Origin of the sequence: Moraxella lacunata (genome assembly GCF_002027545.1) — a bacterium.
Lineage (GTDB): Bacteria > Pseudomonadota > Gammaproteobacteria > Pseudomonadales > Moraxellaceae > Moraxella > Moraxella lacunata.
Genome location: NZ_MXAN01000082.1, coordinates 1 through 51643 on the forward strand (window position 1 = coordinate 1; position 51643 = coordinate 51643).

Consider the following 51643-nt stretch of genomic DNA (forward strand, 5'->3'; position numbering starts at 1 on the left):
GTGGAATACAGTTGCTACACATCTATTCAATAGTACAATCAATCATAATTAAGAGCTTACACAATCAAGCAAGCAAACTTTCATAAGGAATTTTTAATCCTTTATGTAGTCTTTTTATCATACTAAGACTAAGGGGGCGTTTGCCATTTAAAATTTCAGAGATTTTACTTTTTGCCCCCAGATAAGGCGTTAATTCATCACGACTAAGTCCCTGCTGTTCCATAGCAAAATAAATGGCAGAAACAGGGTCGGCATGGGGAATGGGATAATGCTTACTTTCATAATGTTCAATCAATGCCAATAGAATATCTCTCTCATCGGCTTGCCTTGTACCATTTTCGGCCTGAAATACTTTTTCAAGGGCGATAAAAGCAAGAGTTAAATCATCATCATTTTTAATGGGCTTAATGGTCATTGATTGTCTCCACGTCTATTTTGTCACAGTCAGAATGCATGCCAATAAATTTAACCCACACCACGCCAACCTGATAAGCGATTTCAACCACAAGGCGATAATTGTTGCCACCGATATTAAAAACCACAAGGTTATTTCCAACAAAACTTGCCGTTGCAAAATCGTTTTTTATATCTTGGGGTGTTTTCCATTCTGATTTTAATACAAAATCATGCCAAGCGAGCAAGGGCGTTTTTGCATCTGCATGATTTTCATAAAATTGTACTAAGGTGCGTTTGGCAATCACTCGCATAATTTTCTCTTAAATGAATTCATTATAGTTCCTTTTTTGGGAATTTGCAACCGAGCTATGCAAATTCCCCCTATCTATATGCCATTTTTGCATTACCCTTTTTGACGGCTTTTTTTTACCATATCGCCATTAACAGCCAAACGGAACCAGCCATGTATCAATATTCCTATGCCGACCAAGCCCTTGTCAATGAACGTGTCGCCCAGTACCGCCGTCAGACCGAGCGGTATTTGGCAGGCGAGTTGCCAGAAGATGAGTTTTTGCCCATTCGCCTACAAAACGGACTTTATATCCAACGCCACGCCCCCATGCTTCGTATCGCCATTCCCTATGGGCTTTTGGCAAGCTATCAAATGCGAACGCTGGCTCACATTGCCGACACTTATGATAAGGGCTATGGGCATTTTACCACTCGCACCAACATTCAGTTTAACTGGGTCAAATTGCCCGAAGTCCCTGACATCTTACAGCTACTGGCGGACAACCAAATGCACGCCATTCAGACATCGGGCAACTGCATTCGCAACACCACGACCGACCCCTATGCGGGCATTCATGGCGATGAGATTGCCGACCCACGCCCTTACTGCGAGATTATCCGCCAATGGAGTACTTTTCACCCTGAGTTCGCCTATTTGCCACGCAAATTTAAAATTGCCGTCATTGGCACAACTGCCGACCGTGCCGCCACGCAGGTGCATGATATTGGACTTCATATAGTACAAAAAAATGGCGAGATTGGTTTTGAAGTTATCGTTGGGGGCGGACTTGGGCGGACACCGATGATTGGTAAAGTCATTAACGAATTTTTGCCACGCCGTCATTTATTGAGTTATTTGGACGCTATTTTAAGGGTGTATAATCTAGAAGGACGGCGTGATAATAAATACAAAGCTCGTATTAAAATATTGGTTGAGAGTATGGGCAAAGATGAATTTTCCAAAAAAGTGGATATAGAATGGCAATATTCCAAAGACGGCGATTTGACATTGACAGATGAACATTTTAAAAAGGCAGAAAGTTATTTTAGCGAGCCTGATTATGAAACGATTGACCCATTAACAGCAAATGAAATTTTACAAAAACAATTAAATGCCGATAAAGATTTTAAAAATTGGTATGAGCATAATACCGTCATTCATAAAATAAACGGTTATAAAGCGGTTGTTATATCACTAAAAGAAGGCGTGATAAATGACAAATATATTCCAGCAGGCGATTTGACAAGTTACCAGATGAATAAACTTGCCGATTTGGCGGATAAATATTCCTTAGGCGAGATTCGTGCCACGCATCAGCAAAATTTGGTATTGGGTGATGTTAAAATCACCGACCTTTATGATTTATATCACACCCTAAAAGAGCTTAATTTGGCTCGTGCTAATATTGGTACGCTGACTGATATGATAGTTTGCCCAGGGTTTGATTATTGTTCGCTTGCCAATGCCACCACGCATAATATCGCCCATAACATTGAAAATGCCTTTAATGATTTGGATTATTTATATGATTTGGGGCAAATTCGCCTAAATATGTCGGGCTGTATGAATGCCTGTGCTCATCATCATGTGGGCGATATTGGTATTTTGGGCGTGGATAAAAAAGGCGAGCATTGGTATCAGATTAGTCTGGGCGGAAGTTCTGGGGCGGATGCACGACTTGGGCAGGTATTGGGGCGAGCGGTATCGGCTGATGATGTGGCGGATACGATTTTAACCATTGCCAATGTTTATAAAAACAATCGCCAAGAGACGGCGAACGATATAGAGACTTTTGCCGATTATGTGCAACGAGCAGGTATCGCCCCGTTTAAAGAAGCGGTTTATGGTTGATATAAAAAGGATAAAAATATGAAATTGATTATTTTAAAAAATGACGTAGCAAGCCAAGATTTATCAGACGTGGTGTTATATGCTCCCAATATGTCTGATGATGAAAAAACGGCATTGTTCCAAAGTATTGATTTGACAATAAGCGATACATTGGCAAATAAAGAAAACTCCCTAACCGTTATATTGGAAAAAGATTATAAAAATAGCCATTTGGATTATCATATTTTATTAACGGCTGATGATAATGAACATGAATTGGCACAAAGTTTGGATATTAACACGTTAAAAAATATCCTAATTTATGTCAAAGATTTTAAAGACGGGCGAGTATTTAGCCTAATCCGCCAACTCCGCAAAATCAACAATCACGCCACAATAATCGTGGGCGGTGCATTTGGGCTTGACCAGTCCAGCTATTTTGTCAAATCAGGGGCGAATGGTTTTATCGTGAGTGATGATAAAGTGGAAACGCTGATATTAACCTTAAATGATTTAAAAACCGCCCAAAGCCGACAATCGGTCAATGCGTTGCCGATGTTTCGCTAGGTGTTAAATACAGATATGTAGGGGCGAATTTCAATTCGCCCAAATAAACTTTACCATAGGATAAATGATATTGTCCTATGGTTTTTTATACACCTAACAAACTTAGTATTTACCACAGGCTTTGTAGGGACTGGCTCCGCACGTCCTTTGATAACATGCCAATTTTTATAGGCGTGCACAGCACGCCCCTACACCCAAACTTCATTAAATCTCTTTCCAAACTAAAAATAAACCCTTATAAGTATTGGGGTTGAAGTTTTTAAAAATCCATAAAAATCAGGGTTTGGAAAGAAGTCTATTATGTTTGTGGTAATTTTAAAGTTTCTCGGGTGTATTTAAAAAATTTTAAAATTAAATACAAAATTTAATATGCCAAAACCGATTAACGATAGTAATTTTTATAAGATTACAAATAAAAAATTTCGTTTTATGATATACCTGTTTTAGTTAATCGGAGCCTATCATGTCAAAAACTATTGTCAATGAACAAAACCTTGATGAATATAATTCATCACTCACTGGCAAAACACCCCAAGAGATTGTTAAATGGGCGTTATCCATTGCCAAAAATCCCATTATTACTACCAATTTTCGCCCTTATGAAGCGTCTATTTTGCATTTGGTATCAAGCATTCGCCCTGATATTACCGTGCTATTTGTGGATAGCGGATATAATACCGTGCAAACTTATAAACACGCCCAAAAACTCATTAAAGAATTAAATCTAAATGTGGTTACTTATATCCCCGCCCAAACTCGTGCCTTTCGTGATGTGGCATTGGCGGACGTTACCATAAATGGTATTCCTGATGTGGATAGCGACTATCATGCCGAATTTACCGAACAGGTCAAATTAGAACCGTTTCGCCGTGCATTGGTGGAGTTAAATCCTGATGTGTGGTTTAATGCCATTCGTAAAGACCAAACCGAATTTCGCACGGCATTGGACGTATTAAGCCTATCCAAAGACGGTGTATTAAAAGTCGCTCCGTTGTTTTATTTATCGGCAGATGAATTAAATACTTATCAAGCCAATCATGGATTACCAACCATATCAGAATATGGCGAAGATGATTATTTTGACCCAACAAAAGCGTTGGCACACCGTGAATGCGGATTACATACGCAATTATAAAAAATGTGGTATTGTTCAATAAAAATATATTTTAAAATTCGGGCGTGTAGGGGCAATTTATTCGCCCAAAAATCAACACTTTATCAAAGGGCAAATTGCAATTTTCCCCTACAAATCCACCCAAAAGTATGGTTAATTAACAATGCCAAAAATGTATATTTAAAATAAAAGGACGTGTTCAACACGCCCCTGCAATCCGTAAATCAAATTTATCTCATTATTTATCATTTAGCCAAAACGCCAATATGAATACCTTGCCTTTATTTTTTAATCTAAATCAAAAAACCGCCCTTATCATTGGGGGCGGAGATGTCGCCCAAAGAAAAACCACATTATTAACCAATGCAGGGGCAAGATTGGTTGTGCTTGCTAAACATTTTGATAAAGAGTTTAAAGAATTTTTAATTCATCATAATCATATCATCATTCAAAAATCTTATGAAAAACAGGATTTAATTGATATAAAAAATGAGCATGAGATTATATTGGTCATTTGTGCCACCGATGATAATGATTTGAATAAAATCGTTCATCAAAATGCCAAAGAAATTGGGCTGTTTATCAATGTTGTGGATACGCCAGAGTTATGCGATTTTATATTCCCTGCGATTGTGGATAGAGACCCGATTACCATTGGCATTTCATCAAATGGTAAAGCCCCTGTATTGGCTCGCCTTATCCGTGCCAAAATAGAAAGCAGTTTGCCAATCAATATCGGCGACATTGCCAAAAAAGCAGGCGAATTTAGAAATACTGTTAAAGAAAAATTAAGTACGATAAACCAAAGACGGCATTTTTGGGAAAAGATTTTTACCAATGCTTTAAATGACAAACCCATAAAAAATTTGTCCGATGAATTAAATGATTTTATCAAAAATGACAATAAAAACACAGGCGAAGTCTATATCGTGGGAGCAGGGGCAGGCGACCCTGATTTATTGACCTTTAAGGCATTGCGACTTATGCAACAGGCGGACGTGGTGCTGTATGATGCCCTTGTTTCGCCTGCCATTGTGGAGTTGTGTCGGCGTGATAGCGACAAGATTTTTGTCGGCAAAAAACGCAGTCATCACACCAAAACCCAAGATGAGATTAACACCCTTATCGTGCAGTATGCCAAGTGTGGCAAGCGTGTGCTACGCCTAAAAGGGGGCGACCCGTTCGTGTTTGGGCGTGGGGGCGAGGAGATGCTAGCGTGCCGTACTGCGGGCGTGCCATATAAAGTCGTGGCAGGGATTACGGCAAGCCTTGCAGGGGCGAGCGGGGCGGGCATACCGCTCACGCATAGGAGGCTTGCGACCAGTGTGCGGTTTTTGACGGCGTGCTATCAGGACAGCGAGTTTGACGGTCTAAAAAGCGTGTATCACAAGGACGAGACGCTCGTGTTTTATATGGGGCTTCATGCCATTGACAAAGTCGTGGCGAACCTGACCAAAAGCGGACTTAGCACGGATACGCCCATGGCGATTATCTCAAATGCCAGTTTGCCAAATCAAGCGGTACTGACAGGGTTGCTTTCAAATATTGTACAAAAACAAGCAGTTGCCAATCTGCCTGCCCCTGCAATTATCGTGGTGGGGAATGTGGTGGAAGTGTATGAGCGTGGGGGTGAATTGTAATTTGTTTTGTATCAAAATTTTAATTTAAACCAATAATTGGGCGAATGTGATTCGCCCCTACACATCTGTATTTTAAAAAGGTTAATTTTTGGAATAATACCAAATCATCTAAATAGAGTAATTAAATTAGGGTAAGTTGATAAATTGGTTTTAAAAAATTTTAAAATGCTGGCTCTGGTTCAAAAAGTATGCTACAAGGAAAACCGTTCGTGGTGAGCTTGTCGAACCATGACGGTTTTCCCACCCGCAGGCATGGCTCAGGGCGAACGGAAAACCTAGTTCAGCATACTTTTTAGACTACTATCTAAAATGTCAAATAAATGGTTTGTTAAATCCATTTTACATGATACTTTTGTAATAAATCTCTTTCCAAACTAAAAATAAACCTTTATAAGTATTGGGGTTGAAGTTTTTAAAAATCCACAAAAATCGGGGTTTGGAAAGAAGTCTAATATTCCCATAATTGTCCATTATGGGATTTTTATTGTAACACATCATCTCTTTATCCCCAAACCCCCTTTTCATAAAGCCACTCATTCTCATCTACCTTGTACAACTTTTCGCTCCATGCTATAATCCCCCAAAAAGGACATTTTTCCATGACTTTAACCCTACAAAAAATAGAAGACATCGCCCCTGACCAAGCGTCCTTATCGTCCGCCAAAAAACTCCTAGCAGACAGCAAATGGCAAGGGCAGGGCTTTTGTGAGACGACTCACACCGCTTGGGGTGAGTGTCAAGGCTCAGGCTCAAAGCCCTATTATGTCGTGGTGGACGTGTCCGACATCGGCTACAAATGCACTTGTCCGTCTCGCAAATTCCCCTGCAAACACGCCCTAGCTCTCATGTGGCGATATGTCAATGATTCATCGCCTTTTTTGCCGTCCGTTACGCCTGATTGGGTGGCAGATTGGCTGGGCAGACGTAGAAAGACTGCCAAAGCCGACAAGGCAGACGACAACACCGACAACCCCAAATCCACACCCAAAAAATCACTTGCCCTAGCTGACACAGACGAGCCTACCACGCCCATTGACTCCAAAAAAGCCGAATCCGCCAAAAAACGTGCCGAAAAAGTCAAGGCAAATACCGATGCCCAAATCGGCACAGGACTGCAAGAATTTGTCGGCTGGCTTGATGACCAGTTACGGCTTGGTATGGGGGCGTTTATGGACAATGCGACCGAGCGAAGTCGGCAGATTTCCGCTCGCCTTGTGGACGCTAAGGCAGGCGGACTTGCGTCCATGGTGGACGAGTTGCCGTCCGTGCTATTTAACACGCCAAAAGCCGACCGAGCCAGCGTGGCGTTTGGGGCGTTTGGGCGGTGGTATCTACTTTGCCAAGCGTGGCAAAAAAATCCTGACGACCCCGACATTCGCCGTACCATTACCCGAGCCGAGAATAAGGACGAGCTTATCCAAAATCCGTTTTTGGCGGTGGTGGGCGTGTGGCAGGTGGTGGGCGAGCGAACCCATAACCGCAAAGACGGACTCATCAGCCACACCACTTATCTTGTTAAAATGACAGACGGCACGGACAACGCCGATAACGTACCAAACACCGCCATATTACAAGATTTTCATCACCCCACATCAGGGGTAAAACGCACAGGCAGTCATGTCGGTTCGCTTATGGCAGGAAGGCTTATTTATTATCCAAGTCGTGTGCCGTGTCGGGCGTTTTTTGAGACGGTGGAGACCAAGCCTGTTGCCACAAGCCTTTCTTACTATGACCCAAATCATGACTTAAACACCAACGCCACACCAAGCCTACTGCCTATCGTGCCACAGCTTAGTACGGACAACTTACGCACCGCTTACGCCAAACAGCTCAATGAGCTACCTTGGGCAAGCGAGCTGTTTCACACGCTGGGCAAAGGACACATCGCCAAAGACGAGACAGGGCGGTTTTGGTATGTGGGCGATGAGACGATACGCCTTGCCAATACTGACCTATCGCCCCTTGTGCTGTCGTGCGACATACAGTACGCCTTTATCGTGTGGGACGGTGTGGCAGGCGAGCTTTTGAGTGTACAGACAACATGGGGGCTTTTGACGTGCTAAAACAAACGATAGATGACAGCTATGCAAAGCTCATGATAGCCAATGACGGCTTGCATGAGATGACAGGGGGCGACTGGGGCGAGCTTGCCACACTTATCCAAAATAGCCCACACCCCACGCTTACCCAAATCACGCTCATGAGCCAATACGAGCAAATGCGATACACCCACGCCCCAAGCACCGCCTTGACCCGAGCGTCCGCCTTGCCAACCTTACCCACGCCAATATTACCCACGCCCTTGCACCGTTTGGCAAGGCAGGTATTGGAGGGTTGTCATGATGACACCATGCAGACGGTGCGACTGCTTGATTTTATCCATGAGCGTGGCTATGTCGTTCCGCCAACGGTGTGGCTACCGCCAAAAAATATGCTCACCCATTTAGACGAGATGAGTGCCGAGAGTAAATTGCCCGATGAGTATCTGGCATGGTGTGCGTGGGTAGGGGGCGATGATAGCACTCATGCCCACACAGAGCTGACCGATGAGACGTGGGACGAGTTTTATCCTGCTCAAAGGCGTGAAATGTTAAGGCAACTGCGTCATAGCGACCCAAACTTCGCCCTTGATTTGATTGCTAAATTCGCCCCCAATGAACCTGCCGATAAGCGGTTTGATTTGATAGAAGTCTTGGCAGTCAATCTGTCTGACGATGACAAGCCATTTTTGCAAAGCCTACAAAAAGACCGCTCCCAAAGAGTCAAACAGCTTGCCAGCACCTATCTGGCACGGCTTGGCGAGTTTGATGATAAGGATACGCTTGCCGATGAATTATTTGATGAATTAGAGGTTGGGGCGGACGGTATTATTTTTAAAGCGACCAAAAATAACAAACTGCGTGAAAATCGTTTTGAAAAATTACAAAAGGTCAATTTATTTGCCCTTGCCAAAAAATTTGAGTTATCATTGGGCGAATTTTTATTGGCATGGGATTATGACGGCAATGAAAGAAAAGGCAGTTCTCACAATTACAGCCATGCTTTTTTTGAAAGAATGGCAAGCATGATAAGCGATGATGAATTGATAAGTATTGCCAATCCTTTATTAAAAATCATTGATAAAAAAGGCGATTATTATGGGTATTATTTTTATTCGCTCATTCGCCCCCGTTTGTCATTAGAGACTCGCCAAGAATATATGTATAAAAAATTTGTCAAAGGCGAAGACTTTAATCAATTATTGCTTTTTATGCCAAAATATTTATCATTAAATTTTAATGCCTTACAAATCAGTAGCAGTTATAAAAAACTCATGACCGATCTTGAAAATTGGCAACAAAAAAATTCAGGTTATATAGACAACTGGCATATTATCCATGAAATTTTTGCCTTAGGTTTATTATTAAATCAAGACACCGCCAAAGAATGTTTGGCTCATTTAGTGCAAATGGGCGTGATAAAAACCGACCCTGTATTGGCGACATTGCATTTTAATGCGTTATTGGATAATAGGGTGGATTGATTTTGTTAAAAATAAACTTCCTGCAAAACCAGTTTTCCGTTCGCCCTGAGCTTGTCGAAGGGTGAAAAAAACCTTTTCATGGTTCGACAAGCTCACCACGAACGGTTTTCTTTAATTCAAGGTTTTGCAGGAAGTTCATTTACCCCAACAACCAATTTTATTTTCAAATTTATTTAAAAGGAAAAACCCATGACCGACATTTTACGCCAACCTGCCGAAGTGATTTATGCTCACGAATTATCCGCCCTAAAAGCGGACGACACCGCCCAAAAACCGACAGGCTGGCACTTGTCGCCCCAAGCGGTGGTCAAATATCTCATGGGTGGCACGACATCAGACGGCACAACTATCAGCGAAAAATATGTGGGCAATCGCAAGCTCATTGAGACGGCGGTGGCGACCTTAGCGACCGATAGGGCGTTGCTACTACTTGGCGTACCAGGGACAGCAAAATCGTGGGTGTCCGAGCATTTGTCAGCAGGTATCTGTGGCGACAGCACCCGAGTGATTCAATGTACCGCAGGCACGGACGAAAACCAAATCCGCTATGGCTGGAATTACGCCCAACTGCTCGCCAAAGGTCCAAGTCGTGATGCCCTTGTCCCCACGCCCCTGTTCCGTGCCATGCAAGACGGCACATTATGCCGATTAGAAGAGCTGACTCGCATGGGTTCGGACGTACAGGACACGCTCATCACGGTGTTATCCGAAAAAATGCTACCGATTAGCGAGCTTGATGATGCGGTCTATGCCAAGCGTGGCTTTAATGTCATCGCTACCGCCAACAACCGTGATAAGGGGGTCAATGAGTTATCGAGTGCCTTAAAACGCCGTTTTAATGTCGTGGTGTTGCCCTTGCCTGACGACATGAACGAAGAGATAGCCATTGTCGCCAAACGTGTGGCAGAAATGGGGACAAGCCTAGAATTGCCCGTGCCAAAAAACACGAGCGATGAGATTGCCAAAGTCATCACCATGTTCCGTGAACTTCGTGGGGGCGAGACCCTAGACGGCAAGATTGCCCTAAAAACGCCCACAGGCAACCTATCCACTGCCGAAGCCATATCGGTCATGGTGAGCAGTTTGTCGCAGTCGCATTGGTTTGAAAATGGCACGTTGTCGGCGGACATCGTGAGCCAAAATATGCTGGGGGCGATTATCAAAGACCCTGTACAAGATAAAGCGGTATTGGAAGAATATTTAGAAACGGTATTAAAAAAGCGTAAAGATTATGCTGAATTTTATCGGATTTTTAATGAGTTGTTGTAATGTAAAGGGTTGGGTTTTTAAAATTATTTTAAAAGTGGTAAGGTGCGTATAACGCACCAATAAGATTTTTTATTGGTATTGCCAATCAACCGCCTTTGGGTAGATTTGTAGGGGCAAATTGCAATTTGCCCTGTGATAAAGTGTTGATTTTTGGGCAAATGTAATTTTCCCCTACAATATTTAATTCTGGGTTTTGCAGAGCGTTTATTAAAATCATCTTAAAAGGATAATATGAAAAACATTCATTATTTTGGCATTAGACATCATGGCGTGGGTAGCACCAAACGCCTATTGTCCGCCCTTGACCGCCTACAACCCAAAAAGGTGCTGATAGAAGGGGCGAGCGATTGTACCGAGCTTTTGCCTTTATTGGCTCATGCCCAAATGCGTCCGCCTGTGGCATTGCTTGCTTATGCCAATGAATTTCTCGAATGCCATATCTATTATCCTTTTGCCAATTTTTCGCCCGAATATCAAGCGGTATTGTGGGCGATAAATCATGGGGCGGAAGTTGCGTTTATTGATTTGCCTGTCTCAGTAACATTGGCAGGGCAAATTGAACAAATGCAAAATTTAAAAGAAGAAATGGAGCAAGAATTAAATGATGAATTAGATAATAAAGATGATTTAAAAGATGAATTAAAAGAAAAAATAGAAAATGATTTAGAAAATAACTCAAAAAGCGATTTAGAAAATAATTTAGAAAATAACTCAAAAAGCGATTTAGAAAATAATTTAGAAAATGAATTGGATAATGAATTAAACGACAACCAACAAGAGCTTATCCAATTACGCCTTGACCCCATTGGCATGATTGGGCGTTTGGCAGGCTATGATGACGGCGAGAGCTTTTGGAATGACGTGGTGGAGCAGTCGGCAGTTGATGACGTGGCGGTGTTTGGGGCGGTGCATGAGATGATGAGAGCCTTACGCCAAAAGGTGCTAGATGAGAAGGTTGCCGACCATGACAGCGACACGGACGGGGACGACTACCGAGAAGCCTTTATGCGTCAAGAGATTAGACGGCACGCCAAAGACACGGACGAGTGCGTGGCGGTGGTGTGTGGAGCATGGCACGTTCCTGCGTTGTCGCCTGATTTTGCCCTGACCCAAGACGGCAAAGTGATGACTTATACCGCCAAATCAGATACGGCATTGTTAAAAAACTTACCCAAAAAATTACCCACGTCCAAATTCAAAACCACATGGATACCCTACACCAGCCCACGCCTAGCCAAAGTGGGGCAGGGCTATGGCTATGGGGCAGGGGTGGACGCTCCCATGTGGTATCAGCATTTGTGGGAAAATAGTACAAATGTACACGAAAACTGGCTCACCAAAATCGCAACCGCCCTACGCAAAAGGGGTCATGTCATCTCAACTGCGTCCGTGATAGAAGCGACCTGCCTTGCCCAGAGTCTGACGCTGGTGCGGGGACGGCGTGCGGTGGGGTTTGAGGAGCTGTGCGAGGCGGTGGTGGCGTGCTTGTGTTTTGGCGAGCGGGTGCTGTGGCAGACGATAGCCGATGAGATATTGCTTGGCAAGGACGTGGGCGGTATTCCTGATGATTTGCCCCTTGCACCGCTTTTAGAAGACTTAGAACGCCTAAAAAAACAAACCAAACTAAAAGCCGAAGCGACCCCCAAAGAGGTGGATTTTGACCTAAGGAGTGAGATTGGACTCAAAAAATCACACCTAATGCACCGCCTTGCCATTTTGGGCGTGCCGTGGGGCGAGCCACGCCATACAGGGAGCAGTCGGGGGACGTTCCGTGAGCGGTGGGAGATTTGTTGGCAGGCAGAATTTGCCGTGTCGCTTATTGAAAATCTGGTCTATGGCAACACCATTTTTGAGGCGAGCAGTAACCGCCTAAGCGAAAAAATCGCCCAAACGGACGAGCTTGGTGAGCTTGCCAAACACGTCCAAACCGCCCTAGAAGCAGGGCTTGACAAATCCGCCATGACAGGCGTACAACGGCTGTCCGAGCAAGCCACGCATACCGATAATGTGCTGACTTTGCTTGGCAGTTTGTCGCCACTTATCCATTTAGAACGCTATGGTACGGCTCGTAAGGTTGCCCTTGATAAGGTGGGCGAGCTGGTCTATGAGCTGACCGTCAAGGCAAGCGTGGGACTGCCTTTTGCCATAAAAAATATCAACGATGACGAAGCGGACGATTATCACAGACATATCGTGGACGTGCATGGGGCGTTAAAACTTAGCCAAAACGATGAGCTTATGGACGTGTGGTGGCAAGCATTGGGCGAGATAAGTGGCGAGCTACTGGCTCGTGGCGGACAAAGTGGTCATTGGCGGATTGTGGGACTAGCAAGTCGCCTTTTGTACCAAAGCGAACGCTTGACGGCGGACGAGCTGACCACGACCTTACAAAAAACGCTGTCGCCCACAGTGGGGGCAAGCCAATCGGCACGCTTTTTTGAGGGCTTTTTTAGTGGGGCGACTGACCAGCTTTTGTATGACAAACCGCTTTTGACGACCCTAGAAACATGGCTATTGGCTCTTGATGAGACCGATTTTACCGAGTATTTGCCCCTGTTTCGCCGTGTGTTTGGTCATCTAGATAGCCATGAGAGAAAACGGCTGTTGGAGATGATTTTTGGGCGTGGTGGGGCAGATGACGTGTTTGTTCATCATGAGGATTTGGCAGAATTTTGGCAAATCCACGTTCGGCAGTTGGTAGGGCTGTTGGGGTAGGTGGTGTTTGCTGAATATGCTCGTTGTTAGTCTTACCAACGGGCGTGTGCAACACGCCCCTACAAAAGCCTTATTAAAAAATATAGAATTGGTGCGGATTGGGGTTAATTTGCTATGCAACGGTAAAATATAACGTCCACAATCAAAACAAATACGCCCCAACGACCCCAGTTATTTTAAATCAAGGAAACCCCATGAACACCCCAGAACAAGAAAAATCCCGCCGTTGGCATTTGGTATTGGGTGGCGATGATGCCAGCCTATCCGATAGGGACAAACGCTTATCGCAAGCCCTAACCGCCCTATATGGTGGGGGAGATGACGATAAAAAAGCAGGGCTTGGGCGGTCTGCCCCCAAAGTGGCAAAATGGCTTGGCGACATACGAGAGTTTTTCCCAAGTTCGGTGGTGCAGGTGGTGCAAAAGGACGCTTTTGAACGGCTTGGGTTAAAACAAATGCTGTTGGAGCCTGAATTTTTGTCGGCAATGGAAGCGGACGTACATTTGGTGGCGGACTTGGTGAGCCTGCGTAGTGCCATGCCTGACAAAACCCTAGACACGGCACGCCAAGTCATCAAAAAAGTGGTGGACGAGCTGTTAAAAAAGCTAGAAAACAAAACCACAGAAGCCATTCGTGGGGCGGTCAATAAATCCAAACGCACCTACCGCCCACGCTTTAACGACATTGATTGGGGGCGGACGATACAAGCCAATTTACGCCATTATCAGCCAAATTATCACACCATTGTGCCTGAGACGCTCATCGGCTTTATGCGTCAAAATCGCAAATTGGCTGACCTTGATGAAGTGGTTTTGTGCGTTGACCAGTCGGGTTCTATGGCAAGCTCGGTGGTGTATAGTGCGATTTTTGCAGGGGTCATGGCAAGCATTCCTGCGGTCAAGACTCGGCTGGTGTGCTTTGATACGGTGGTGCTGGATTTGACGGACGACCTTGCCGACCCTGTGCAGGTGCTGTTTGGCGTACAGCTTGGCGGTGGCACGGACATTAACCAAGCGGTGGCGTACTGTGCCGACAAGATAGAACGCCCCGCCCAAACGCATCTTATTCTTATCACCGACCTATACGAAGGGGGCAACGAAAAAGAACTCATCAGTCGCATTGCCAACCTAAAACGCCAAGGCGTAAACGTGATTACCTTGCTTGCCCTGTCCGATGACGGGCGACCGTCTTATGATGAGAATTTGGCGAAAGTGTTTGCAGGGCTTGACTGTCCTGTGTTTGCCTGTACGCCTGATGAATTTCCTGACATGATGGCAGTCGCCCTAAAACGCCAAGACGTGCTGGCGTGGGCGTCCGATAGGGGGATTAAGACGGTGCGGGCACAGTGTGAGATGGGGGTGTAAAGGTGGGTTGCCAAATTAATTTGTTTTGTTGGTCATGAATTGGATTTTTGCCATAGGATTGTAGGGGCGTGCTGAGCACGCCTATAAAATTAGTATAATCATTTAACTTCAAAATACACCCATTGGCAGTAAGGTGCGTGGTACGCCACCCTACAAAAACCTTATTAAAAAATGTGGCATTGGTGTGAATTGGAGTTAATTTACTATAAAAAAGCATGGTGTATACCACACCAATTTACCCAATTCATTTATATTTTTCCAAAACCAAAACCGCCCAAAGTTATTTGAGCGGTTTTTAAATTTGCAATCAATCTTGGGCATTTTGGAGTTTGGGGTCAGCAAAGACCACCACTTCTTCTTCAAATTCAGGTTTGACACGCACCACAAAATCTTCACGAGACAAGCCCATACGCAAAGGAATGGAGCTGGCAACATAGACCGATGAATACGTCCCTGCAATGGTGCCGATAAACTGAGCCAGAGCAAACCAAAATAGCCCATCACCACCCAAAAACAGCAAGGCAAGCACGACCACAAAGACCGTACCAGACGTCATGCAAGTACGGCGTAAAGTCTCAGTCAAAGATAGGTCAATGACTTGACGGGGTAGCAGTCCACGCACACGGCGGAAGTTCTCACGGATACGGTCATAGACCACGATGGTGTCGTTCACCGAATAACCAATCAATGCCAGCACAGAAGCCAGTACGGTCAAGTCAAACGGCCAACCAAAGATGGCAAACAGTCCACACACTACAATCACGTCATGGAACAGGGCGAGCGTTGCCCCCACTGCCAATTTGAATTGAAAGCGAATGGAGATGTACACCATCATTAGGATGAGTGCCAACCCTAACGCCATGAGCGACTGTGTATAGACTTCTTTGCCCACTTGACTGCCGATGATATTGACATTATCCACTTTGGCAGGGTTGGCAGGGAGATTTAGAGCGTCACTTAGGGCATCGCTTAGACCTTCGGGGTCTTTGTTTTCTTGGGGTGGCAGACGAATGAGTAGCTCTTGACGGGTGCCAAGATACTGCACGACCGCATCATTAAAGCCTTTGTCAGCTAGGGCAGAAGCAACCTGTGCTTGCTCCACAGGCTGACTGTATGCCACATCGGCAGAGATACCGCCTGTGAAGTCTAGCCCGAGATTTAACCCCTTGGTGGTGATGGCAACCAGACTGGCAATCACCAAGATGGCGGAGAGAACCACCATGGGGATTTCTAATTTCATAAACGGGATAATGCGTTTATTGCCCAGTAGTTTGACCCCACCTTCTTTTTCGGCAAACTCATCGGTTTGGGCGATGATGGCTTGATTGTCAAGACTGGCATTGGCGGCGGCGTTACTGCCTTTGCCATCACGGCGTGGGGCACGACGACGGCGAGTCTCACCAGTGGTGTTAAGATTGTCGTTATTGTCTGTCATCTTCTACTCCTAGCCGATACTGATTTTGGTGAGGTTTTTGCGATTGCCATACCAGATTTGCATCAAGGCACGTGTGACGATGATGGCGGTAAATAGCGAGGTAATGATACCAATCGCAAGCGTGATGGCAAAGCCCTTGACAGGGCCTGTACCGATGGCAAACAAGATAAAGGCAACAAGCAACGTCGTGATGTTACCATCAAAGATGGAACTAAATGCACGGTCAAAGCCTGCAACAATGGCGGATTTGGGTTTGGCTCCATTAGCAAGTTCTTCACGAATTCGCTCAAAAATCAGCACGTTGGCATCGACCGCCATACCCATGGTTAGCACGACCCCAGCGATACCAGGCAGGGTCAGCGATGAGCCGATGATGGACATCACCGCCGCCAGCGTAATGATGTTAAAGGCAAGGGCGATGTTGGCAATCACGCCACAAGCACGATAGAACACAATCATCCATAAGAACACGAGCAGATAGCCGATTTTAGACGCACTAAGACCTTTATCGATGTTATCTTGACCCAGCGATGGACCAATGGTACGCTCTTCGACAAAGTACATCGGTGCCGCCAACGCCCCAGAACGAAGCAGTAGGGCAAGCTCGCCAGCTTCGGCAGGGCTGTCTAGTCCTGTGATGACAAAGGATGAACCTAATACTGCCTGAATGGTGGCTTGGTTGATGACCCGAGTCTCACTATAAGGCTGACGCACTTCCTTAGTCTCGCCTGTGGCGGGGTCAGTCTCATAGCCAACACGTTGTTTGTTTTCAATAAATAGCACCGCCATCTGCTTGCCCACACTGGTGCGAGTGGCGTTTTTCATGAGGCGACCGCCTGCTGTGTCTAGGGTGATGGATACCTGCGGGCGACCATTTTCATCAACACCGGCTTGGGCGTTTTGGACTTTATCACCTGTCACGATGGCTTGACGGTCAAGTAAGACGGGTGGACCATCAAGCGTGCCAAAAGGAAAGGCTTCGGTACCAGCAGGGGCGATACCGCCTGTGAAGTTATGAGCGTCTTCACTGACCATGCGAAACTCTAAGTTTGCCGTACGACCCAGTACACGTTTGGCTTCGGCGGTGTCCTGAACACCGGGTAGCTCAACGACGATACGGTTGGTGCCTTGTGACTGTACCAGTGCTTCTGCCACACCCAGCTCATTGATGCGGTTACGCAGGGTAGTCAAGTTCTGACCGACGGCATACTCGTTGATTTGGTTTAGGGCTTGTTCGGTATAAGTGAGTTCCAACACCGCCCCGTCATTACTGGCAAGGGGTCTTAGCGTGAAGTCCATCATGCTCCCTTGTAGGGCGTTTTGAGCCCGGTTGCGTTCATCGTCGCTGTTAAAGGTCAGCATCATGCCATCTTTGGTGGTTCTTAGGCTTTTGACAGCAATTTTGGCGGTACGCAGATTGCGACGCACGTCTTGGGTGGCAACCGTTAGGCGTTGCTCTAACGCTTTATCCATGTCCACTTCTAGGACGAACCGCACGCCCCCACGCAAGTCCAGACCCAGTTTCATCGGTTTTGCCCCGATGTTTTTTAGCCATTCGGGCGTGGTCTGGGCAAGGTTTAGTGCCACAACGTAGTTCTCGCCTAGATTTTGGCGTAAGGTCTCTTGGGCTTTGAGCTGGTCTTCGGCGGTATTTAGGCGAATCAAGGCACTGTTATTGGCAAAGCTACCATCATGATGTGCCAAACCTGCCTTATCAAGCAGATCCTGTGACTGCACCAACACGTCAGATGTCAGCTCGGTGCCAGCACTGGCACCTGTGATTTGTACCGCAGGTTCGTCAGGGTAGAGATTGGGCAGGGCGTACAAGCCAGCAACGACCAGCACCACAGCGATGAGTATGTATTTCCAAGCAGGGTAATGCATAAGGACTTCTTTACAAAGGTTGATGATGTGGGTTTGGTTTATTAATTAAATCATTTAAAAACTGCATAAACCAAACCCTTTAATAATTGACAATAATTTAAGTGTTAAATCATTATTTGGTCTTGTTAAAATAAGGCTTATCCTTTTGCCTAATGCATTTATTTAAAATGCACATTTAACAATACCGAGTTTAGATATTTTCAATCGTGCCTTTGGGCAATACGCTAATCACGGACGCACGTTGGATTTTGACATCGGTGTTGTTGTTTAGGGCGATGACCGCATAGTCGCCATCAACTTTTTTGATGCGACCGACCAGACCGCCAGCAAACACCACTTCATTATCCACCGCCAACGCATTGACCATGGCACGGTGTTCTTTGGCACGCTTGGACTGGGGGCGAATGATAAGAAAATAAAAAATGGCAAAAATGGCAATCATCGGTAATAATTGCAAAAAAGCATTAGGCTGAGCAGGGGCGGTGGTCGCCAAAATAGAAAGTAGCATGAGAGTTCCTAAATTTCCAAAACGAAAAATAACGCATATCATACCATAAAACAAACGCATTTTATAAAATTTTACATAAGTCTTTGAAAAATTTTATAAATTTCCCCAAAATCATCATACTTTCTCTAATCCCAACCACGCCCATCATCATAAAATTGCCCACTTTGTCCTAAAATACTTGCAGTTGTCATCATTTTAGCTTAATATTAGCGGTTAATTTAAGCCACTCACTCTTTATATGCCCCGACCGCGATTTTTCCTTATTGCTTTGTCTTTATTAGCCGTCTCTCCCATCATTGCTTTTGCCACCGCAGGCGAGAGTGTGGGGCAGGCAACCAGCGCCAATGTTATTTTGCTTATCTTTTATGTGGCGTTGTCGCTTGTGGTCTCGTTTATTTGCTCTATTTCGGAAGCAACCCTTTTGACCATGACCCCAAGCTATATCGACACCCTACAAGACGACAATCCCAAAACTGCCGACTTGCTCAATGAAGTCAAAGTTAAAAACATCGAAAAATCCATCTCATCAATTCTCACGCTCAACACCATCGCCAATACCTTAGGCTCGCTCGGGGCAGGTTCGCAGGCGACCATCGTGTTTGGTAGTGAGTGGTTTGGGGTGTTTAGTGGTGTGATGACATTGGCGGTACTCATGGGTAGTGAGATTATCCCAAAGACGCTTGGGGCGACCTATTGGCGACGGTTTGCTGTGCCAGTGGCGTACTATGTCAAGGGTATTAGTATTATTTTATTCCCCATCGTGTGGGTTGCCGAAAAAGTCTCTCGCTTGCTCACTCGGGGCAACAACGAGAGCGGGTTTAACCGTCATGAGTTCATCGCCCTTGCCAATCAAGGCGAAGTATCAGGACAGATGAGCGAGTTAGAGACACGTATTATCAAAAACTCGTTGGCTCTGAGTATGATTCATGTGGAGAGTATCGTTACGCCACGCTCGGTGATGATTGCCTTTGATGAGAATATGACGGTGGGCGATGTGTTCGCCATGCACCCTAAATTGCCATTTTCTCGTTTTCCCATTTTTGATGAAGACCTAGATAATGCCACAGGTTTTGTCCTAAAAAGCGACCTACTCATCGCCAAAGCCAACCAAGAGATTCATACGCCCATCAAAGCCTTTAAGCGAGACATCACTTTTGTCTTTGCCAAGATGAAGCTGTTTGATGTGTTAGATTTGATGTTAAAAGAGCGACTGCATATCGCTCTTGTTGTGGGCGAGTTTGGTGAAGTCAAAGGCATTGTGAGCTTAGAAGATGTGCTTGAAACCTTGCTCGGGCTTGAAATTGTTGATGAGATTGACCGTGTTGATGACATGCAAGCCCTTGCCCGTCAGCTCATGGATAGACGCATGAGCAGGCTAGGCACGACCGTTGCCGATGATGAAAATGTGGATAATGTGCCAAATGGATGATGGCTGATAAGTTGCAAATCAAAGACTGGGCGTGGCTGATGGCTGACGCCTTTTTCTTTTTGGAGTAATTAACATAAATATATAATCATTTAACTGCAAAATACACCCATTGGCAGTAAGGTGCGTATTACGCACCAATAAGGTTTTTCATTTAAAAGGTGCGTGGTACGCACCTTACCATACGACAAGCAAATTTTTAAAATTTAGCATTGGTGCAAATTGGGGTTAATTGACTATAAAAAGCTCTCATTAGAACCCATTAATTCAATAATCATGCCATGATAATTAAGGTGGGCAGAATATCCATACCGTCCTTTTTCTATGGTTTCTTTCTTGACGACCTTTTTGGAGCTGATAAATAAGTGATGTGTATTTCTAACTTTTTCTACTTCCGATACGGGTGGGGTAATAGTTAGTGCAAATGCAGGCATAGAGCTGAGCAAAATAGCGGATAATACACAGCAGGTAAGATTTTTCATAAAAGCTCCTTGGGGTGATGATGTGCATATATTACCCTAATTTTAAGTTAAAATGGTAGTTTATTGATTGTTAGATGGTTTTATTGTGGGGTGAGTTATAATTTCCTTAAAAATCAATGCTTTGTATAGGGTAAATTGCAATTTTTCCCTATACAAAGCATTGATTAACAATCCCTTTTTCTAGTATCAATAATTTATTTAACATAATCCAAAAGCCAATATTCCGCCAAAGCAATGACCAATAAATGCACAGGATAAAACCAATAAAACAAATAGCGACCGCCAAAGTCAGAGCCTTTTTGCCCATTAAAGCCATAGATAATAAGAGCGGTGAGTATCATGCCAACGTGCATATAGCCAAGCCCTACGGTGGCGTTAAAGCCATAGATGAGTACATAGATGACGGGCAAAGATAACAGATAAGCGATGATAAGGTAGTTAGGCTGATTTTTATAAAAATAATCAAACAGTAGCGTCATATAAATCATAGCAAAGCCATAATCACACAGACTGATGATGGGATAAAGTAGGGCGATAAGGATTGCCTTTTCCCAAATATTAAAAGCCCTATGGTGCCGAATTATCAACGCGATGAGTGATAAAAACAGCGAAAACAGTACATTACCGCCTATAAAAGGGGTCAGCACCGCCCAGTCATCAAAAGAAACCCCTTGCCACAGTAGGACAGTATGAGCAATGCCAATATTAAACAGCCAAAAGGGTGGTTGTGAGATAAGGGCAAACAGCCCCAACCGTTTGGCGTAGCCCTTCATATCATGCGTATGATAAAACCCGACCACGAGCAAGTAGCACATGAGCGGAGCTACCGCCCGCCCCAAAAAGTGTAGTATCTCTGATGAATGCGTATCATACTCCAGAAATCGCCACGCCACATGGTCGGCGGTCATGAGTAGCATGGCAAGCCATTTGACATGAAAAGCGGTCAATGGCTGATGGGTTTGACGGCTTATGCTGGTCATTTTAGGCTTTTGGGCTGATTGATGGGTTATCGTCCAATAATTATTGTGCCAATGGCGGTACCGTGTCAGGGGCGTGTTGTTGGTGGCGTTTGTTCCGTTGGTCGGGTAGGGCTTGACGTTCGTTATCAAAGGCGGTCAAAGGCAAAAACGCCACGTTTTGGGCGGGCAGTTTTTGGCTATGGGTCAGTCGCCATGAGCCAGCTTCTATCTCGGTGGTGCTGTCGTCATCATTGGTGATGTTAAGATAGTATTTGGCGGGTAGGGGGTCAAGCGTGAGTGTGCCAGTGTAGAGATTATCACTTTGGTAAGTCAGCACAAAATCACGGTCTTTGGCTTTGTCAGTGGCGTGTGAGACCTTGACATTGAGTGTGGCAGGATAACTCATGCTTTGGGCGGATTTTAATTCAAACCGTACTGCATAATCATCGGGCGTGCCGTCTAATCGCATGATGCCTGATAAGCCTAAATCATGGGCGAGCTTATCTTTGGAGGCGTCTTGGTAGAGGCTTTTGCCGTCCATGTACCAGTCATCACGCACGGGCGAGTCTTTGATTTTAAAGGCGTGTACGATAAAGAAAATGCAGCCAATGACTACGATGAGTGGCAGTCCGATGACGAACACAATGACCATGTAGTTTTTGTACCAAACATTGGCATTGGTGCTGGCAGTGGCTTGGGGGGTATTGGGGGTTGGGGTGGTCGCTGACATGATGACATAAGGATAAAATTTGGCTTATTCTAGCATTTTTTACCCAAAAAGCCAAAATTTTCCACGGTAAAGCGGGATACAATGAGAGTCAAAGTAACATCTTAAATTCGGGGCATTTGAACATTTGTAACAATTTTTAAAAATATCAGCAAAGCATTGGCATAACGGGGGTAAAATCTGTTAAAATAGCGTGCTGATAATTGCTTGTTGCTTTTATATTGTTTGTCATTTCATCTTATTCATCAAATTGTGGGGAACGACCATCATGATGACCATCGCTGGAAAGCCGTTTTTAACCCAGTTTCAGACAGACGCTCTCATCAAAGAGCTAAATACCAAAGCCAATTTACCCATTCGTGCCATCAAATCACAGCAGATTTATGTTTTTCCCAGTTATCTGACGGCTGATGCACGCCAAAAAGCGTTGAGTCTCTTAAATGACGGCTTGGAGGTTGATGAAGATACGGCAGGTGAGGGCGAGCGTCAAGTGGTGGTGTCGCCACGTTTTGGTACGATTAGCCCGTGGGCATCCAAAGCGACTGATATTTTTAGAAACTGTGGGGTGGACATTGAGCGTGTCGAGCGTGTGGTGTTGTTTACCTTAACAGGCGATGGCGAGCTACCACGCAAACTGCCACAGGTCGCCCAAAATATCCTGCACGACCGCATGACCCAAAGCCTAAGCTATGAGTTGTCAGCGGTCAAAGCTCTGTTTGGTGATGACAAACCTGCAAGTCTCACGCACATTGACATCATGGGGCAGGGGCGTTCGGCATTGGTGCAGGCAAATCGTGAGTTTGGCTTTGCCCTGTCTGACGAGGACATGGATTATTTGGTCAAGCATTTTAATATCTTAGCTCGTAACCCCACTGATGTGGAGCTGATGATGTTCGCCCAAGCTAATAGCGAACATTGTCGTCATAAGATTTTTAATACCGAATGGACAATTGATGGTAAAAAACAAGACAAATCATTATTTAAAATGATTAAAAACACCCATGAAACCTCACCTGAGGGGATTTTGTCTGCTTATAAAGACAATGCGGCGGTCATGGAAGGTTTTACCGCTGAGCGGTTTTATGTCAATAAAAATAGCGATGGCGTGCATGAATACGGCTTTCATGAAGAGCCTGTTGATATCTTGATGAAAGTAGAAACGCACAATCACCCAACCGCCATTGCTCCCTATGCAGGGGCGGCGACAGGCTCGGGTGGTGAGATACGAGATGAAGGGGCGACAGGGCGTGGCGGTAAGCCAAAGGCAGGCTTGGCAGGGTTTAGCGTGTCGCATTTGCACTTGCCAGAGATGCCTGAAAAATGGGAAACTCAGACCAAAGCATACGGCAAACCAGAACGTATGGCGTCCGCTCTTGAAATCATGACTCATGCCCCACTCGGCAGTGCGGCGTTTAGTAACGAGTTTGGTCGTCCTAACCTAACGGGGTATTTTAGAAGTTTTCAGCTTGATGCCAGTGCCATGCAGGACGGCAGTCAAATGCGTGGCTATCATAAGCCGATTATGATTGCTGGTGGTTATGGCAACATCAAGCGTGATTTGGTAGAAAAAAATGCCATTAAGCAGGGCGATTTGCTCATTGTGCTTGGTGGTCCTGCCATGCAAATCGGTCTGGGCGGTGGAGCGGCAAGCTCGGTAGATAGCGGTAGCCTAGACGAGGGGTTGGACTTTGCTAGTGTACAGCGTGATAATGCCGAGATGGAACGCCGTTGCCAAGAGGTGATTGATACCTGTTGGGCGATGGGGGCGGAGCATAACCCCATTGTCTCCATTCATGATGTGGGGGCAGGCGGGCTGTCTAATGCCATGCCAGAGCTGGTGGATGACCATGGGCTTGGGGCGATATTAGAGCTTAGAAAAGTGCCATCGTTAGAACGTGGCATGTCGCCAATGGCAATCTGGTCAAATGAAGCCCAAGAACGCTATGTGCTTGCCATTGACCCTAAGGACGAGGAGCGATTTACTCAGATTTGTGAACGTGAGCGTTGTCCTTTTGCGGTACTAGGTGTGGCAACCGATGTGCGTCAGCTTACCGTCAATGATGAACTACTGCCAGAGCAACCTGTGGACATGCCCATGCAGGTGTTACTAGGTGGTACGCCTAAGATGAAACGTTCGGTACGCCGTCAGCAAAATGAGCTTAGCTCCTTAAATTTAGATGGTGTAGATATCAGCACTGCCATTCATGATGTACTAAGACACCCAACCGTAGCTAGCAAATCATTTTTGATTAGCATTGGCGACCGTTCTATAACCGGCATGGTGGTGCGTGAGCAGTATGTGGGGCGTTATCAAGTGCCTGTGGCGGACTGTGCGGTAACCATGACAGGTCTTAATGCCAACACTGGCGAGGCGATGGCGATGGGTGAGCGTACGCCCGTGGCACTCATCAGCCCCAAAGCGTCAGCACGCCTAGCAGTGGGCGAGGCAGTTACTAACTTAGCCAGTGCCAATATCGCCAAAATATCAGACATTACCCTATCTGCCAACTGGATGGCGGCGTGCGGTGAGGACAGTGAAGATGTGGCGTTGTATGATGCCGTTTATGCGGTGGGTGAAGAGTTATGTCCTGCCTTGGACATTGCCATTCCTGTGGGTAAGGATAGCTTATCCATGCGTGCCGGTTGGCAAGATAATGGTGTGGACAAGGCGGTGGTGTCGCCCATGAGTCTTATCATCACAGGCTTTGCCCCTGTTCAAGACATCAATAAGACATTAACGCCTGAGCTTATCAATATTGATAGTCGTCTGTATCGCATTGACTTGTCAAAAGGTAAATTCCGTCTAGGTGGCTCTATCCTTGCCCAAACCTTGGGTCAACTTGGTGATGACTGTCCTGATGTGGATAGTGCTGATGATTTAAGGCACTTTTTTGATTTTATCCAAAGTGCCAATCATCAAGGCCTTATCAATGCTTATCATGATATCTCTGATGGTGGTTTGATTGCAACAGTGGCGGAGATGCAGTTTACCGCTCGTGTGGCAATTAACTTATCATTAGAAAGTGCTAATACCTTAGGTGAATTATTTGCCGAAGAGTTGGGGGTGGTGGTACAAGTCCTGCCCGAACATGCACTAGAATTTGAAGATTTAGCCGAAAAAATGGGCGTGGCAGATATGCTCACAGACATCGGTCAAGTCTTTGAAACCCCAGCAGGTGGTGCTGACCAAGATATTTTAAGTATCCAGACGCCAACAGATGACTTAGAATTCATGCGAAGCGAATTGCAGGCAACATGGACAAAAGTAAGCCATGCCATCGCTCGCTTGCGTGATAACCCTGTTTGTGCTGACCAAGAGTTTGCACTTATCAATGACATTGACCATCAAGGCTTAATTGCACAGGCAAATTATGACTTAAATCAAGCCGTAGAAGCTCCATATGTCAATGCTCGCACCAGCCAGCCCAAAGTTGCTATTTTGCGTGAACAAGGCGTAAACGGTCATTTGGAGATGGCGGCAGGCTTCAAAAAAGCAGGCTTTGACACACTTGATGTGCATATGAGCGACCTCATGAGCGGACGTATTAATTTACGTGATGTTGATGGGCTAGTAGCCTGTGGCGGATTTAGTTATGGCGATGTGCTAGGGGCGGGCTCGGGTTGGGCAAATAGCGTGTTACACCACGAAGAGTTATCGATGATGTTCGCCAGATTTTTCCATCGTCCTGAGACCTTTGCATTGGGCGTGTGTAACGGCTGTCAGATGATGAGTCAGCTCAAAGACTTGATGGTTGGGGCGGAGCATTTCCCACGTTTTAGCACCAACGTATCGGCACGGTTCGAGGCTCGCACCGTCAATGTGCGTGTAGAGCGTACCAAGTCAGTGCTGTTAAAGGGTATGCAAGACAGTATTTTGCCGATTGCGGTGGCACATGGCGAAGGCTTTGCCAACCTTGATGACAAGGCGATTTTTGAGCTAGAAAATAGCGGTCAAATCGCCCTACGCTATGTGGACAGTCAAGGTCGTGCCACCGAGCATTATCCCCTAAATCCCAACGGCTCACCCCAAGGCATTACAGGTGTTTGTAGTGATGATGGGCGAGTAACGCTCATGATGCCACACCCAGAGCGGACACTGCGTGCGGTCAATCACTCATGGAAGCCGAGCGAGTGGGACAAAGATGGGGCGTGGATGCGACTGTTCCGTAACGCCCGTGCGTTTTTACGATAACAACCCAAACCAAAAAAACATCGTCATGTTGGCGGTGTTTTTTTGTGAAAACGTCAAATTTATCCAATGACTGACGTGGTTATTTTTTATTTAAATAATTTTACAAAATATGCTATAATTGCAAGGTTAATCTGTCAGGATTAGCGGATACCTTATTATAATCTACTTTCATAAAATCACATGGGGTGATTTATGCCAGCCGAATGGTCAGCCATTGTCTATCTACTTGCCAGTCTAGGGCTTGTCGTCTTTATGCTTGTCGTGCCACGCTTGCTTGGTGGGCGGTCAAGCGGTTCTCAAAAACAAGAAAACTTTGAAGCAGGCGTGGTCTCCGCAGGTTCTGCTCGTATCCATTTGTCCGCCAAGTTTTACTTGGTGGCGATTTTTTTTATCATTTTTGATTTAGAAGCCTTATATTTGTACGCCTATTCGGTCAGCGTGCGAGAAGTGGGCTGGGTGGGGTTTACGACCGCCTTTGTCTTTATTGCCATTTTGTTTGTTGGGCTTGTCTATGAGATGAAACTTGGGGCGATGAACTGGGCTCCTGCCGACAAACGTGTCAAAAAACAACGCATTTATGAGCGTCCTGCCGACTTTGATTTGGCGAGCATTACCGCCTTTAATGGCATTGATGAGCTACACTCAGACCCCACAGGCAAAGTGCCTGCCCAGTCATCAGGACGGGTTTTTGCAGGGCGTAAAGACTTGCAAGCGGTGCTTGAAAAAGACAAAACTGACATGGCAAATATTGACCATATCAATGACACAGGACGAGTTACCACGCAGAAGTTTGATTAGGGATTATCAATGACATTCGGCAACTATCGAATTAGCACCATCTTTTTGATGCTTACCATCGCTTTTTTTTATGATGGCAATCACCCTTGAAAACCCTGCCTTTATTGGTTCGGTGGTTATCTGCTTGATTTTTGGTGTTAAGAAAGTCAAAGATGTGCCAAAAAACAATAATCAAGATGATTGCTAATCCTAATTTAGTAAATACTCAACTTACATGATACAACCATGAAATACACCCTAACCCGCCCCAACGAACAGGGCAACCAATATCCCCACGCCACCCGTCAAGTGGTGGACGACATTACCCAAGAAGAAGTTGAAAAAAATATCTTTCTTGGTAACCTTGAAAATCTCGCCCACGCTGCCGCCAACTGGGGTCGCAAGCATTCTTTGTGGCCGTTTAACTTTGGCACAAGCTGTTGTTATGTGGAATATGCCACGACTTTGACGGGCGTGCACGACTTGTCTCGCTTTGGGGCGGAAGTCATTCGGGCGTCTCCCCGTCAAGCGGACGTGATGATTGTGGCGGGAACTTGTTTTGTCAAAATGGCACCTGTCATACTGCGATTGTATGAGCAAATGCTAGAACCCAAGTGGGTCATCTCTATGGGGGCGTGTGCCAACTCGGGCGGTATGTACGACATTTATTCGGTGGTGCAGGGGGTGGATAAAATCTTACCTGTGGATGTGTATGTTCCTGGGTGTCCGCCACGCCCTGAAGCACTCATTCAAGCCATCATGTTATTACAAGAGAGCATTCAAAAAGAACGCCGTCCGTTGGGCATTCATCTTGACCAAAACATTTATCAGCCGATGATGACACCAGAGCGAGATAGAAAACAAGCTAACCGCATTGCGGTAAAAAATTTAAGAAGTCCTGATGGGGTGGAGTGATATTACCATCCTACGATGTTTGTGATTTATTGTGTCATTAGATTTTAGAAATTAACTTAACAGTCATAATAGAATGAGGATTTATTAATGAATGGTATTGTGTATACTCAGTCTGAAATAGCCAAAATGCAAGATTGGTTAGGCGATATGGGGCGACAAATTTTAGGAAGATTTGATAATGGTAATGCAAAACAAAAAGCATTGTTTCCATGTCTATTTGCTCGCAAGGCATTTGCCCAAGGCATGGTAAAATTTTTACCGATAGCTTATGTGCAAGATAAGGCACAATATGATTTAGAGTGTTTTGCACAAGGTTTGAAAAATTACCTAGAATTAGCGATATCAACTTGGGACGGAAAATTCAATACAGCCTACCCATTGTTGGTTGTGTTTGAACCTGTGTAATGCCCACTTTCTTTTGAAAGACACCATAAGAAATAAAATGGAAAATAAATACTATGGATTTAAGAAAATTTTACGGTGCTTTGATTGTCTTTTATTTTAGTGATATGGCATTACTGATTATGGTAATTTGGTTGTCTTATCAGACAACCAAAAACCCTTTAATTCTTGGATTGATATTATTTGTTAGTACAATCATTCCATTTATATTAAAAAAGTTTTCCAAAATTAATTTATTGTCTCTTTCTGTTCACCATTTAATGCTTTCACGAATTTTGTTTTATTCCATTGTTTTTGTGTTATCAGCACTTAATCCATCGATTTATAGCTTTATCGGTCTTGCATTGATATCTGGATTATTGGGAGTTAGCATACTAAGTAATTATGAAACTTACAATAATTATCTTGTTGTTAATAACATTGTTTCTGCAAACAAAGCATCAAGATATATGCAAACCGTTATACAGATTGGTGCATTTGGTGGGGCAATGATAGGAGGAATGCTATTAAATTATTTATCTTTTTTTTATTCAATGGCAAGTATTGTTTTAATAGATATTGTTTTTGCCATTATTTTTATGATGTGGGCAAAAAATGGGTACTTTGCTCAAATAAAAATTAAAGATAATAACAACAAACAAACTGTTAATCAACCTTATTTTTTAGATAAAAAACAAATTTATTTGTTATGGATTATATTGGGGTTTGTTGGTGTTCATATTACTAGTTTTAACTTAACCACACCAATTATATTTCAAGAAATTAAACAATGGACTGCCCAAGATTTTGGTTTATCCAGTGCTTTTGCTGGTATGGGGGCTTTTTGTGCGGCTTTCATAAAAAGCAACACAAAATATTGTTTGGTAATGGCAATATGTTTGATTTTTGCTGATTTAATATTTGTTATGTCAAATATTAAGATATTGTCCCTAGCCATATGTTTTCTTATTGGATTTTTTATCAATAGTATTAGGATATTAATAAGAGAAAAATTATCCTTAATGGCAAAAAATACAGAACAAGCTGCTTTTATTGGGCAAAGCAGTGCTGTCTTTTATGTTGCATTTCAAGCAGGCGCTAGCTTGCTATTTGGATATATATTATCCATTATACAAAATGTGTATGCTACCCAAATATTTTTACCATTAGTAGCGTGTATTATTGCTATGTTTTATATTAGTATGCTTTTTACAGGCAAAATCTTTACCAACTAGGAGTGTGATTTATGGATAAAGGTAAAATTTTAATTGTAGATCCTTTTTCTACGGGTGCATTATATGCAGAAAAATTTCATAAGCTAGGCTATCAATGCTATGCGGTACTTGCTAATGATGATATGAATATGGACTATTTTAGTTTTGATGGTACTTATTTTATCAATAAGATGATTTACTCGGTGCAAGAATGTAAGGAAAAATTTTGTAGAGATGAGATTTTGGCTGTTGTAATTGGTGCAGAAACAGGCGTACTCATTGGTGAGCAACTGGCAGAATATTTTGGAGTGGCAGGAAATTCTGTGCGTAGTGGCTTAAAACGAAGAGATAAATTTATAATGCAAAATGCTTTAAAAGAAAGTGGTTTAAAGCATATAAAAAGCCAGCTTATCAATGCTGGCAGTGAATATTTTTTTGACAGTGAAAGTGGTTATATTCTTAAACCTGTTAATTCAGCAGGCAGTGATGGCGTGATGTTTTTTGAAAATAAAAAAACGCTATCTAATTATATAAAAAATATTAACTGGGAAAAGATTAATGCACTGGGAATAAAGAATGATAATTATATTTTACAATCATTTGAAACTGGTGATGAATTTGTTGTGGATATGATTGTGCAAGATGATAATATTTTTATTTGTAGTTTGTGTGTTTATAAAAAAGGTCATCATAATGGCAGTAAGTTTGTTTATGAAAATATGCAGATGTTAGATATTACAAATAAAGAATATCAAGCCATCATTCAATATGCAACACAGTGTATAAAAGCATTGGAGGTTAAATTTGGAGCGGTACATATGGAGTTATTGGCAAAATCAAGTACCGATGGATATGTCAATCCAGTGATGATTGAAATGGGGGCAAGACTGCACGGAGGAGTTGCACCCATTATTTTTGAAAAATGTTACCAACCAAACTTGCTTGAATTAAGTGTTTATAATTACTTAAATCAAGATTTGACACAGTTCTATGGAAAAACAAAAGGCAATATATTTTATTCGAAAATTATCAGTAAAGCCAAAGTGGTATTTTTAATCAATTACCAAAAGGAAAATAAATTAGATAAGCAACTATTCCTGTCAAAAATTCAAAGCCTACCTAGTTTTTATCAGGCTAAAATTCTCACTAATGGTTTAATGCCCGTAACAGTGGATTTGCTAACTTGTCCTGTTTTGGTGTGCCTAGTTGGAGAGACATCTGATATTGATGAAAATAAACTAAGAATAATGTTTGATGAGAGCATTTATTAATTTATATTATTGATAATTTTACTCCCTTAATTATGTTTTGGTTTTTAAAAATATAGACATTAGCGATGAAATTTTTTATTTTGCTTAAATTTTGGTAATCGCAAGCCAAAAATAAGTTGGAAATTATGAGCATTCACCACATTCACGATTTTGATGTTTTAAATCAGCTAAACGCTAAGTTTGAAAATCTTGTTATCCAAGAAACGGCAGACGGCATTCCGACTGTGTGGGTGGACAAAGCCCAAGTGCTTGATTTATTGCTGTATTTGCGTAAATTGCCCAAGCCCTTTGTCATGCTTGTGGACTTATTTGCCTTGAAATCAAGATGATGACCATAGTAATTTAATTGCCATTAGCACGCAGGCAATAACCACCAAAGGACGCATAAGTTTTGCACCATTTTTTACAACTAAATGACTACCTAGATATACTCCAATTGTTTCGCCAATTGCCATTAAAATACCTGCCATCCACGCCATCTTGCCTAAATAAATAAAGACAAGCAAGGAAATTAGGTTGCTGGCTAGGTTAAGTACTCTTGAATATGCCATTGCTTTGGTAGCGGCAAAACCTAGTAAAGAAGTTACTGCAAGTAGGTAAAAAGTACCTGCACCTGCTCCAAAAAATCCGTCATAAAAAGCAATAACAGGGATGATTGTCCAAGAAAACAGAAATACACCCATCTTTGCTTTCTTTGTGGTATCTGACAAATTCTTGGAGAAATAAAAATATAAAGCCATTGCAATTAACAAAAAAGGGAGAATTTTTTCAAGGAGTGTACTAGGTAACAAAGATAAAGTGGCAGTCCCGATTGCACCGCCAATTATAGCAGGAGGCAATAAAGCAATGAGTAATTTTTTATCTAATACACCTTTGTTTAAATAATATTGGGTGGAGGCAATTGCTCCTACTGTTCCTTGTAACTTATTGGCGGCAATCGCCTGTGCGGGGCTAAATCCTGCGGTTAATAATACAGGAATAGAAATAAGACCGCCACCCCCACAAATCGCATCAATAAAGCCTGCAATACAAGAACCTATTAATAAAAAGACAACAATATCTATGCTAAGACCAAGTAATTCCATCACATTGCTCCCAATGTTAGTAACAGTTTATTGACTGAGTTATCATAAATACCAATATTTTTTAATGTATCCGTGTCTCTTAATATTTCTTGATAATTAGGAAAGTTAAGTATTCCAAAGATTTTTTCCCATTCTTTCATTTCAGTATGTGCAAATAAAGGTACGGTAGATTTTAGAGTATTAATGAATAGCGTTCTAGTTTCTTTGCTTTCATTTTTTAGCACTTCCAAGGCGACATGGCTAAATACACCAGAATGACTACGCTCATCAAGAGCGTGTCTCTTGGTAACTTCATAGCAGATATTTTGAATGGTGTTATCCTTGGATAGAATATCTAGATAGTCAGTAATTAGTGTTTCACTAGCACACGCCACTGCAAATTGCACCAACCTTCTATTTTTTTCATCAAGTTGTTTATTTAGTGTCTCGTTTAGCCATTGTGAAAGGTAAAAATTATTCTCGCCTAAGTGAGGTAAATTTCGTTTTTGGTAAATATAGTTGCACGCACCAATAGACATCTTGGTGTGCAATGCTTCATCAAGCAATGCTTCGGCGATGACTTTTTGCACATCTGCCAAATTTTCTGTATTGGGGGGGTATTTTAAGATATTCTCGCATGTTGGCGTAACAACATCACATTCTATATAGACTGTTTTCATGTTATACAGATTTCATGTTATACAGAATCTAAGCATAAGACAAGCAAGCATCTTTTTTGGGCTGTGGTGCATTTAGCCAAGCATCATGGTTGGCAAAAGGCAATAGACATTCAGCAAAGTCTTTTTTGTCGGCAAAGAATTCAATATCATCATAATCACCATCAAAAGTATGTACAGTTGCATTCTGTTGCCAGTATTTTGATAGTTTTTTCAAGATAGTTTGCATATCTGCTACGGTTTTCATCGGGTACATCCTTAACCTAAGAAATTTCTCAATTTTATATCAAATAAAGTATTTATTGTCAAGATGTAGCCATCAATTATAAAATAGACTTCTTTCCAAACCCTGATTTTTGTAGATTTTTAAAAACTTCAACCCTAATACTTACAAGGGTTTATTTTTAGTTTGGAAAGAGATTTAATAAATTTATATCTCACAATGGTTTATCATTCAATTTTTCTCGTAATCTATCATAAATATGCTGTAAAAAAAGCGATTTTGCGTTATAATTTGCCATTTAGTTAAAGTGTTTGGAGACTGCAAGCCCCACGCAAGCGACCAATTTAACAAACATATTATAAAAAGTTGGCATTATGAGCATTCACCACATTCACGATTTTGATGTTTTAAATCAGCTAAACGCTAAGTTTGAAAATCTTGTTATCCAAGAAACGGCAGACGCCATACCAACCATTTGGGTGGCTTGTGATAAGCTGCTTGATGTTTTGCTGTTTTTACGCACATTGCCCAAGCCCTTTGTCATGCTTGTGGACTTGTCCGCCATTGATGAGCGTTTGCGTCAGTACCGCCATGGCTTGCCACCCAGCGATTTTACGGTGTTTTATCATCTGATGAGCTTGGAGCGGAACTCGGACATTCGCATTAAGGTTGCCCTAAGTGAGGGCGAGCATATCCCATCTGCGACCAAGATTTATCCCAATGCCAACTGGTATGAGCGTGAGGTGTGGGATATGTTTGGCGTGGTGTTTGACGGACACCCGCACCTGACACGGATTTTGCTCCCCAAATACTGGGAAGGACACCCACTGCGTAAAGAATACCACGCTCGGGCGACCGAATTTACGCCGTATTTTTTGAACACCGCTAAACAGCAGTTTGAGCAAGAAAACTTACGCTTTGTCCCTGAAGAGTGGGGCATGAAACGCTCGGGGCGTGATGAAGATTTTATGTTCCTAAATATCGGCCCTAACCACCCGTCCGCTCACGGGGCGTTCCGTTTGGTGTTACAGCTTGACGGCGAAGAGATTGTGGACTGTATCCCCGATATTGGCTATCATCATCGTGGGGCGGAGAAAATGGCAGAACGCCAAACATGGCATTCGTTCATTCCTTATACCGACCGCATTGACTATCTGGGCGGTGTGATGAATGAGTTGCCGTATATCATGGCGGTTGAGAAGTTGGCTAGCATTACCACGCCTGACCGTGCCAATGTCATTCGCATTATGATGAGTGAGTTTTTTAGGATTACCAATAATTTGCTTTATTGGGGGACGTTTATCCAAGACGCTGGCGGTATGACCCCTGTGTTTTATATGTTTGCCGACCGTCAAAAGGCGTATGATGTCATTGAAGCGGTAACGGGCTATCGTATGCACCCTGCGTGGTTTAGGATTGGCGGTACGGCTCACGATTTGCCAAACGGCTGGCAGCGGTTGGTGCGTGAGTTTTTGGACTGGATGCCAAAACGCCTTGATGAATACTATAAGGCAACCATGACCAACACCGTGCTAAAAGGACGTACGCAAAATGTCGCCCAATACAACGCCAAACAAGCCCTAGCGTGGGGCGTAACGGGGGCGGGACTTCGTGCCACGGGCATTGAGTTTGATTTGCGTAAAGCGAGACCGTATTTGGGCTATGAGAATTTTGACTTTGAAATTCCTGTGTTTTATAACGGCGATGCTTATGACCGCTGTTTGGTCAAAATTGAAGAGATTCGCCAATCACTTCGTATCATTGAGCAATGCCTAAACAATATGCCAAGCGGAGCCTATAAAGCCGAACACCCGCTTGCCGTGCCACCACCAAAAGACCGCACCCTGCAAGACATTGAAACGCTCATCAACCACTTTGTGTCGGTGTCGTGGGGACCTGTGATGCCAGCAGGGGAGAGTGCCTGTATGGTAGAAGGCGTAAAAGGGCTAAACAGCTATTATGTAACTTCCGACAACTCAACGATGAGCTATCGCACGCGTATCCGTACGCCAACCTTTGCTCATTTGCAACAGATGCCAAGCGTAATTAACGGCTCTTTGGTATCCGATGCGATTATTTATTTGGCAAGTATTGATATTGTTATGGCGGATTGTGATAGGTAGGTTCATATGAGTATTTTTTTGATTGAAAGTGATAAATCAGAATTGTTGAAGCCAATTACCTTTAAAGAAGGAAATATGTTAGAAAAAGACATTCAAAATATCATTAAATCTCTTTCCAAACTAAAAATAAACCTTTATAAGTATTGGGGTTGAAGTTTTTAAAAATCCACAAAAATCGGGGTTTGGAAAGAAGTCTATTAAATCCAACCCTAGTATTTTAGGGGAAGAATTATTGATTGTAGGGGAAGAATTATCGCCTTTTGAAAATAGTAAAAAGCGTTTGGATTTATTGGCGTTAGATGAATTTGGAAAATTGGTTGTTATTGAATTAAAAAGAGATAATGACGGTTTTCATATGGATTTACAGGCTATTCGTTATGCGTCTACGGTAAGATTGTTTAGTATTGATAAGATTGTTGAATTTTATGGTAATTTTCACAATTGTAATAATGAGCAAGCAGAAAAAGCAATTGATAATTTCTTGGGCGGAGATTATGCTCAAAAATTAGATTTTGATAATGTTCGTATTATTTTGGTTAATCAAGATTTTTCAAAAGACATTACAAATACAGTATTGTGGCTAAATGAACAAGGGTTGGATATTAAATGTATAAAAATTAACCCTTATAAATTAAATAGTGAGAGCATTTGGGATATTGATACTATCATTCCTGTAAAAGAAGCTCAAGAATATCAATTAAAATTAAAAGAAAAAAACATTCAGACCAAGAAACCAAGCGTAATAATAAAGATTTTAGCAAATATCAATTTAACGGTGGAATTTTTGGTAAAGGTCGCTTGGTTTTGGCAGTTGTGAGTGATTACTGTAAAAATAACCCTAATATTGACATTGTTCATCTGCAAGATACATTCCCCAAAGAATTGCAATCAAGACTTGAAACGGCAATTTTGTATTCAGATTTAGAAAATAATTCAAAATTTGCGGAAAGATATTTTAAAGATGACGTTATTACTTTAAATAATGCAAGTAAAATTATTGTTTGCAATCAATGGGGCGTAGGAAATATTGATAGATTTATTGATTGTGCTACAAAACTTGGCTATAAGATTGAAAAGCAATCATAAATACAGTTAGCAACCTAAAAATATTGATATTGTAAAAATCAACCCTAAACTTAAAAAGAGAAATAAATACCATGACCACACACCATATTTCCGAAGAATCACTCATCGCCTTTGCCGAAGAGACCCTAAACGAAGCCAAAGGCATGATGTATAATATGCTGACCAAAGTCGTTGAGATTGGGGCTTCGGATTTATTTATCACGGCAGAATTTCCGCCCAGCGTCAAACACCAAGGCTTGATGAAACCGCTTGGCAAACAAGCCCTATCGCCCGACAAAACCAAACTGTTTGCATACAGTATCATGAACGACCACCAACGTGATGAATTTGAACGTGAAATGGAATGCAACTTTGCCATTAACGTGCCAAATGTGAGTCGTTTTCGTGTCAATGTCTTTATCCAGCAACAGCAAGTGGGTATGGTGATTCGGGTTATTGCTGCCGAGATTCCCAATTTTGACAAATTAAAATTACCGCCCCAACTGCGTAACGTCATCATGGAAAAGCGGGGTTTGGTGTTGGTGGTGGGCGGTACAGGTTCGGGTAAATCCACGAGCTTGGCGGCGATGATTGATTATCGTAACGAAAACAGTGCAGGGCATATCATCACGGTAGAAGACCCTGTGGAATATGTGCATAAGCACAAAAAATCAATGATTACGCACCGTGAAGTGGGCGTGGATACGCACTCATGGCACCATGCGTTGAAAAATACGCTCCGCCAAGCCCCTGACGTGATTTTGATTGGTGAGATTCGAGATACCGAGACTATGGAGCACGCCATTGCCTTTGCCGAGACGGGGCATTTGTGCTTGGGGACGCTCCACGCCAACAACGCCAACCAAACGCTTGACCGTATCATCAACTTTTTCCCCGAAGAGCGTCGCCAACAGCTACTTATGGATTTGTCTAGCAATATGAAAGCGATTATCTCCCAACGCCTAATCCGTACCGAAGACGGCAAGGGGCGGCGGGCAGCGGTGGAGATCATGCTTAACACCCGCCTTATGGCAGATTTGATTTTAAAGGGTGAAATGCACGAGTTAAAAGCGATTATGACTAAAAGCCGTGAAGTGGGTATGCAGACCTTTGACCAAGCGTTGTTTGACCTATATGATGAAGGGGCTATCTCGTACGATGAAGCGATTCGTAATGCCGACTCGCCCAACGAGCTACGCCTACAAATCAAGCTCAAGGGTGCTCGCCGTGATGGACAAAATGAAGTGGCAAGCTCGTTATCACTTCACGCTGATGTCGAAGAGGCTGATGATAAAAAGGAGTGATTAAGGAAGAGGCATGGATATCTTGTCCTATTTTGAAAACATCAACGAACTTAACGAATATCTTACGCCATTTTCTGATAGCGATAAGCTATTTGTAGAAAATCAATCTTGGCTAAAAGAGCATTTTTTACCATTTATCAGCATTGATTTGGGTATGTAAATGATGATTGGCGTGGGCAAGTGGTGCATATGCTAAATCTATTTGAACCTTTGGAAGGGTATATTGGTATGAATACCCATGAATACCACAATGAGTTTACAGGCGAAAATTGGTTTGCTTTTAAATTGACCGATGATAACCAATATGAGTTTTTGGGTAATGAAGGGTATTTTGAGAGAAGTGCCATTCATGATCATAAACAGATGTTTGGCGATTGGTGGTTTGATGAAGAGCGTAAACACGTCCAAGAGTGTAAAGATGATTATCAAAAAGCCCAAGAATTATTTGCCAAAACCAATAAACTTGCCAATATTCATTCATCAGATGATGAAGAAATAGTGCAAAATGATTGGCTTGATGAAATGGGTGGAGATTTATCAGAGTAAGGCGGTAATTGGGCAAGTCCTACTTATGCACCCAAAGCCATTGATTTAAAATGGCAACAAGATAAATTAAACATCACTTGTCAAGGCAAGCCACTTTATTTTATCGCTGGTGTCCCTGCTTATCATTATGGGTGCAGTGGGGCGGATTGGATAGTATTATTATATGAGCCGATTGATAAAATTGTGGTATTTACATTTGATTGGTCATAAAATTTGCAAAAATGGAGCAAAAAATGCAATTAACCACAATTAAACAAAATGACGGTATTTTTATTCAAATACCAAAACATATCATGAAAGATATGGATAAGATTGTGTCTAGTTTTGATGATAACACACACCAAATTCACATTGCATTTTATCCAAAACAAGAGACAAACATCAGTCCAGAAGTTCAACAACTATCAGGCAGTCTTAATGCTTATATCGGCACAGATGCCGATGTGATTGCTGATGACGAAAAGGCATTTTTACAGTCTTTATTAGATGATGATAATCGTATAAAGGCAGGACAATAATGTTAAGTTTGGATACAAATGTATTGGCTTGTTATTTATTGGGTGATGATGTTGAACAACAAAAACAAGCCAATATTTTGATTTCAAATAATGACTGCTTTGTTTTAATGACGGTAATTATAGAATTGGCTTGGGTGTTAAAATCACAAAAAATAAATAAAGCCATAATTATCCAAAAATTGATAGAGCTAAGTAGATTGACAAATATTCATCTTGAAAATATAGAAGTATTCAAAAACGCAATGCGTTGGGAGATTACAGGTATGGATATTGCCGATGCCATTCATTTGGCATTATCACAATCTTATAAAAACTTACCAATGACAACATTTGATATTGCTTTTATTAAAAAATCACAAGCACTTGATGAAGTGGCAACTTGTCAAAATGTAAGTAAATTGATTAATAAGTAAAAATAGGATGTATATCATACACCAAAAAATTTAAACCAACCATTTATTAAACTGATAAAATTAGGTTAGTTTTATCAATTTAATAAATAAAACCAAAACCGCAAGCTGACGCTAGCACAGGTAACTTTATGAAAATAGTAACCGACAAAACCCCCAAAGTGGACATTCACGCCATTTTAACGCCCCAAGAAATTGACGGCATTCATCATCACATTCATCACTACCCACAACCAAGGGCAGCGGTGCTTGATGCCCTAAAACTCGTCCAAAAACGTAACGGCTGGGTGGACGATGCCCAAGTGGCTGCCATAGCCCATATGCTGTCCATGCCTGTGGCGGACGTGGAGGGCGTGGCGACATTTTTTAACCGCATTTATCGGATGCCGGTGGGTCGCCATGTGATTTTGATTTGCGATTCTATCGCTTGCTATCTGAACGGCTATGAGGCATTGGCGGACGCTTTTAAGCGTGAGCTTGGCATTGATTATGGGCAAACCACAAAAGACGGTCGTTTTACCCTGCTTCCCATTTGCTGTCTTGGCAACTGCGATAAGGGGGCGAGCGTGCTGATTGATGAGGATACTTATGGACCTGTGTTGCCATCTGAGGTCGGTCTATTGTTGGAGCAATACGCATGAATAAACCAAATGTCGCCGAGCAAATCAATGCTCGTAAAAACGGACTTGCCCCAAGCCAACTAAATCGCCAAAAAACCCCAATCTGGGGCGTGGGCTTAGCGGACGGTCAAGCACCGACTTCGCTGACACACCCTTTGACATGGCGACTGTATCATCATGATGCCCTGCTGACATTGGCGGATTATGAAGCCTTGGACGGCTTTGTTGGGCTAAAAAACGCCCTAGCCAAAGACCCAAGAGAAGTAGGCGAGATGATAAAAACCGCCAACGTGCGTGGGCGTGGAGGGGCTGGCTTTAACGCTGGTTTAAAATGGACGTTTATGACTCCGCCTGACGGTGGCGTACGGTATTTGATTTGTAATGCCGATGAAATGGAACCGGGGACGTTCAAAGACCGTCTACTCATGGAGCGGATTCCGTTTCAGCTTATTGAGGGTATGCTCATTACCGCTTATGCCATTGGGGCGAGCGTGGGCTATATCTTTATCCGTGGCGAATATGTCCTAGCCACCGAACGCTTACAAAACGCCATTAACGAATGTATCGCCAATAACTTGCTAGGCGAGGGTATTTTGGGGACGGAGTTTAACTTTGAATTGCACGTCCACACAGGGGCAGGGCGGTATATCTGTGGCGAGGAGACGGCTCTTATCAACTGCTTGGAGGGTCGCCGTGCCAACCCACGCACCAAACCGCCATTTCCCCAAGTATCAGGGGCGTGGGGTCGCCCAACGGTCGTTAATAACGTTGAGACCTTGAACAATATGCCTGCCATTTTGTTAAATGGCGTGGATTGGTATTTATCCTTGCCAAACGCCAAAGGCAAATCACAAACCCCCGGCACCAAGATTATGGGGTGTAGCGGTCGTGTCAAGGACGCAGGGCTGTGGGAAGTGCCGTTTGGCTATACCGCTCGTGAACTCATTGAACTGGCGGGCGGTATGCAGGACGGCTTGACCTTAAAGGCGTGGCTACCCGGCGGAGCGAGCACCGACTTTTTGACGGCAAGCGATGAACACCTTGACCTTGTCATGGATTTTGACCCGATTATGAAGGCAGGAAGTCGCCTTGGGACGTGTCTCATGATGGTCGTGGACGAAACGCAAGACATGGTGAGTTTGTCAAAAAATCTACAACAGTTTTTTCAGCGTGAAAGTTGTGGCTGGTGTACCCCTTGCCGTGATGGCTTACCGTGGGGCGTTAAAATCCTTGATGCCATGGATAACGGACAGGCCCAAGCGGACGACATTGACAAACTCTCCGAGCTGACACGAGATTTGTGGCTTGGCAAAACCTTTTGTGCTCATGCCCCAGGGGCGATGGAGCCACTCATGAGTGCGTTAAAATATTTCCGTCATGAATTTGAACAAAAAGTGAACAACTCAAAACCACAAGACAACAAGGTGGGGGCATAACATGGCAATCCTTCATATAGACGACAAAACCTATGACGTGGACGGCTCGGACAACCTATTGCAGGCGTGTCTGTCGCTTGGCATTGACGTGCCGTATTTTTGTTATCACCCTGCACTTGGTTCGGTGGGGTCGTGCCGTCAATGTGCGGTTAAGCAGTACAATAACGAAGACGATTATAAGGCAGGGCGTGGACGGCTGGTGATGAGCTGTATGATTGCCCCCACGCCAAAGAGTGATACTTGGATTTCGGTGGACGATGCCGAGGCAAAGGCATTTCGCAAAAGCATTGTGGAATACTTGATGACCAATCATCCCCACGATTGCCCAACTTGTGAGGAGGGTGGACATTGTCATTTGCAAGACATGACCTACATGAGCGGACACCGAAAACGCCGTTACCGCTTTACCAAACGCACGCACCACAACCAAGATTTAGGGGCGTTTATCAATCATGAGATGAATCGCTGTATCGCTTGCTATCGCTGTGTACGCTTTTATAAGGATTACGCAGGTGGCACGGATTTTGGGGTGTATGCGTCAAATAACCGTGTCTATTTTGGGCGTGAAGAGAGCGGACAGTTAGAGAGTGAGTTTAGCGGTAACTTGACCGAAGTTTGCCCAACGGGTGTCTTTACCGACAAAACGCATTCTGACCGCTACAACCGTAAATGGGACATGCAATACGCCCCAAGCATTTGCCACGGGTGTTCAAGCGGGTGTAACATCTCGGCAGGCGAGCGTTATGGCGAACTTAGACGCATTGAAAACCGCTACAACCATGACGTAAACGGCTATTTCTTGTGCGACCGTGGGCGTTTTGGCTATGGCTACGTCAATCGTGCTGACCGCCCAACCCAGCCTGTGCAAAATGTGAACGGACAATTTGTCAAAACCAGTGCAAGCCTTGCCGTCGATAGCGTGGCGGAGTTATTAAAAGGCAAAAACGTCATCGGTATTGGTTCGGCTCGGGCAAGTTTGGAGAGTAATTTTGCTCTAAAAAAACTGGTCGGAAGCGATTATTACAGCACAGGCGAGCGAGCGGTTGTCAAAGACGTGGTGGACTTGGGCGTGGAGTTGTTACGCCACAAAGACGTGCATAATGTGTCTTTGGCGGAGATTGAGACGGCGGATAGCGTGTTGGTGCTTGGCGAGGATTTGACCCAAACGGCAAGCCGTGTCGCCTTGTCGGTACGTCAAGCGTCCAAAAACAAAGCCCGCCAAATGGCAACCGCCCTAAAAACCGAGCATTGGCTTGCCGAGCCTGTCAAGCGTATCGGACAAGAGGCGTACAGTCCCATTTATGTGGCGAGCGTGGTGGATACCAAATTATCTGACATCGCCAAAGTGTCTGCCGTTGCCACGCCAAACGACATCGCCAAATTGGGCTTTATGGTGGGCGACATCATCAAAGGCTATGCTGATACGCTAGACGAGATTGGCAAAAGCGAGAATGCCATTTTTGCCAAAGAGCAAGAGCCAAATCTTGTCATTGATGAGAACATGGCAATGGAGCTTTTGGCTCATCACATCGCTTATGATTTGATTATGGCGAACCGTCCGCTTGTCATCACAGGCACCAGCTTGTCATCAAAAGCAATCGTACAAGCGACAGGCTACATCGCCCAAACCTTGACCGCCAAACGTGCCAAAATCGCCCATGTGGAACGTGAATTTGTGGAAGTGCAAAACGCCAAAATCCGTGATGAAGTGGCTCGTCAATTCATTGACCCTGATAAAGATACCAAAACGGACGGCACACACACCACAGAGCGAGACCCCAATGAGTTTGAAAAAGAGCTGTCATCTCGTTTATTAAAAATAAATGCTCTATATGCCGACAAAACAGGCGTGTACGTTGCCATGTCAGAGGCGAATAGCGTGGGCGTAAACTTGCTTGGCGGACAGGCGATAGAAGAAGTGCTGGCAAAAGAATTTGACGCGGTGGTGGTGCTAGAACATGACTTAGCCAACCTTGCCCCAAGCCAATTTGACAAATTGACCGAAAAAACGCTCATCGTGCTAGACCACCAGTCTTATGACTGGCACGCCAAAGCCGACATGGTGCTATCTGGTGCATCATTTGCAGAAAGCGACGGTACGCTCGTGTCTGCCGAAGGGCGAGCAGGGCGGTTTTTTGCCAGTTTTGACAAAAAATATTATGAGCCAAACAGCGAGCTAAAAGACAGCTGGCGTTGGTTACACGCTGTGAATAATGCTTTATCTGGCAACAGTTTGACAAATGGCAATGATGAGCCAACGTGGTATCATCTTGATGATGTCATTGATGAGCTTATCACCGATTATCCACACCTTGCCCAAATCAAAGACGTTGCCCCCGAGTCGGATTATCGCATTACAGGGCTAAAAGTCGCCCGTGAGCCACGCCGTTATTCGGGGCGGACGGTGTTACGCTCGCCCATTTCTATCCACGAACCCATGCAACCTAAGGACTTAGACAGTGGTTTGACGTTCTCCATGGAAGGCTATGTGGGCGACAAAACCGCCCCAAGCCTTATCCCATTTGCGTGGAGTGCAGGCTGGAACTCGCCCCAAGCGTGGAACAAACTCCAAGACAAAGTGGGCGGACGGCTAAAAGGCGGAGATGTCGGCATTCGTCTGTTTGATGAGTTGCCAAAAGTGGAGACGGTATTTGACAAAGCCGAGCTTGACAGCATGATAAGCACGAGCATTTTTGACGGTCGTGCGGTCGTTGTGCCTGTACACAATCTATTTGCAAGCTCGCGCATGGCAAGCCGTAGCCCTGTGGTGGCAAGTCAAATCAAGCCTGCCACATGGACGATAAGCGATGATGATGCCAAGCGTTGGATTATCAAGGCAGGCGATAAGCTAACCCTTGCCCAGCATGGGATAGAGATTACCCTGCCTGTGGACGTGGTGGACTATGTGGCGGACGGCTGTATCGGCTATCCTGACGGGCTTGTGCCGTTTATGGTCGGTGTGCCGACAACCGTCAAAAAGGCAGAAACCGACACGCCTGTCTATGTGCCTGAATATCAAAAAAGCGTGGCAAATCTGGCTAATATCAAGCGTGAAAATATCTTTACGCCAAAAGCTGGGTTTAATAACGCACCGTTAGCAATGCAAGTGGGGGCATAAATGAGTATTCGTGTGATTCCTGATGTGCCGTCATGGCTTGGCGGTTTGTCCTTTGAGTGGTGGTCGCTTATTTTCATGACCGCCCAGACCTTGATTATCTTTTTGGGGCTTGTCATCACGGCAGCACTCATGATTGTCTATGAACGGCGTATGCTTGCCCTGTGGCAAGACCGCTATGGTCCAAACCGTGTGGGCTGGCAAGGGTCGCTACAACTGGTGGCGGATATGTTAAAAATCTTTTTTAAAGAAGACTGGACGCCCAATTTTGCCGACAAACGTCTATTTACGCTCGCCCCTGCCATTGCCATGTTTACCGCTTTGGCAAGTTTTGCCATTATTCCGCTATCGCCCACGCTTGGGGCAGCAGATTGGAACATTGGCATTTTGTTCTTTTTTGCCATGGCAGGGCTTGCTGTGTATGCCGTCATGTTTGGCGGTTGGGCAAGTGCCAATAAGTTCTCGCTCTTAGGCGGACTGCGTTCGGCAGCTCAGACGATTAGCTATGAAGTGTTTTTGGGCTTGTCGCTCATGGGCGTGGTCGCCATGGCAGGCTCGTTTAATTTGCGTGAAATTGTTGAAGCTCAAACAACGGTGTGGAACGTCATTCCGCAGTTTTTGGGCTTTTTGACCTTTGTGGTGGCAGGGGTTGCCGTTACGCACCGGCACCCCTTTGACCAACCAGAAGCCGAGCAAGAGCTTGCCGAGGGGTATCATGTGGAATACTCGGGCATGAAATTTGGTATGTTCTTTATTGGCGAGTATGTCAATGTGGTGGTGATTAGTGCCTTGATGACGTGCTTGTTTTTTGGTGGGTGGCTTGCCCCCTTTAACTTAGACTTGCCCTTTGTTCCGCCTGTGTTTTGGTTTTTGATTAAGACCTTGTTTTTTATGACCTTATTTGTGCTGGCTCGTGGCTCGCTCATGCGTCCACGTTATGACCAAGTGATGAATTTTGGTTGGAAAGTGTGTTTGCCTGTAACCTTGCTAAACCTTTTGGCGACTGCTTTTGTGATTTTGATGGTGAATTAAATGTTTGCAACTTTAAAAAATACGGCGGTGGGCATATTTACCATTGTACGCTCTATGTGGATGGTAAATTCTCATGCCTTGCGTCCACGAGACACGATTTTGTACCCGGAACAGCCTGTGCCTGTACCGCCCCGTTTTCGTGGGCGGATTGTGCTGACCCGAGACCCTGACGGCGATGAACGCTGTGTGGCGTGCAACCTATGTGCGGTGGCGTGTCCTGTGGGGTGTATTAGCCTACAAAAGGCGGAGCGTGAAGACGGTCGTTGGTATCCTGAATTTTTTCGTATCAATTTTAGCCGTTGCGTGTTTTGTGGTATGTGCGAAGAAGCCTGTCCGACTACCGCCATTCAGCTAACCCCTGATTTTGAATTGGGCGAATACAACCGCCAAAATCTCGTTTATGAAAAAGAGCATTTGCTCATTAGTGGCGTGGGCAAATACCCAGAGTATAACTATTATAGAGTAACAGGCATGGCAACAGACGATAAACCCAAAGGGTCGCACGAGCGTGAAGCAGAGCCTGTCAATGTACGGAGTTTGTTGCCATGATTGATGTGTTAAAGGCGTTTTTGGCAAATGGCGATGCGGTGGGCTTTTATACCTTGTCGCTGGTGGCGATTTGGGCAAGCCTAAGGGTGGTTACGCACGCCAATCCCGTCCATGCCATTTTGTCTATGATAGTAAGCCTACTTGCGGTGGCAGGGATTTTCTTTATCATTGGAGCCCCATTTGCAGGCGTGCTTGAAATGATTGTCTATGCTGGGGCGATTTTGGTGCTGTTTGTGTTTGTCATTATGATGTTAAACTTAGGCACGGACACGACAGAAGAAAAGACGTGGCTGACTGCCAATGCGTGGGCGATGCCTGTGTGTCTTATGATGATTGTTGGGGCGGTGCTGATTGGCTTTATTAGCAATCAATACGGCACGGACAAGCCCATGCAATTACAAAGCACCACCATTTCTGCCAAAGATGTGGGTATACGCTTATTTACAGGGTATGTGCTACTTGTGGAGGTGGCGGCATTTTTGCTTTTGGGTGCATTGGTTGCGGCATATCATTTGGGTAAAAAAGCACTTGATGATGAAAACATCAGCCACAGCCAAACATGCCCTGATATCGTCTCTAATACATGGGTAAATCAAGACAAAGAGCAACAGGAGAGAGCCGATGCAAAATTATAATGTAGATACCCTAACCACCCCTTTTGCTCATGAAGTCGTCAAAGTGGCGTCCGATATGGGCGTGCCTGCTCATCATGGGCTGATATTGGCGGCGATACTCTTTGTCATTGGCTTGGTTGGGGTCATGGCAAGACGCAATGTGCTGTTTATGCTGATGAGCTTAGAGATTATGATGAACTCCGCTGCCCTTGCCTTTGTGGTGGGGGGTAATATGTGGGGCAAGGCAGACGGGCAGATTATGTTTATTTTTGTCTTAACACTAGCGGCAGCAGAAGCGGCGATAGGGCTTGCCATACTCTTGCAGTTTTATCATCGGTTTAGAAGCCTTGATGTCAATCATGCCAGTGAATTAAAGGGGTAGGGCGGTATGAATTTGTTAGCATTGACCTTTATTTTCCCCTTGATTGGCTTTTTGATATTAGCCACAGGGCGAGATAGAATTTCAGAAAAACTTGCCACGATGATTGGCGTTGGGGCAATGGGACTGTCAGCGATATGTGCCTTTGTTAGTATTTTTGGCTTTTTGGCAAAGGGACAACAGGCGGTGTCTGTGCCACTTTGGACATGGCTGTCGGTGGGCGATTTTGCTCCCAAATTTGGGCTGTATCTTGATGGATTGTCTGTTACCATGATGGGCGTGATTACAGGCGTGGGCTTTTTGATTCATCTGTTTGCCAGTTGGTACATGAAAGGCGAGACAGGATTTGCCCGTTTTTTTAGTTATCTAAATCTGTTTGTGGCAAGTATGTTACTGCTTGTGCTTGCCGACAACCTATTGCTGATGTATCTGGGCTGGGAAGGTGTGGGTATCTGCTCTTATTTGCTTATCGGTTTTTATTATCACAACCGAGCCAATGGACGGGCGGCTATCAAGGCATTTACCGTAACCCGTGTGGGCGATGTGTTTTTGGCGATTGGGCTGTTTTTGTTGTTTGTGGTGTTTGGCACGCTTGACATGACCGCCATCAATGCCAAAGCAGACACCATGTTCGCTGTCAATGACCCCATGCTCATGCTTATTGTGGCGATGCTTATCGGTGGGGCGTTTGGCAAATCGGCTCAAATTCCTTTGCATACTTGGCTTGCCGATGCCATGGCGGGCCCGACACCTGTTTCCGCTCTTATTCATGCAGCCACCATGGTAACCGCAGGGGTATATTTGATTGCCCGCATGCACCCTTTATTTGTGCTGACCCCCCAGATGCTCCTGTATTGGGTGGGCGGTGTTGGTGCATTGTCCATGCTGGTGGCGAGCTTTTGTGCGTTGGCACAGACCGACATCAAGCGTGTGCTTGCTTACTCTACCATGAGCCAGCTTGGTTATATGTTCATCGCTTTGGGCGTGGGGGCGTGGCAAGTGGCGATTTTTCACTTGATGACGCACGCATTTTTTAAAGCGTTGTTATTCCTAGCCAGTGGGGCGGTGATTATTTCCACTCATCATGAGCAAAATATCTTTAAGATGGGCGGTCTGCGTAAAAAAATCCCCCTTGTGTTTTGGTCGTTTGTCGTTGGTGGTGGGGCGTTGGTTGCCTTGCCCTTTATCACGGTTGGCTTTTATTCAAAAGAAGCGATTTTGTGGGAGACTTATGCCACAGGACATATGAGTCTGTTTTGGGCAGGCGTGTTTGGGGCGTTTTTGACGGCTGTTTATACTTTCCGTTTGATTTATCTTGTGTTCTTTGGACAAGAAAAAACGCATGGTGAGGCTTTAAAAGGAATAAGTTACGCCTTGCCTTTGATGGTGCTACTTGTGCTATCGACAGGGCTTGGAGCGTTAATTCACCCGCCTTTGGCAAATGTCCTGCCAGCGAGCGTGGGTAGCACCCTAACAGACGGCAAGCATACTGCTGAGATTATCGCGGTGGGCGTAACCGCACTTGGCTTGGCGATGGCGTACTTTTTGTATGTGCTTGACAAGGGTAAGATTTTGACAAAATGGACAAATTCTGCCTTTGGTGGGGCGTGTACTTATTGGTGCTATCACGGGCTGGGCTTTGATGCTCTTTATGATATTGTATTTGTTAAGCCGTTTTTGGCAATTTGCAAATTCCTAAAAAAAGACCCTGTGGACAAGCTGTGGCATATCCTGCCCTTTGGGGTCAAACTTGGCAACAAGCTGTTGGTAAAAACCCAAACAGGGCGACTTGGCACGCACGCTGTGAGCTTTGGCGTGGGGCTTGCTGTGGTACTAATCTTGGCAATGATGATGGTGGTATAAGATGATAGAGCAAACATGGCTTTTGCCAAGTCTAATTGCAATCCCGTTGATTGCAGGATTTTTGTGTTGGTTATTTGAAAAAAAGGACGCACGACTGCCCAGATGGGTGGCACTTATTGGCATGACATTGACCTTTGTGCTGTCGCTCGTGCTGTATGCCAAAGGCGACTTTGGGGTGTTAAATGCCAGCACCGACAGCAGTCTGCCTTGGGCGGCAACCTTTGAAGTGCCTTGGATACCTGCCTTTGGTATCAAATTCGCCTTGGCGATGGACGGCTTGTCTTTACTCATGATTGTCTTGACGGCATTTTTGGGTATCATGGCGGTGGGCTGTTCGTGGGGCGAGATTAAGCACCGTGTGGGATTTTTTCACCTAAACCTACTGTGGTCGTTGGGCGGTGTCATCGGTGTCTTTTTGGCGATTGATTTGTTTTTGTTTTTCTTTTTTTGGGAAATGATGCTGCTGCCCATCTACTTTTTGATTGCCCTATGGGGGCATGATGTGCGTGATACTAATGGCAATATCATCAAGCCAAAATCGGCTGCCGCCACCAAGTTTTTTATTTATACCCAAGCGTCTGGGCTTATCATGTTCATTGGTATCAGTATGCTTGTGCTTATCAATTTTGCCCAAAAAGGCGTGCTAAGTTTTCATTATGAAGACCTGCTTGGCACCTATCTTGGCAAATACGAATACTTGATTATGCTGTGCTTTTTTGTGGGCTTTGCAGTCAAATTACCCGTTTTCCCATTGCACGGCTGGCTCCCTGATGCCCACGCCCAAGCCCCAACGGCAGGTTCGGTGGACTTGGCAGGGATTTTGATTAAGACGGCGGCATTTGGTTTGCTTCGCTTTGTGATTCCGCTTTTTCCAAATGCGTCTGCCGAGTTTGCTCCCATTGCCATCACGCTTGGCATGATTGGGGTGTTTTATGGGGCGTTTTTGGCGTTTGCCCAGACCGACATCAAACGCCTGCTTGCCTATACGTCTGTGTCGCACATGGGCTTTGTCGTGCTTGCCATCTATGCTGGCACGTTGGTGTCGTTGCAGGGCTTGATGGTGCAAATGCTCGCTCACGGCCTATCGAGTGCGGCACTCTTTATTATGGCAGGGCAAGTGTACGAACGCTTGCACACTCGTGATATGACGGTCATGGGTGGTATGTGGGGTCAGTTTCGCTATCTTGCTCCGTTTATGATGTTCTTTTGTGCCGCCCTTTTGGGTATCCCTGGTACGGGCAACTTCATTGGCGAGATTTTGATTTTGATGGGGTCGTTCAAGGCGTATCCTGTCATCAGCGTGCTATTGACCGTGAGTTTTGTGTGGGCGGGGCTTTATGCACTTATTTTGATTCACAAGGCGTTGTTTGGCGACAACACCACGCCCCATCTGCACGCCTTATACAAGGCAAAAGACGACACCGCCAAGCCTTTGCGTGATTTGGGTGGGCGAGAGCTGTCTTTGCTTGGTGTGTTGGCGGTGGGGCTTGTTTGGCTTGGGCTGTATCCACAACCCGTCCTAAACAAATCCGAGCAAGCAATGAGCTATATCAGCACCAAAATGCCCGATAGATATTCGGACGTGGATACCGCCATTGCAGGGCTAAAAGGCAATCAAAAGCCCATCTCGCCAGAAATTGTGCCGCAAGTCATTGAAATTAACCAAGGGGGCAACTAATGAGTGTATCTATTGAGTTTTCGTCTTTGCTCCCGTTGCTCCCTGCCATGATATTGGGCGTGGCGGTGCTTGTGGTCATGCTTACTATCGCCATCAAACGCTCACACAGTCTGATTGTTGGCTTGACTGCCCTTGGACTAAATGGGGCGTTGGCGGTGCTACTGTTGCAGTTTTTTGAAAAATTGCCCACTCATGTCAATCGGGGCGATGTCATGGGGCTGTTTTTGGTGGACGGCTTTGCCTTGTTTAATAGCCTTATCATCATCGTTTCGGCTTTGGCGTGTGTTACGTTATCGTATCGCTATTTTCAAAGTTTTAATAACAACAAAGAAGAGCTGTATCTGCTTCTTTTGACAAGTACGCTTGGGGCGGTTTTGATGACCTCATCTCATCATCTTGCCTCCTTTTTTGTCTCATTAGAGCTTTTGTCTGTACCCATGTATGGCATGCTAAGTTTTGCTTATCTAAAACAAAAATCCTTAGAATCGGGGCTAAAATACCTGATTTTATCGGCCACTGCTTCGGCGACTTTGCTCATGGGTATGGCACTGATTTTTGCAGCAACAGGTGAGCTTGGCTTTACCCATCTTGGAGAGGCTTTGATGGCAGGTTTTGGGATACTGCCTTTGTTTGTGGTTGGGGCGGTCATGATGGTGGCAGCAGTTGCTTTTAAGTTATCGCTTGCACCATTTCATGCGTGGGCAGGCGATGTGTATCAAGGTTCTCCTGCCCCTGTTACGGCATTTTTGGCAAGCGTGGGTAAGGTAGCGGTGGTTGCCCTTACCGTGCGTTTTTTGCTGACAAGTGCAGCTCCTGCCATATCAGCTATTGATGCGATATTGGTTGCCATTGTTGGGGTGTCTATCATGGCAGGGAACTTGCTTGCTCTGACTCAAACCAACCTAAAACGCCTGCTTGCGTTCTCATCTGTGGCACATATGGGTTATGTGCTGATTCCTCTCATCGCCACAGGGGCAACGGCAGATGCTGACAGTGTAATCAGTATGTATGTGCTTATCTATGCCTTATCCTCTGTTGGGGCATTTGGGGTGATTGTGCTGATGACAGGAGCGTACGGTGAAACCGACCGCAATAGAGCAACCCAAGAGATAGAAGATGAAGCGGACAGCATGGCGGTTTATCAAGGGTTGTTTTGGCGAAGACCTGTGCTGACAGCAGTTTTGACGGTGATGATTCTGTCCATGGCAGGCATGCCACTTACCGCAGGATTTATCACCAAAATGCAGGTACTGTTCGCTGCCATTCAAGGTGGGCGATTTGGACTTGCCTTTATGGTGGTTTTGGGCAGTGCCATCGGACTTTATTATTACCTAAAAGTGCTGCTTATCATGTTCAAACGCCCAATGACCATCGTGCCTTTTGATGTGCCAAGCAACTGGCGTGTCAAGGCAGGGGGGTTGGTGCTGATTCTTATCACGGCATTTATTTTTGTGATGGGGATTTTGCCAAACACGCTCTTTAAAATGGCAATTTTGGCAATTTTGGGGTAAATAAAAACAAGCACTTAGTGAACCGACCCCCAAAT

Annotated in this window: 46 protein-coding genes; 35 read left to right on the forward strand and 11 right to left on the reverse strand. The window is 44.4% G+C overall.

Translation table 11 applies throughout. The annotated features are described in order from the left end of the window. Positions 1 to 64 precede the first annotated feature (64 nt). Positions 65 to 415 (reverse strand): helix-turn-helix domain-containing protein, encoded by a 351-nt coding sequence (locus B5J94_RS11005; RefSeq protein ID WP_062501394.1) that lies wholly within the window; start codon positions 413 to 415, stop codon positions 65 to 67. Then, positions 405 to 707, reverse strand: coding sequence for a type II toxin-antitoxin system HigB family toxin (locus B5J94_RS11010; protein WP_062501392.1), 303 nt, complete (start codon positions 705 to 707; stop codon positions 405 to 407). Before B5J94_RS11010 ends, B5J94_RS11005 begins: the two co-directional genes overlap by 11 nt. A gap of 152 nt (positions 708 to 859) precedes the next feature. Between B5J94_RS11010 and B5J94_RS11015 the strand changes: the two genes are divergently transcribed. The 9 genes from B5J94_RS11015 (at position 860) to B5J94_RS11060 (ending at position 14710) form a co-directional block, all read left to right on the forward strand. After that, positions 860 to 2539, forward strand: coding sequence for a nitrite/sulfite reductase (locus B5J94_RS11015; protein WP_062501396.1), 1680 nt, complete (start codon positions 860 to 862; stop codon positions 2537 to 2539). An 18-nt stretch (positions 2540 to 2557) separates the two neighbouring features. Then, the gene (locus B5J94_RS11020; RefSeq protein WP_062501390.1) at positions 2558 to 3085 is read left to right on the forward strand and encodes a DUF934 domain-containing protein; all 528 of its coding nucleotides are present in this window, start codon (positions 2558 to 2560) and stop codon (positions 3083 to 3085) included. A 463-nt stretch (positions 3086 to 3548) separates the two neighbouring features. Continuing rightward, positions 3549 to 4220: a phosphoadenosine phosphosulfate reductase domain-containing protein gene (locus tag B5J94_RS11025; protein WP_062501490.1), complete on the forward strand. Its 672-nt coding sequence runs from the start codon at positions 3549 to 3551 to the stop codon at positions 4218 to 4220. A 245-nt stretch (positions 4221 to 4465) separates the two neighbouring features. Beyond that, positions 4466 to 5839: a siroheme synthase CysG gene (gene cysG / locus B5J94_RS11030; RefSeq protein WP_062501488.1), complete on the forward strand. Its 1374-nt coding sequence runs from the start codon at positions 4466 to 4468 to the stop codon at positions 5837 to 5839. A 599-nt stretch (positions 5840 to 6438) separates the two neighbouring features. Then, on the forward strand, positions 6439 to 7902 hold the full coding sequence (locus tag B5J94_RS11040; protein ID WP_062498654.1) for an SWIM zinc finger family protein: 1464 nt from the start codon (positions 6439 to 6441) through the stop codon (positions 7900 to 7902). After that, the gene (locus B5J94_RS11045; protein ID WP_143821979.1) at positions 7812 to 9362 is read left to right on the forward strand and encodes a DUF5691 domain-containing protein; all 1551 of its coding nucleotides are present in this window, start codon (positions 7812 to 7814) and stop codon (positions 9360 to 9362) included. Before B5J94_RS11040 ends, B5J94_RS11045 begins: the two co-directional genes overlap by 91 nt. 189 nt (positions 9363 to 9551) lie before the next feature. Further along, positions 9552 to 10631, forward strand: a complete 1080-nt coding sequence (locus B5J94_RS11050) for an ATP-binding protein (protein WP_062498656.1) — start codon at positions 9552 to 9554, stop codon at positions 10629 to 10631. A 231-nt stretch (positions 10632 to 10862) separates the two neighbouring features. Next, entirely contained in the window at positions 10863 to 13346 is a 2484-nt protein-coding gene (locus B5J94_RS11055; RefSeq protein WP_062498657.1) for a DUF5682 family protein, read from the forward strand. A 194-nt stretch (positions 13347 to 13540) separates the two neighbouring features. Next, a complete protein-coding gene (locus tag B5J94_RS11060; protein WP_062498658.1) occupies positions 13541 to 14710 on the forward strand; it encodes a vWA domain-containing protein in 1170 nt (389 codons plus the stop codon). 307 nt (positions 14711 to 15017) lie between these two features. Here B5J94_RS11060 and secF read toward each other — a convergent pair whose 3' ends face one another. The 3 genes from secF to yajC all read right to left on the reverse strand — a co-directional run bounded on the left by secF (position 15018) and on the right by yajC (position 18537). Further along, on the reverse strand, positions 15018 to 16145 hold the full coding sequence (secF, locus tag B5J94_RS11065) for a protein translocase subunit SecF (protein ID WP_062498659.1): 1128 nt from the start codon (positions 16143 to 16145) through the stop codon (positions 15018 to 15020). A 9-nt stretch (positions 16146 to 16154) separates the two neighbouring features. Further along, complete coding sequence (gene secD / locus B5J94_RS11070; protein WP_062498660.1) at positions 16155 to 18029, reverse strand: protein translocase subunit SecD; 1875 nt, start codon at positions 18027 to 18029, stop codon at positions 16155 to 16157. 190 nt (positions 18030 to 18219) lie between these two features. Beyond that, on the reverse strand, positions 18220 to 18537 hold the full coding sequence (yajC, locus tag B5J94_RS11075; protein WP_062498661.1) for a preprotein translocase subunit YajC: 318 nt from the start codon (positions 18535 to 18537) through the stop codon (positions 18220 to 18222). 238 nt (positions 18538 to 18775) lie between these two features. On the opposite strand from yajC, the gene B5J94_RS11080 reads away from it, so the two are divergent. Continuing rightward, positions 18776 to 19966 (forward strand): CNNM domain-containing protein, encoded by a 1191-nt coding sequence (locus B5J94_RS11080; protein WP_079364135.1) that lies wholly within the window; start codon positions 18776 to 18778, stop codon positions 19964 to 19966. Between the two features lie 233 nt (positions 19967 to 20199). Here B5J94_RS11080 and B5J94_RS11085 read toward each other — a convergent pair whose 3' ends face one another. From B5J94_RS11085 to B5J94_RS11095, 3 genes are all read right to left on the reverse strand, one after another. After that, entirely contained in the window at positions 20200 to 20445 is a 246-nt protein-coding gene (locus tag B5J94_RS11085) for a hypothetical protein (protein WP_062498662.1), read from the reverse strand. 194 nt (positions 20446 to 20639) lie between these two features. Further along, the gene (locus B5J94_RS11090; protein ID WP_062498663.1) at positions 20640 to 21425 is read right to left on the reverse strand and encodes a TraX family protein; all 786 of its coding nucleotides are present in this window, start codon (positions 21423 to 21425) and stop codon (positions 20640 to 20642) included. Between the two features lie 40 nt (positions 21426 to 21465). Continuing rightward, positions 21466 to 22134: a FixH family protein gene (locus tag B5J94_RS11095; RefSeq protein ID WP_062498664.1), complete on the reverse strand. Its 669-nt coding sequence runs from the start codon at positions 22132 to 22134 to the stop codon at positions 21466 to 21468. Positions 22135 to 22399: 265 nt separating this feature from the next. Here B5J94_RS11095 and purL point away from each other — a divergent pair, with 265 nt between their 5' ends. The 7 genes from purL (at position 22400) to B5J94_RS11130 (ending at position 31210) form a co-directional block, all read left to right on the forward strand. Continuing rightward, on the forward strand, positions 22400 to 26323 hold the full coding sequence (purL, locus tag B5J94_RS11100) for a phosphoribosylformylglycinamidine synthase (RefSeq protein WP_174519803.1): 3924 nt from the start codon (positions 22400 to 22402) through the stop codon (positions 26321 to 26323). A 192-nt stretch (positions 26324 to 26515) separates the two neighbouring features. Continuing rightward, positions 26516 to 27121, forward strand: a complete 606-nt coding sequence (gene ndhC / locus B5J94_RS11105; RefSeq protein WP_062498665.1) for an NADH-quinone oxidoreductase subunit A — start codon at positions 26516 to 26518, stop codon at positions 27119 to 27121. A 225-nt stretch (positions 27122 to 27346) separates the two neighbouring features. Continuing rightward, positions 27347 to 28015 (forward strand): NADH-quinone oxidoreductase subunit B, encoded by a 669-nt coding sequence (locus B5J94_RS11110; RefSeq protein ID WP_062498666.1) that lies wholly within the window; start codon positions 27347 to 27349, stop codon positions 28013 to 28015. A gap of 87 nt (positions 28016 to 28102) precedes the next feature. Then, positions 28103 to 28420, forward strand: a complete 318-nt coding sequence (locus tag B5J94_RS11115) for a YqcI/YcgG family protein (protein WP_062498667.1) — start codon at positions 28103 to 28105, stop codon at positions 28418 to 28420. 53 nt (positions 28421 to 28473) lie between these two features. Continuing rightward, entirely contained in the window at positions 28474 to 29631 is a 1158-nt protein-coding gene (locus tag B5J94_RS11120) for an MFS transporter (RefSeq protein ID WP_062498668.1), read from the forward strand. Positions 29632 to 29642: 11 nt separating this feature from the next. Then, a complete protein-coding gene (locus tag B5J94_RS11125; RefSeq protein ID WP_062498669.1) occupies positions 29643 to 30881 on the forward strand; it encodes an ATP-grasp domain-containing protein in 1239 nt (412 codons plus the stop codon). A 125-nt stretch (positions 30882 to 31006) separates the two neighbouring features. Further along, positions 31007 to 31210: a hypothetical protein gene (locus B5J94_RS11130; protein ID WP_079364136.1), complete on the forward strand. Its 204-nt coding sequence runs from the start codon at positions 31007 to 31009 to the stop codon at positions 31208 to 31210. Here B5J94_RS11130 and B5J94_RS11135 read toward each other — a convergent pair. Genes B5J94_RS11135 through B5J94_RS11145 form a run of 3 tightly spaced genes read right to left on the reverse strand, consistent with a single transcriptional unit; the run spans position 31202 to position 32869 of the window. Beyond that, positions 31202 to 31966, reverse strand: a complete 765-nt coding sequence (locus B5J94_RS11135) for a TSUP family transporter (RefSeq protein ID WP_029102056.1) — start codon at positions 31964 to 31966, stop codon at positions 31202 to 31204. The genes B5J94_RS11130 and B5J94_RS11135 overlap by 9 nt on opposite strands. Beyond that, positions 31966 to 32625: a diiron oxygenase gene (locus B5J94_RS11140; RefSeq protein ID WP_062501630.1), complete on the reverse strand. Its 660-nt coding sequence runs from the start codon at positions 32623 to 32625 to the stop codon at positions 31966 to 31968. The genes B5J94_RS11135 and B5J94_RS11140 overlap by 1 nt, the downstream gene beginning before the upstream one ends. Positions 32626 to 32653: 28 nt before the next feature. Beyond that, a complete protein-coding gene (locus B5J94_RS11145; RefSeq protein WP_062501627.1) occupies positions 32654 to 32869 on the reverse strand; it encodes a ferritin family protein in 216 nt (71 codons plus the stop codon). Between the two features lie 350 nt (positions 32870 to 33219). Here B5J94_RS11145 and nuoC point away from each other — a divergent pair, with 350 nt between their 5' ends. The 18 genes from nuoC (at position 33220) to B5J94_RS11230 (ending at position 51608) form a co-directional block, all read left to right on the forward strand. Continuing rightward, positions 33220 to 34968 carry an NADH-quinone oxidoreductase subunit C/D gene (gene nuoC, locus B5J94_RS11150; protein ID WP_079364137.1) on the forward strand — a complete coding sequence of 583 codons (1749 nt, stop codon included), beginning with the start codon at positions 33220 to 33222 and terminating at the stop codon, positions 34966 to 34968. A gap of 232 nt (positions 34969 to 35200) precedes the next feature. Further along, positions 35201 to 35785, forward strand: coding sequence for a PDDEXK family nuclease (locus tag B5J94_RS11155; protein ID WP_079364138.1), 585 nt, complete (start codon positions 35201 to 35203; stop codon positions 35783 to 35785). Beyond that, on the forward strand, positions 35773 to 36054 hold the full coding sequence (locus B5J94_RS11160; protein WP_143821981.1) for a hypothetical protein: 282 nt from the start codon (positions 35773 to 35775) through the stop codon (positions 36052 to 36054). Before B5J94_RS11155 ends, B5J94_RS11160 begins: the two co-directional genes overlap by 13 nt. Positions 36055 to 36125: 71 nt before the next feature. Next, positions 36126 to 37337 (forward strand): PilT/PilU family type 4a pilus ATPase, encoded by a 1212-nt coding sequence (locus tag B5J94_RS11165; RefSeq protein WP_062499120.1) that lies wholly within the window; start codon positions 36126 to 36128, stop codon positions 37335 to 37337. A gap of 13 nt (positions 37338 to 37350) precedes the next feature. After that, the gene (locus B5J94_RS14245) at positions 37351 to 37497 is read left to right on the forward strand and encodes a hypothetical protein (protein WP_156471050.1); all 147 of its coding nucleotides are present in this window, start codon (positions 37351 to 37353) and stop codon (positions 37495 to 37497) included. A gap of 29 nt (positions 37498 to 37526) precedes the next feature. Further along, positions 37527 to 37883 carry a hypothetical protein gene (locus tag B5J94_RS13955; RefSeq protein WP_143821982.1) on the forward strand — a complete coding sequence of 119 codons (357 nt, stop codon included), beginning with the start codon at positions 37527 to 37529 and terminating at the stop codon, positions 37881 to 37883. Positions 37884 to 38116: 233 nt separating this feature from the next. Next, positions 38117 to 38401, forward strand: coding sequence for a hypothetical protein (locus B5J94_RS11175; protein WP_062499122.1), 285 nt, complete (start codon positions 38117 to 38119; stop codon positions 38399 to 38401). Then, positions 38401 to 38814 (forward strand): type II toxin-antitoxin system VapC family toxin, encoded by a 414-nt coding sequence (locus B5J94_RS11180; protein ID WP_062499123.1) that lies wholly within the window; start codon positions 38401 to 38403, stop codon positions 38812 to 38814. The genes B5J94_RS11175 and B5J94_RS11180 overlap by 1 nt, the downstream gene beginning before the upstream one ends. A gap of 128 nt (positions 38815 to 38942) precedes the next feature. After that, complete coding sequence (gene nuoE, locus B5J94_RS11185; protein ID WP_062499124.1) at positions 38943 to 39452, forward strand: NADH-quinone oxidoreductase subunit NuoE; 510 nt, start codon at positions 38943 to 38945, stop codon at positions 39450 to 39452. Next, positions 39449 to 40867, forward strand: coding sequence for an NADH-quinone oxidoreductase subunit NuoF (gene nuoF, locus B5J94_RS11190; RefSeq protein WP_062499125.1), 1419 nt, complete (start codon positions 39449 to 39451; stop codon positions 40865 to 40867). The genes nuoE and nuoF overlap by 4 nt, the downstream gene beginning before the upstream one ends. Position 40868: 1 nt before the next feature. Beyond that, the gene (gene nuoG / locus B5J94_RS11195; protein ID WP_062499126.1) at positions 40869 to 43985 is read left to right on the forward strand and encodes an NADH-quinone oxidoreductase subunit NuoG; all 3117 of its coding nucleotides are present in this window, start codon (positions 40869 to 40871) and stop codon (positions 43983 to 43985) included. Further along, positions 43986 to 45014, forward strand: coding sequence for an NADH-quinone oxidoreductase subunit NuoH (gene nuoH / locus B5J94_RS11200; RefSeq protein WP_062499127.1), 1029 nt, complete (start codon positions 43986 to 43988; stop codon positions 45012 to 45014). After that, complete coding sequence (nuoI, locus tag B5J94_RS11205) at positions 45015 to 45563, forward strand: NADH-quinone oxidoreductase subunit NuoI (RefSeq protein ID WP_029102048.1); 549 nt, start codon at positions 45015 to 45017, stop codon at positions 45561 to 45563. Beyond that, complete coding sequence (gene nuoJ / locus B5J94_RS11210) at positions 45560 to 46198, forward strand: NADH-quinone oxidoreductase subunit J (protein WP_062499128.1); 639 nt, start codon at positions 45560 to 45562, stop codon at positions 46196 to 46198. Before nuoI ends, nuoJ begins: the two co-directional genes overlap by 4 nt. 55 nt (positions 46199 to 46253) lie before the next feature. Then, positions 46254 to 46559: an NADH-quinone oxidoreductase subunit NuoK gene (gene nuoK, locus B5J94_RS11215; protein ID WP_062499131.1), complete on the forward strand. Its 306-nt coding sequence runs from the start codon at positions 46254 to 46256 to the stop codon at positions 46557 to 46559. Positions 46560 to 46565: 6 nt separating this feature from the next. Next, positions 46566 to 48419, forward strand: a complete 1854-nt coding sequence (gene nuoL / locus B5J94_RS11220; protein WP_062499129.1) for an NADH-quinone oxidoreductase subunit L — start codon at positions 46566 to 46568, stop codon at positions 48417 to 48419. Position 48420: 1 nt separating this feature from the next. Continuing rightward, complete coding sequence (gene nuoM, locus B5J94_RS11225; RefSeq protein WP_079364139.1) at positions 48421 to 50097, forward strand: NADH-quinone oxidoreductase subunit M; 1677 nt, start codon at positions 48421 to 48423, stop codon at positions 50095 to 50097. After that, the gene (locus tag B5J94_RS11230; RefSeq protein ID WP_062499130.1) at positions 50097 to 51608 is read left to right on the forward strand and encodes an NADH-quinone oxidoreductase subunit N; all 1512 of its coding nucleotides are present in this window, start codon (positions 50097 to 50099) and stop codon (positions 51606 to 51608) included. The genes nuoM and B5J94_RS11230 overlap by 1 nt, the downstream gene beginning before the upstream one ends. Positions 51609 to 51643: the final 35 nt, after the last annotated feature.

Excerpts from the sequence above, each read along its gene's own strand:
- nuoG (WP_062499126.1), top strand. The coding sequence starts at position 40,869 with ATGGCAATCCTTCATATAGACGACAAAACCTATGACGTGGACGGCTCG.
- B5J94_RS11095 (WP_062498664.1), bottom strand. The coding sequence starts at position 22,134 with ATGTCAGCGACCACCCCAACCCCCAATACCCCCCAAGCCACTGCCAGC.
- B5J94_RS11230 (WP_062499130.1), top strand. The coding sequence starts at position 50,097 with ATGAGTGTATCTATTGAGTTTTCGTCTTTGCTCCCGTTGCTCCCTGCC.
- B5J94_RS11090 (WP_062498663.1), bottom strand. The coding sequence starts at position 21,425 with ATGACCAGCATAAGCCGTCAAACCCATCAGCCATTGACCGCTTTTCAT.
- B5J94_RS11020 (WP_062501390.1), top strand. The coding sequence starts at position 2,558 with ATGAAATTGATTATTTTAAAAAATGACGTAGCAAGCCAAGATTTATCA.
- nuoH (WP_062499127.1), top strand. The coding sequence starts at position 43,986 with ATGAGTATTCGTGTGATTCCTGATGTGCCGTCATGGCTTGGCGGTTTG.
- nuoE (WP_062499124.1), top strand. The coding sequence starts at position 38,943 with ATGAAAATAGTAACCGACAAAACCCCCAAAGTGGACATTCACGCCATT.
- ndhC (WP_062498665.1), top strand. The coding sequence starts at position 26,516 with ATGCCAGCCGAATGGTCAGCCATTGTCTATCTACTTGCCAGTCTAGGG.
- B5J94_RS11050 (WP_062498656.1), top strand. The coding sequence starts at position 9,552 with ATGACCGACATTTTACGCCAACCTGCCGAAGTGATTTATGCTCACGAA.
- purL (WP_174519803.1), top strand. The coding sequence starts at position 22,400 with ATGATGACCATCGCTGGAAAGCCGTTTTTAACCCAGTTTCAGACAGAC.
- nuoI (WP_029102048.1), top strand. The coding sequence starts at position 45,015 with ATGTTTGCAACTTTAAAAAATACGGCGGTGGGCATATTTACCATTGTA.
- B5J94_RS11140 (WP_062501630.1), bottom strand. The coding sequence starts at position 32,625 with ATGAAAACAGTCTATATAGAATGTGATGTTGTTACGCCAACATGCGAG.
- B5J94_RS11165 (WP_062499120.1), top strand. The coding sequence starts at position 36,126 with ATGACCACACACCATATTTCCGAAGAATCACTCATCGCCTTTGCCGAA.
- nuoK (WP_062499131.1), top strand. The coding sequence starts at position 46,254 with ATGGGCGTGCCTGCTCATCATGGGCTGATATTGGCGGCGATACTCTTT.
- B5J94_RS11015 (WP_062501396.1), top strand. The coding sequence starts at position 860 with ATGTATCAATATTCCTATGCCGACCAAGCCCTTGTCAATGAACGTGTC.
- nuoC (WP_079364137.1), top strand. The coding sequence starts at position 33,220 with ATGAGCATTCACCACATTCACGATTTTGATGTTTTAAATCAGCTAAAC.
- nuoL (WP_062499129.1), top strand. The coding sequence starts at position 46,566 with ATGAATTTGTTAGCATTGACCTTTATTTTCCCCTTGATTGGCTTTTTG.
- yajC (WP_062498661.1), bottom strand. The coding sequence starts at position 18,537 with ATGCTACTTTCTATTTTGGCGACCACCGCCCCTGCTCAGCCTAATGCT.
- nuoF (WP_062499125.1), top strand. The coding sequence starts at position 39,449 with ATGAATAAACCAAATGTCGCCGAGCAAATCAATGCTCGTAAAAACGGA.
- B5J94_RS11055 (WP_062498657.1), top strand. The coding sequence starts at position 10,863 with ATGAAAAACATTCATTATTTTGGCATTAGACATCATGGCGTGGGTAGC.
- B5J94_RS11130 (WP_079364136.1), top strand. The coding sequence starts at position 31,007 with ATGAGCATTCACCACATTCACGATTTTGATGTTTTAAATCAGCTAAAC.
- B5J94_RS11040 (WP_062498654.1), top strand. The coding sequence starts at position 6,439 with ATGACTTTAACCCTACAAAAAATAGAAGACATCGCCCCTGACCAAGCG.
- B5J94_RS11175 (WP_062499122.1), top strand. The coding sequence starts at position 38,117 with ATGCAATTAACCACAATTAAACAAAATGACGGTATTTTTATTCAAATA.
- B5J94_RS14245 (WP_156471050.1), top strand. The coding sequence starts at position 37,351 with ATGGATATCTTGTCCTATTTTGAAAACATCAACGAACTTAACGAATAT.
- B5J94_RS11180 (WP_062499123.1), top strand. The coding sequence starts at position 38,401 with ATGTTAAGTTTGGATACAAATGTATTGGCTTGTTATTTATTGGGTGAT.
- B5J94_RS11005 (WP_062501394.1), bottom strand. The coding sequence starts at position 415 with ATGACCATTAAGCCCATTAAAAATGATGATGATTTAACTCTTGCTTTT.
- cysG (WP_062501488.1), top strand. The coding sequence starts at position 4,466 with ATGAATACCTTGCCTTTATTTTTTAATCTAAATCAAAAAACCGCCCTT.
- B5J94_RS13955 (WP_143821982.1), top strand. The coding sequence starts at position 37,527 with ATGCTAAATCTATTTGAACCTTTGGAAGGGTATATTGGTATGAATACC.
- secD (WP_062498660.1), bottom strand. The coding sequence starts at position 18,029 with ATGCATTACCCTGCTTGGAAATACATACTCATCGCTGTGGTGCTGGTC.
- B5J94_RS11085 (WP_062498662.1), bottom strand. The coding sequence starts at position 20,445 with ATGAAAAATCTTACCTGCTGTGTATTATCCGCTATTTTGCTCAGCTCT.
- B5J94_RS11025 (WP_062501490.1), top strand. The coding sequence starts at position 3,549 with ATGTCAAAAACTATTGTCAATGAACAAAACCTTGATGAATATAATTCA.
- B5J94_RS11010 (WP_062501392.1), bottom strand. The coding sequence starts at position 707 with ATGCGAGTGATTGCCAAACGCACCTTAGTACAATTTTATGAAAATCAT.
- B5J94_RS11135 (WP_029102056.1), bottom strand. The coding sequence starts at position 31,966 with ATGGAATTACTTGGTCTTAGCATAGATATTGTTGTCTTTTTATTAATA.
- nuoJ (WP_062499128.1), top strand. The coding sequence starts at position 45,560 with ATGATTGATGTGTTAAAGGCGTTTTTGGCAAATGGCGATGCGGTGGGC.
- secF (WP_062498659.1), bottom strand. The coding sequence starts at position 16,145 with ATGACAGACAATAACGACAATCTTAACACCACTGGTGAGACTCGCCGT.
- B5J94_RS11145 (WP_062501627.1), bottom strand. The coding sequence starts at position 32,869 with ATGAAAACCGTAGCAGATATGCAAACTATCTTGAAAAAACTATCAAAA.
- B5J94_RS11115 (WP_062498667.1), top strand. The coding sequence starts at position 28,103 with ATGAATGGTATTGTGTATACTCAGTCTGAAATAGCCAAAATGCAAGAT.
- nuoM (WP_079364139.1), top strand. The coding sequence starts at position 48,421 with ATGATAGAGCAAACATGGCTTTTGCCAAGTCTAATTGCAATCCCGTTG.
- B5J94_RS11080 (WP_079364135.1), top strand. The coding sequence starts at position 18,776 with ATGCCCCGACCGCGATTTTTCCTTATTGCTTTGTCTTTATTAGCCGTC.
- B5J94_RS11120 (WP_062498668.1), top strand. The coding sequence starts at position 28,474 with ATGGATTTAAGAAAATTTTACGGTGCTTTGATTGTCTTTTATTTTAGT.
- B5J94_RS11060 (WP_062498658.1), top strand. The coding sequence starts at position 13,541 with ATGAACACCCCAGAACAAGAAAAATCCCGCCGTTGGCATTTGGTATTG.
- B5J94_RS11125 (WP_062498669.1), top strand. The coding sequence starts at position 29,643 with ATGGATAAAGGTAAAATTTTAATTGTAGATCCTTTTTCTACGGGTGCA.
- B5J94_RS11110 (WP_062498666.1), top strand. The coding sequence starts at position 27,347 with ATGAAATACACCCTAACCCGCCCCAACGAACAGGGCAACCAATATCCC.